This window comes from Stenotrophomonas sp. STEN013, from assembly GCF_056760355.1.
In genome coordinates this window covers 1-56,468 of the sequence record NZ_JBRREO010000009.1, presented here as the reverse complement: position 1 = coordinate 56,468, position 56,468 = coordinate 1, and the positions used below count along the sequence as shown (strand labels likewise).

Below are 56,468 nucleotides of genomic sequence, written 5' to 3'. Positions count from 1 at the left end.
TGGCGTCCTTGATCAGCGGCGACTTTAACCGCGGTCCTGTGGAAAGCCCAGCCCACCGTCGCCTGCGCCTGCAACCACCGCCGGGATCAGCCGGGCATCGAGCGGTACTGGTCCTTGACCTTGACGTAGTGGTCGGCCGAATAGCGCAGGCCTTCGATGTCCTTGTCGCTGAGCTGACGCATCAGCCGCGCCGGGTTGCCGGCCCACAGCTCGCCGCTGCGCACCACCTTGCCCGGGCCGACCACCGCACCGGCGGCGATGAAGGCGTTGGCCTCGATCACCGCGCCATCGAGGATGCACGCGCCCATGCCGATCAGGCAGTAGTCGCCAATTGTGCAGGCGTGGAGGATGCAGCCGTGGCCGACGGTGACGCCTTCGCCGATCAGCGTCGGGTAGCCGCCCTTGTTGTACGGACTGTCGTGGCTGACGTGGATGATGGTGCCGTCCTGCACATTGCTGCGCGCGCCGATGCGGATGTGGTTCACATCGCCGCGGATCACCGTGCCCGGCCAGATCGAGGCGTCATCGCCGATCTGCACATCGCCGATGATCGTGCACGCCGGGTCCACGTACACGCGTTCGCCCACAACGGGCATCTTGTCCAGGAAGGGGCGCAGCGAAGTCATGGCGGAATTCATTGGTGGGATTGCAGTCACGATGATACGCAGTGGCGCCACCGCGTCCCAGCGCGCTGCGGCGCTGGCGCGGCATGCAATGCCTGCACCGGCCCGACGCGCAGGGAGCAGCAAGCTTCCACGCCACGGCGGTTACTCGCCGCGGCGATGCCGCGTGCTACTCAGGCCACCTTGCCGCGGCGCGCGCGCTCCAGATGCACCAGCAGCAGCGAGATCGCCGCCGGGGTCATGCCCGGGATGCGCTGGGCCTGGCCGATGGTCTGCGGGCGCACGCGCTCGAACTTCTGCAGCGCCTCGGCCGAGAGGCCGTGCACGGCGGCAAAGTCGAAGCCCTCGGCAATAGCGGTGTTCTCGTGGCGCTGCTGGCGTTCGATCTCCACCCGCTGGCGATCCAGGTAGCCGGCGTACTTGACGCTGATCTCCACCTGTTCGGCCACGCGCGGATCGTCCACCGCCGGGCCCAGCGACGGCACCTGCATCAATTTGGCGTAGTTCAACTCCGGGCGCTTGATCAGGTCCAGCACACTGGTCTCGCGGGTCACCGCCACGCCGGTGGCCTCGGCCACTTCGCGGCCCAGCGCGTTGGCCGGGGTGGCCCAGAGGCCGCGCAGACGCGCGCTTTCGCTGGCCACCGCCGCCTGCTTGGTTTCGAACGCGGCCCACCGCCGGTCATCGACCAGGCCCAGCTCGCGCCCGGTCGGCGTCAGCCGCGTATCGGCGTTGTCCTCGCGCAGCTGCAGCCGGTACTCGGCGCGGCTGGTGAACATGCGGTACGGCTCGCTGGTGCCGTGGGTGATCAGGTCATCGACCAGCACACCGATATAGGCCTCGTCGCGGCGCGGGCTCCAGCCTTCACGGCCCTGCACGAACAGCGCGGCGTTGATGCCGGCCAGCAGGCCCTGCGCGCCGGCTTCCTCGTAACCGGTGGTGCCGTTGATCTGCCCGGCGAAGAACAGCCCGGACACCTGGCGGGTCTCCAGCGTGTTCTTCAGTCCGCGCGGATCGAAGAAGTCGTATTCGATGGCGTAGCCGGGACGGGTGATGTGCGCGTTTTCCATGCCGCGGATCGAACGCACCAGTTCCAGCTGCACGTCGAACGGCAGCGAGGTGGAGATGCCGTTGGGGTAGATCTCCACCACGTCCAGGCCTTCGGGCTCGACGAAGATCTGGTGGCTGGCCTTCTCGGCAAAGCGCACCACCTTGTCCTCGATCGAGGGGCAGTAACGCGGGCCGATGCCTTCGATCTGGCCGCTGTACAGCGGCGAACGGTGCAGCGCGCCGCGGATGATGTCGTGGGTGCGCTCGCTGGTGTGGGTGATCCAGCAGCTCACCTGCCGCGGGTGCTCGGCCACATTGCCCAGGTAGGACATCACCGGCAGCGGATCATCGCCGGGCTGTTCGTCCATCACGCGGTAGTCCAGCGAGCGGCCGTCGATGCGCGGCGGGGTGCCGGTCTTGAGCCGGTCGATCACGAACGGACGCTCGCGCAAACGCGCGGCCAACGTGGTCGCCGGTGGATCGCCCATGCGCCCGGCGGTGTACTGGGTTTCGCCGATATGGATCTTGCCGGCCAGGAAGGTGCCGGCGGTCAGCACCACGGCCGGCGCATGGAAGGTCAGCCCGGTCTGGGTGATGGCGCCACGTACCGCGTCGCCCTCGATCACCAGATCATCCACCGCCGCCTGGAACACGGTCAGGTTGGGCTGCGACTCGACGATGCGGCGGATCGCCATGCGGTACAGGTTGCGATCGGCCTGGCAGCGGGTGGCGCGTACCGCCGGGCCCTTGGAGGCGTTGAGCATGCGCCACTGGATGCCGGCCAGGTCGGCGGCATGCGCCATCGCCCCGCCGAGGGCGTCGATCTCCTTGACCAGATGCCCCTTGCCGATGCCGCCGATGGCCGGGTTGCAGCTCATCGCGCCGATGGTTTCGACGTTGTGGGTCAGCAGCAGCGTGCGCGCGCCACCACGGGCGGCCGCAAGGGCGGCCTCGGTGCCGGCATGGCCGCCGCCGATGACGATGACGTCGTAGTGGGAGAAGGAGTCGCTCATGGCGTGGGATCGGAGTCGGAAGTGTGAGGTCTGTCGGCAGGACTGAATGGGCGCGCCAGCCGACGGGGTGTCGATTTTACCGCCAATGGTCGCGCGGCTGCGCCGGACCTAAAGTTGGCATGCAACCTGCTGTTACCCCTTGCACCCAGCGTGGCATGCGACACAGGCGCAGCAAGGTCGGAATTGGAACAGGGGCCGACCGGAGCGCACGCTGGGGTAGCACAGGGGCCGGTAGTCGGGGGACTGCCGGCCCCGTTCTTTATCCAGGCGGTACCGCGGTAAAAGCAGGAAAAACAAAGCCCCGGGAGACCGGGGCTTTGTTCTTTATTAAGGCGCCGATGTCCGACAGGGCCGGAACAGGGGGGATCCAGAGTTCCTGACGGACATCGACATGGATAGGTCCGGATGAAGCCGGTTTGGGTCAGTTTGCGACGCAACCGGTCACCACGTGCCGCCAAGATTGCCCAAGTCTTCGCCGATTGCAACCCTTTTAGCGTTCCTGGATGCGGGCTTCCTGCCGTTCACGGTTATGTGACGGCTGTCGGGCAGGTGCCGCCGGTCGCGGCTGCATCGCCGGACGCGGCGCAACCGCCTGGGGCCTGGGCATCGCGCGCTGCACCGGCTGGACGGCGGCCGATCGCGGTTGCTGCGGGCGCTGCAGCCGGTCCAGGTCCCGCCACGGTGACTTGCCACCGCCGCCGTTGACCGGCGGGGTCGGGCGCGGCGGCCGTGGACCATGGCCGTTTCCATCGCCATTGCCCGGACGCGGGCCATGGCCCTGCTGCGGCGGGCGCGCTGGCGGACGGTGGTTGTGCTGTGGGCGATAGATCGGATAACGCCCGCCGTAACCGCCATACCCGTAGTAGCCGCTGCCGTAGCCGTAATAACCGTCATAGCGGCCATAGGGATAGCCATACGGGTAGCTGTACTGCACCGAGGGCGAGCCGTGGTAGTAGCCGCCTGCGCCGCCGCCGACATAGTCGTAGGTTGCGCAAGCGGACAGACCAAGCAGCAGCCCGGCGGCAATGATCAAGCGCTTCATGATGCGTGTCCCCCCGTGGGTGTGGTGCCAGCTTCGGCGGACCGCGTTGAATCGGTCCTTAACTCCGTCCGGCGGAACTGAATGATGGCCATCGCAACCACCGAGATGGTCCGATGCTTGGGGCCTACGTTAACCTTTCTGCATGAAAGAACTTTCCCTGCCCGGAGTGGCCGATGTGCTGGCAGCGGCGGCACGCATCGCACCCCATGCAAGCGTGACCCCGGTGCTGCGCTCGCAGGTGCTGGATACGCTGAGCGGCGCGCGCCTGCACTTCAAGGCCGAGCATCTGCAGCGCAGCGGTGCGTTCAAGTTCCGTGGTGCCTGCAACGCGGTATGGGCGCTGACGCCGGAACAGGCCGCGCGCGGGGTGGTGACCCATTCCTCCGGCAACCATGGCGCGGCGCTGGCGCTGGCGGCCCAGTCGCGCCGCATCCCGTGCCATGTGGTGGTTCCCGAGGGCGCGGTGGCGGCCAAGCTGGCCAATATCGTCCGCCATGGCGCGGTGCTGTGGCGGTGTGCGTCCACCCAGGCCGCGCGGGAGGCCGAATGCGCGCGGGTGCAGGCCGAGACCGGCGCCATGCTGGTGCATCCCTATGCCGATGCGAAGGTGATCGCCGGGCAGGGCACCGCGGCGCTGGAGCTGCTGCAGCAGTGCGATACGCCGCTGGATGTCCTGATGGTGCCGGTGGGCGGTGGTGGCTTGGCCGCGGGCACGCTGCTGGCACTGCAGCAGGCGGCCACACGGTGCGAGCTGGTGCTGGCCGAACCGGCCGGCGCCGACGACACCTCGCGGTCGTTGGCCAGCGGCCAGCGCCAGCCCGATTTCGTTCCCGCCACCGTGTGCGATGGTCTGCGCGGCGCGCTGGGCGCGCCCAATTTCGCCCTGCTGCACGGCCGGGCCAGCGTGATCACCGTGGACGATGACGCTACCGTGGCGGCGATGCGCCGGCTGTGGCAGGTGCTCAAGCAGACCGTGGAGCCGTCCTCGGCGATCGCGCTGGCCGCCATTCTGGCCGACCCGGCACGGTTTGCCGGGCGCAACGTCGGGGTGATCCTGTCCGGCGGCAATGTCGATCTGGACGCCCTGCCGTGGAGTCGCCCATGAGTGCCCGGCAACGGTCGCCGGGCCTGCTCGGATGGCTGTGGCGCCTGGGAGTGCTGCTGCTGTTGTGGCTGCTGGGGGTGGCGGCCTGGATCATCTGGGTCGGCGATCGCGACCAGGCCGCGCCGGCCGACGCGATCATCGTGCTGGGGGCGGCGGCGTATGACGCCCGCCCCTCGCCGGTATTCGAGGAACGCATCCGCCATGGGCTGGACCTGTATCAGCAGGGCTACGCCCCGAAGCTGATTTTCACCGGCGGCTTTGGCGGCGCGCGTGCCCGCTTTTCCGAATCACAGGTGGCGCGGCGTTATGCGCTCAGGCAGAACGTGCCCGACCGCGACATCCTGATCGAGACCCGCTCGCGCACCACCCGCCAGAACCTGGTCGAGGCGCGGCAGCTAATGGCCGAGCACGGCATGCACAAGGTGATCGTGGTCAGCGATCCGCTGCACATGGCGCGCGCGCTGCGGCTCTCGCGCGAGCTGGGCATCGACGCGCTGGCCTCGTCCACACCCAGCACGCGTTTTCGCAGCTTCCACACCAGCTGGCGCTTCCTGGCGCAGGAAATCTATTTCTTCCACCGCGACCTGTTCGCCAACGGCGCCTGAGCGGCCATACCGTATCGATCAGGTCCGCGCCTGCTACGCCGGCCCCTACCGGAGCCGACGACGCTGCGCACGCCCTCAACGGGACGCACGCGAAACCGGGTGCGTGGCGGTGGTCATGGCCAGTGCCGCGGGTACCCGCGCCGCCGCCGTCGCGAATCTGCGGATTCAGGCTTGCGGTTTGCGCCGGATCGGAATGGCCGAGACCGGCACCGCGGCCACGTCATGGCCATGCTCGCGGATCGGTGCGCCCGGTTCCGGCGCCCAGGCGTGGGCGTAGATGACTTCCCAGCTGCTGGGCAGCTTGCCGTCGGTGCGGCGCAGCGGCTCGTAGGCGGCGCGCGCGGCGGCAAAACGGCCACGCCCGGTCAGCGTGTGGCGGCGGCTGTGCATCGCGTTGGTCGCGCCGATCGCCTTGAGTTCGCGCATCAGCGCCGGCAGCTCGTCGTAGGTCAGGGTGAACAGGTCGCGGTCCAGCACCGGGTCGCGGAAGCCGGCCATCATCAGCGCATCGCCGAACTGGGCGATCGGCGCGAAGTGGCTGACGTGGGCCGTGTCATCGGCCTGGGCGAAGGCCTCGCGCAGTTCAACCAGCGTGTCCGGACCGAAGGTCGAGCACACCAGCAGGCCGCCGGGCTTGAGCACGCGGCGGAAACCGGCGAACACCGCCGGCAGGTCTTCCACCCACTGCAGGCACAGGTTGCTGAAGATCACATCGACGCTGTTGTCGGCCAGCGGCAGGGCGCGCGCATCGGCGCATACCCGCGCGAACGGCCGCCACCAGCCGGCCTGCTTTTTGGCTTCGGCCAGCATCGGCAGGGCCAGATCCAGCGCGATCACCTGCGCCTTGGGCCAGCGCTTCTTCATCGCCGCGGTGGCGTGGGCCGGGCCGCTGCCCACATCCAGCACCACCTGCGGCTGCCGGTCTTCCAGATAGTCCAGCGATTCGAGCAGGCGTTTACCCACTTCCTGCTGCAGCACCGCGGCGGCGTGGTAGCTGGAGGCGGCACGCGAGAAGGCGCGGCGGACGTGTTTGGGATCGAACAGGGAGGACATGGCAGACACGCAGGCAGGAACGGGGATCGACAGGGACGGTGCGCCGGTGGGGCGGGCATCAGTTCAATCGTGGGGGGAAATACAGGGGCACATGATCGGCGATGGCGGGGCAATACGGGCCGAACCGCTCACGCGCAGTCCGCAACGAAGCGTTGCAGCAGTCCGGCCACCTGGTCGGCGTGGCCGAGGAACGGCGCATGGCCGCCGCCCTCGACCGTATGGGCCTGGTGTCGGCCGGCCGGTGCCAGAGCCGCCGCGCGGTGCAGCGCCGCCGCCGGCACCAGCCGGTCGCGCTGGCCACCGATCCACAGCCCGGGTTTGTGCAGGGCCGGCAAGGCGCCACGCAGATCGGCGCGCGCCAGCAGCGCCAATCCCTCGTGCAGGGCGCGGGGGGCCGGCTCGCCGCGCTCGACCAGCGCATCGCGCAGGGTGCGCAGTTCGCTGCGGGCGTGCTGCGAGCCCATCACGTCCAGGGCGAGGAAGCGTTCCAGGGTGCCGCGGTAGTCCTGCTGCAGATCCCGGCTGAACTGTTCAAACACGCTGGGTTCCACCGCATCGGGCCAGTCGGCATCGCGCACGAAGCGCGGCGTGGCGGCGAGCATGGCCAGCCCGCGCACCTGCGGCAGCGTGGCGGCAGCATGCAGCGCGACCAGCCCGCCCAGTGACCAGCCGCACCACACCGCCGGCGGCGTGGCGCTGGCGATGGCGCTGACCAGATACGGCAGTTTCAGCGGGGTGCTGTCCTCGCGGCTGAAACCGTGCCCGGGCAGATCGACCACGTGCAGCTGGAAGTGCGCTGACAGCCGCTCCACCAGCGGCGCGAAGATGCCGCCGTGCAGCGCCCAGCCGTGGATCAGGACCAGTGCCGGACCGCTGCCGGTGACGTGGATATGCATGGAACGGACAACCTGCTCAGACGCTGACGGGAGTAAGTGACTTCTGGTACAGCACCAGATCGCGCGCGGCGCCGATGGCCTCGACCAGTGCCTTCACCTGCCCGGCGCTGTGCAACGCCGACAGCGTGACCCGCAGCCGCGCCTTGCCTTCGGGCACGGTCGGCGGGCGGATCGCGCTGACCAGGAAGCCGGACTGCTCCAGCGCCGCCGACAGTGCCATCACCGTGGCCTCGTCGCCGCACAGCAGCGGCTGGATCGGGGTTTCCGAGGGCATCAGCTCCAGTCCGAGGCGGCGTGCGCCCTCGCGGAACAGGCCGACCAGCTCGGTGAGCTTCTCGCGGCGCCAGTGGTCGCGGCGCGCCAGCTTGACCGCGGCCAGCGAGGCGGCGATCTGCGCCGGCGGCAGCGCGGTGGTGTAGATGTAGGGACGCGCGGTTTCGGCCAGATGGCGGATCAGGGACTCCTCACCGAGCACCACCGCGCCGTGTCCGCCCAGCGCCTTGCCCAGCGTGGCCAGCTGCAGCGGCACCTCGTTCACGCCCAGCCCGGCCTCGGCCACGCAGCCGCGGCCGTCCGCGCCGACCACACCGACGCCGTGGGCGTCATCGACGTAGAACAGCGCCTGCTGCATGCGCGCCACCAGCGACAGCGAGCGCAGCGGGGCGATATCGCCGTCCATGCTGAACACGCCATCGGTGACCAGCATCGCCGCGCCGTCGGGGGCGTGCTTGAGCTGGCGGATCGCGCCTTCGCTGTCCAGGTGCGGATAGCGCCGCAGGCGGCAGCCGGCCAGACGCGTGGCATCGAGCAGGCTGGCATGGTTGAGCCGGTCCTGCACGCAGACATCGTTCTCCTCGCTCAACAGCGCCTGCTGCACGGCCAGGTTGGCCATGTAGCCGCTGTCGAACAGCAGCGCCCGCGGATAGCCGAGCCAGTCGGCCATCTCCTGTTCCAGCTGCGCATGCAGCGCATGGTGGCCGCAGACCAGGTGCGAGGCGGTGCTGCCGGCGCCGTCACGCGCGGCCGCGTCCTGCAGCGCGGCGACCACTTCAAACTGTTGCGACAGGCCGAGGTAGTCGTTGCTGCAGAAGCCGGTCAGCCACCGGCCATCGATTTCCAGGCGCACCCCGTCGCGGCGCGACACGGTGCGCCGGGTGCGGATCCGCCCCTGGGCTTCGCGCAGTTTGCGTTGATCCTGCAGGCGTTCGTGGAGATCGGGACGGGCCATGGCGCGTTTTCATGGACGGATGGCCAGCTAGCGTACCCGGTTGTCGTTGCCGACGTCCGGGCCACGCCGCGCGGCCGATCCGCTGCCGGATCAGGCCGGCTGCGCGCAGGCCGGGGCGATATCCAGATGCACCGTGCCGGGGTGATCGTGGTCATCGGCATCCACCGCGACCGGCATCGGGGTCAGGCCCAGACGTTCGAACAGCGCCAGATCACGCGCGGTGTCCGGGTTGCCGGTGGTCAGCAGCTTCTCACCGTAGAAGATGGAGTTGGCGCCGGCGGAAAAACACAACGCCTGCAGCTCGTCGCTCATGCTCTCGCGCCCGGCCGACAGCCGCACCATCGAACGCGGCATGACGATGCGGGCCACGGCGATCATGCGCACGAACTCGAACGGGTCCAGCTCCGCGCTTCCATGCAACGGGGTACCGGCGACCTGTACCAGCCGGTTGATCGGCACCGAATCCGGGTGCGCGGGCAGGTTGGCCAGTGCCAGCAGCAGGCCGGCGCGGTGTTCGCGGGTCTCGCCCATGCCGACGATGCCGCCGCAGCAGGTCTTCAGCCCGGCATTGCGCACGTGTTCGAGCGTATCGAGCCGGTCCTGGTACTGGCGGGTGTGGATGATCGAGTCGTAGTAATCCGGCGCGGTGTCCAGATTGTGGTTGTAGTAATCCAGCCCGGCGTCCTTCAGCGCTTGGGCCTGGTGGCCTTCGAGCATGCCCAGCGTGGCGCAGGTCTCCAGACCCAGGGCCTTCACCTCGGCGATCATCGCCGCGACCTTGGGGATGTCGCGGTCCTTGGGCGAGCGCCAGGCCGCGCCCATGCAGAAGCGCGAGGCGCCGGCCTGCTTGGCGGCCCGGGCGCGTGCGACCACGGCCTGGGTCTCCATCAGCTTCTGCGCGTCCACCCCGGTGTCGTAGCGCTGCGCCTGCGGGCAGTAGCCGCAGTCTTCCGGACAGCCGCCGGTCTTGACCGACAGCAGCGTCGAGACCTGCACCTGGGCCGGATCGAAGTGCTCGCGGTGCACGCTGGCGGCGCGGAACAGCAGCTCCGGGAAGGGCAGCTCAAACAGCGCCAGCAGCTCTTCGCGGCGCCAGTCGTGACGGATGACAGCAGACATCGGTATTTCCTGACAGATCGGATCCCAGAAGCGGGGCAGTCTGGTGAGCATGAAACCACCTGTCAACAAATCCATGATCAATCTGGTTTACGGCGCCGGCGCGCGGCTGACCGCGCTGCTGCTGCCGCCGCGCTGCCTGGTCTGTGGCGAGCCGGGCAGCGCCGGGCGGGATCTGTGTGCGGCCTGTGCGCTGACGCTGCCGTGGGCGCTTGATGCCTGCCACCGCTGCGCCCTGCCGCTGCCGGCAGGGACGGGCCTGCAGCTGCTGTGCGGCATGTGCCAGCAGGGGCCGAGTCCGCTGCAGCAGGTCCGAGCCACGTTCCTGTATGCCGCGCCGGTCGATGGCCTGCTGCGGCGCTTCAAGTTCCATCAGGATCTGGCCGCCGGCCGGCTGCTGTCGCAGCTGATGCTGGCGCGCCGGGATCCGCCGCCAGCCACGGCGGCGCTGGTGCCCGTGCCGCTGCACCGCTCGCGGCTGCGCCAGCGCGGCTATGACCAGGGACGGGAACTGGCGCGGCCGCTGGCCAGGGCCTTGCACCTGCCGCTGTGTGCGGCCCTGCACCGGACCCGTGCCACCGCCGCCCAGTCCGAGCTGGATGCCACCACGCGCCGCCGCAATGTCCGTGGCGCTTTCACCGTGACCGCCCCGCTGCCGGCCCACGTCACCCTGGTCGACGATGTGATGACCACCGGTGCAACCCTGCAGGCGGCGGCCAGCGCTCTGCGCCGGGCCGGGGTGGAACGGGTGGATGCCTGGGTTTGTGCGCGCGTGCCCTGATCGCGGTGATACTTGATCGGCCAGGTGATCGCCCGTATCCACTGGCAACGTCTTTCACACAGGAGCGGTGGGATGAACCTTCTTTCGCAGCAGGTGAAACGCGGTGGCTGGACCCTGGTGGTGTTTGGGGTGCTGGCGCTGGCCTTCGGCATCGGCACGTTGCTGTGGCCGGCGGTGTCGGTGCTGGCGATGGTGCTGACGTTCGGCGCGCTGTCGCTGGCCGATGGCGTGGTGAGCCTGATCAGTATTTTCCGCAAGAACGTGGCGCTGCCCAACTGGGTGTTGCTGCTGTACGCGCTGGTTTCCATCGGCTTCGGTGTGCTGGCGATCAGACAGCCGGCGCAGATGGCCGAAGCGATGCTGTGGCTGCTGGCGCTGTGGCTGGTGATCGCCGGCATCGCCCGTATCGTGTTCGCGGTGCAGGTGCGCAAGCTGGTCAATGGCGAGTGGATGCTGGCCCTGAGCGGCTTGCTGGCGGTGGCGCTGGGCGTGCTGTTCTTCGCCCGGCCGGGGATCGGCCTGGCCACGATCGCGATCTGGGTGGCGGTGGGCGCGCTGTTCTACGGCGTGTTGCAGCTGTGGGTCGGGATCAAGTTGCTGCGGCAGCGCACGCTGTGATTATCGAGTAGCACTGCAAGCCGCAACAAAAACGCCGCCTTTGTCAGGCGGCGTTTTTGTTGTCACAGGTGAGGGCGCTCAGCGGCCAGCCGGCCAGGTCAGGGCCGCGACGAGACCGGCAAACAGCACCGCACCGACCCAGTTGTTGTGCAGGAACGCCTTGAAGCATGCCTCGCGCTGGCGCGTGCGGCACAGCCGGAACTCGTAGACCACCAGCAGCATGGCCACGCCGATGCCTGCCCAGTAGGCCAGTCCCAGCTGCGCGCGCTGCCCGACCAGCGCCATCGCCGCGAAGAACAGCGTGTACAGGATGCCCTGGATGACCAGGTCCAGGTCGCCGAACAGGATCGCGGTGGAGTGCGAGCCGACCTTCAGGTCGTCGTCGCGGTCGACCATCGCATACCAGGTGTCGTAGGCGGTGGACCACAGGATGTTGGCCGCGTACAGCAGCCAGCCCAGCGCCGGCACCTCGCCCTGCACCGCGGCGAAGGCCATCGGGATGCCCCAGCCGAAGGCCATGCCCAGATAGACCTGCGGCAGATGCGTGTAGCGTTTCAGGTACGGATAGCTGGCCGCCAGGAACACGCCGATGAAGCTCAGGCCGATGGTCAGCGCGTTCATCGTCAGCACCAGCGCGAAGGCGACCAGCATCAAGCCGGCGAACAGCATCAGCGCGGCCCGGCCGGAGATGGCCCCGGTGGCCAGTGGCCGGTCCCTGGTACGTTTGACATGCGGGTCCAGCCAGCGGTCGGCGTAATCGTTGATCACGCAGCCGGCCGAGCGGGTCAGCCAGACCCCGGCGCTGAACACGAACAGCGTCCACAGCGGCGGCATCCCGCCGGCGGCCAGCCACAGCGCCCACCAGGTGGGCCACAGCAGCAGCAGGGTGCCGATCGGGCGGTCGGCGCGCATCAGTTTCCAGTAGTGGTCCAACCGCGAAGGCGTCGCGGCGGGCGGTTCGTAGCGTTCGTAACTCATTGGCAAAGGTTAGCAGTTGCGCCGGATTCCGCCGTTGCCGGCACTGGCGTTCGCACAGGGGAAGACCTGCGACGGCATTTGCCGTTAGAATGCGCGTCCGCCCGGTCACCCGGACGGCAAAGGAACGGCCATCGCGGCTGTTCCTGCAAGTCAGCGGTCAAAAACGCGCCTGTAGCTCAGCCGGATAGAGTAGTGGCTTCCGAAGCCATTGGTCGGGGGTTCGAATCCCTCCAGGCGCGCCAATAAAATCAATAGTTTGCGCTGATCTCTCGCGCTTTCTACTGGCACTAATAAGTCATGTGCCCGCTTGGTGCCCAGCCTTTTTTGGTCAACCCCAAGCCGTGAGTAGAAGCCTCCGTGCCCTGTCTGGAAGACACGTAGTGGGCACCCAAGCATTTCTTGGCTGGATTCTCGGGATCTTCTGGGTTCTTGGGCATCCTTCTCATGAAGCTCCAGGTTTTCGTGTCCCCCCGATCACCGCTTGATTTTTGATGCAGGAAGGCCACGCATCGGTGTGATGCGTTGTTGTTAGCTGGCCGTCACCCTTTGCGTGGGTGGCATTCGTGCCCATCCTCCACCCCTCCTCCGTGCCTCGGGTTCCACCCCGAAATCACGAACGGTTGTAAGAGGGTTGAACACTTGCTGCCTTGCCTGGCTACCCTTGGCCGCATCCTGGGGCCATGGAGCCGCTCGACTATCCGAACAGGTCAGCGCTTGCGGCATCGGGTATCGGGTAGCTCGTATGGTGGGCCCGCTCGCGTTTGAGCAGGCCGAACAAGCCTTTACACGCCGCGTTGTCAGCCCAAGGGCCCGCTCGGCGATGTACCGCAAGCCACGCGCGTGCCCGGTGTTGTCAGTCCCTCGCATGCCAAAGTTCATGGCTATCCACCAACACGCGCAGGTGCGCTTCGGTCGCGTCGGCGCGCGCCATGATTTCGGCCAAGGAGATCTGCCGGCTATTACGTTCTGCCAGCAACCATTCCGCCAGGCTCAGCTCGCCCAGCTTCCAGCCGCGGTGTTGACGGGTGTTGGCTGCGAGGCTGGCTTCACGTGCAGCCTGCTGCGCGCGCCATTGCCGCAATGTGCTGCATGCGTCACTGACAGCCAGTTCGGCGTCGCGCGCGATCTCACGCGTCATCATGGCGATGTCGTCGTACCGTGCACTGGCCTCGGCAGTCTCGGCCGCACCTAGGGCGCGCCTGTAGCGCCCGCCGATGGGTACGGAAAACACCACGCCGATGATGCTGTCCGCACCGCCGCGTTCGTTGAGGACCCGTAGGCCCAGGCTGGGATCAGGGACGCGATCGGCACGTGCACGCGCAGCCACGGCTTCCTGCTGCTCCGCAATACTGGCAAGTGCACCGATTTCGTGGCTCCTGTCGATGATGCGCTTGATCCAGAGTGCATCGTCTTCCGCCAAGGCCACCGGCTCCGGTAGTGCCGGTGGCCGCCCGGGTAACGGCAACTGTGGAAAATCGATCGCGATCGACCGGCGCGCATTGTCCCGCGCCGAATCGGCCGCAAGCCGCTGTGCCTCGGCCTGCGCGCGTTCCACCTCGATCAGGTCCAGGTCCTTGTGTGCGGCGTCGCCCAGTTCGACCCGCCGCTGCAGCGCATCGCGCTCGCGCCGGAGTAAGGTGTACTGGCGCTCGGCCTCTTCGGCCACGGCAGCGGCGCGTAGCCATCCAACCCAGCGCTGCAGCAGACGCCGCGCCGCTTGGTGCCGAGCGTCCTCCAGCTGTGCTTGTGCCGCTTCCAGGCCATGGCGACCGATTGCGCTGTCCAGCTTGGCCTTGCCGGGCAAGCGCAGGCGACGCGATACCTGCAACTCCCATTCCGCGTATCGGTCGATGCCGGACATCTCCTCGACCTTATGCCGTTGCCGGGCACCGCTCACTTCGAACTCATGGCTGCCCACGGTGTGCATACGCGCTTGTGCCTGTGCGGCGCGCACGCGTGCTTCTGCGGCGCGCACGTCTGGTTGCTGGGCGATGCTCTGGGCCACCAGGTCGGGATCGGGCAGGTAGTTCCCTGCCAATGCACAGGGGGAGACCAGCAGGAGCAACAGAATGCGCAAACTCATGCCAACTGCCCCCCGTCCAGAACAGGTTCCAGCCACCAGTGCACGAGGTTTGAAACAACTGTGGCGCGCAGCAATGCCAGCACCTGCTGATGTTTTTCCTGGTCCACGAGCATCCACAGCACGCGCTGGTCCATCCGGCCACGAACGCGCTCGGCGGTAGTTGCGTTGACGAAATCACCGCCATGGCCTTCGGCACTGATGAGGGTGAATCCCGGCAGCCCGGGGGCTGCGATCAGGGCATCGCTGATCGTCGCTTCCAGCGAGCGGGGAAACGTCAGGCAGAGGCGAACCCGGGGCATCATGCGGCACCTGCAATGTCGGAAAGGGGGGGGAGGCCGAAACGGCGGTACAGCGGCGGCATCAGCAGCAGGGTCAGCGCGGTCGAGGTCAGCAGTCCGCCGATCACCACAATGGCCAGTGGCTGCTGTATCTCCGACCCCGGACCACTGGCTAGCAGCAGCGGCACCAGTCCCAGTGCGGTAATGCTGGCGGTCATCAGTACTGGCCGCACGCGGCGTTGCGCGCCCTCGCGCACCACCTGTTCGATGGGCATGCCCTGCTCGTGCAACTGGTTGAAGCAGCTCACCAGCACCAGCCCGTTGAGCACGGCAATGCCCAGCAGTGCGATGAACCCCACCGAGGCCGGCACCGACAGATACTGTCCGGAAAGCCACAGCGCGATGATGCCGCCCACCAGCGCGAACGGGATGTTGCAAAGAATGAGAACCGACTGCCGAGCCGAGCCGAATGTCGTGAAGAGCACCACGAAAATCAGGCCCAGAGCCACCGGTACCACCAGCCCCAGCCGTGCCGCCGCGCGTTGCTGATTCTCGAACTGACCGCCCCAGGCCAGGTGATAGCCGGCCGGCAGCGGCACCTGTGTGGTCACCGCCGCCCGCGCTTCTTCCACGAAGCCGACCAGGTCACGCCCGCTCACATTGGCCTGCACCAAGGAGAAGCGCGAGCCATTCTCGCGCTGCACCGCCACCGGGCCGGTCACCACTTCCATGCGCGCCAGTGAACGAAGCGGTACTTCCCCCCCATCACGGCGTGCAATCCGCATTTCGCTGAAGTGTGCTGCCGATGTCCTGACGTCGGCACCACCGCGGACCAGGATCGGAGTGCGCCGGCCGGGCTCGATGACCTGTCCGGCCGGCATACCTTCAAGCTGTGTGCGCAGTTCGTCCTGCACCTCCACGGTCGCCAGTCCGGCGCGTCCGATTGCCTGTGTATCCATGGCCACGCGCAGGTAGGCCATGCCTTCGGCAGCCTGGGTCAACACGTCCTCGGCGCCCGGCACTGCTTCGATCGTGGCTGCCACCTGCTGTGCAAGCGCGTTGAGGGTGTGCAAGTCAGGACCGAACAGCTTCACTGCCAGATCGCCGCGGCTGCCGGTCAGCATTTCCGAAACCCGCATCTCGATGGGCTGCGTGAAGCCGAACTCGATGCCGGGGAAATTCTCCAGGACCTTGCGCAGCTCCCCGGTGAGCCATTCCTTGTCGGACTTGCGCCATTCGCGCTTCGGCTTGAGCTTGAGGAACATGTCGCTTTCGTTCAGGCCCATCGGGTCCAGGCCGAGCTCGTCCGACCCGACCCGCGAAATGATGTTCTCCACTTCTGGTACCGCTGCCAGCAGTGCCTGCTGCACCGCCAGATCCAACTCCAGCGAACGCTCCAGGGAGATCGAGGGGGACTTCTGCAACTGCACCAGGATGTCGCCTTCGTCCATGGTCGGCATGAAGCTCTTGCCGGTCCCGAAATACGCGCCGATGCCAACCAGCAGCACGAGTCCGGCGGCCCCGAACGCGCGAGCCGGGTGGGTCAGGACGCTTTCTAGCAACGGCCGGTAAACAGCACCGGCCTTGCGCATCAGCCAAGGCTCATGGTGCTCGCGTTCCTTCAACAGCAGCGAGGACAGTACCGGCACGAAGGTAAGTGACAGCAGCAGCGAGGCGCCCAATGCAAACACCATGGTCATTGCGACGGGTGCGAACATCTTGCCTTCCAGCCCCTCTAGGGTAAGCAGGGGCAGGAAAGTCAGGCAGATGATCAGCATGCCGGCGGTGACCGGCTTGGCGACTTCATAGGTGGCGGCAAACACCCGGTGCAGGCGGGGAAGATGCGCGCCCGGTGCGCTCGGTGCCAATCGGCTGACCGTGTTCTCGGCGACCACCACGGCCGCGTCGACCAGCATGCCGATGGCGATTGCCAGCCCGCCCAGGCTCATCAGGTTGGCGCTCTGTCCTGTCCAGCGCATCAGCAGGAACGTGCACAGCGCTGCCAGCGGCAGGATCAACGCCACCACGATGGCGGCGCGCAATTCACCCAGAAACAGCAACAGCAACAGCACCACCAGCACCGTGGCTTCCAGAAGTGCGTTCTGCACGGTGCCCACTGCCCGCTTGATCAGGTGGCTGCGGTCGTAGAACGGTACGATCTCCACTCCCGCCGGCAGGCTGGGGGCCAGCGACGCCAGACGCTCTTCGATCGCTTCGACCAGGGCGGATGCATCAGCACCACGCAGCGCGACGACGATGCCCTGGACAGCTTCACCCTTGCCATCGTGGGACACCGCGCCGTAGCGGGTCAGCGACTGTGCGCGCACCTGGGCGATGTCGCTGATGCGTATCGGCACCGCACCGCTGCGTACCACGATGTTGCCCAGGTCCTCCAGCGTCTGGATGGCTCCCTCGGTACGTACGATCAGGTTTTCTTCACCGGTCTGCAGTCGGCCGGCGCCGTCGTTGCGGTTGTTGCGCTCCACCGCATCGACCAGGTCGCTCTGCTGCAGGCCGTTGGCGATCAGCAGGCTGCGGTCGGGAGTGACCACGAAGCTCTTTGCGTCCCCGCCCAGTACGTTGACATCGGCCACCCCGGGCAAGGTGCGCAACGCCGGGCGCAGGGTCCAGTCGAGCAGGCTGCGGCGCTCCTCCAGGCTCAGTCCGCCGCCTTCGATGGTGAACATGTAGACATCGGACAGCGGCGTGGATATCGGTGCCAGCCCGCCGCTTACGCCAGCGGGAAGCTCGCCGGAAACTCCGGCGAAGCGCTCGGCCACCTGTTGCCGCGCCCAGAAGATTTCGGTTCCTTCGGCGAAATCCAGGGTTATGTCGGCGATGGCGTACTTGGCCACTGAACGCAGCAGTACGCCCTTGGGGACGCCCAGCAGTTCCATCTCCAGCGGCGCGATGACCCGTGTTTCCACTTCTTCCGGGGTCATGCCCGGTGCTTTCAGGATCAACTTGACCTGCGTGGGAGAGATATCCGGGTAGGCATCGATCGGCAGGTTCAGGAAGGCGAACATTCCTGCCCCTGCCAAGGCCAGTGCTCCCAGCATGACCAGCATGCGTTGCCGCAGTGAGAATTCAATGAGCCGGGTGAGCATCGCGTTACTCCAACGGTGCCAATGACTTGAGGACACTGATGCCCCGACTCACCACCGGCATGCCCGGCCGCAACGACGGTGACACCACCACGGCGTGGGTATCGTCATGACCCAGCGATTCGGCGATCACGCCACGGTAGAGATCACCGTGCTGGACATAGAGAAGGTACTGGTCGCGATACGGCAACAGGGCGCTGCGCGGGACCCGCAATGCGCCTGCCGGCGCCGGCAGCTTGAGCACTACCGCGAACTGCTGTCCGGCCATCAGGGCACTGCCTTCATCGGTCTGTGCGCGCACCCGCAGGCGTTGGCTGTTGCGGTCGGTATCGCCGCTGACCGATACCACGCGCGCGCTCTCACCGCCGGGAAGCGTCACTTCCAGTCCGGGTCGCAATTGCTCCCGCAAGCCCGTAGGTGCGCTGAACATGATGTCCATGCGGGTGGCATCGGCAATCACATAGGCCGGTGCCATGGCTTCCATGGCCTGGCCCGGAGATGCGTTGCGCCGCAGTACCAGCCCGTCCTGGGGGGCAAGCACGTCGTACTCGCCAGGCGATCCGCCACTGACGACCCGCAGCTGTGAAAGCATTCCTTCGGCCTGCAGGCGGCTGGCCCGGGCGATGGCGGCGCTGGCCAAGCTTTGTTCCCTGCGGGCAACCGGGATGATGCCTTCATCGGCAAGCAGTACATCGCGTCTTGCCTGCTGGTCGGCTACCGCCGCCTGGCTCCGTGCGCGCTGTACATCGGCTTGCGCCACCAGCAGGTCACGGCTTTGCAGCCGCAACAGCGGTTGCCCACGGCGAACACGCTGGCCCTCATCGGCCAGTATCCGTATCACGATGCCGGCGTAAGGCACCGTCACCTGGGTGCTGGCCGCCAGGGGCGGCATGGCCTCTGCGGGCAACTGAGTCAGTGCCACGGTGTCGGTACTGGCGGCCGACTCGGTCTTGATACCCAAGCTGGCGGCCTGCATTGCCTCCAGCCGCACTCCACTTGTGGGTGGTGCGAGTGCCGGGGCAGCCGATGCGGTTGCCGGTCGGGAATACGATCTCCAACCCCACAGCACCGCCACCAACGCAAGGATCACGATGGCCGCGGCCAATAGAGTGATCCGTGAAATCCGGCGCGGCTGCGGCATCACAGCGGCACCCAGGCACTGACAAGGAAGGAGGAGGACATCGGAACCGCTCGCACCGGAAAAAGTGCCGCGATAGTGCCGGCCCAAGCTTTGGGAAAGCTTAGGGCGCCGCGAGGGTGGGTTCGGTCACCTCATCAGTCCTTACCTGCGTTCACGGCGGTGGCCGAAACGGTGCGCAGTTCAGAGTATCGGGAAAGGACCGAGCCGTCCGGTCAGATTTCCGTTCTCCAAGTTGAAGTCCAGTCTGACCTCCAGTGCACCTGCGATGGCCCTGGCCAGTGCCAGGCCTAGACCGGTGTGCTGTGCGGTGGCTCCCTGGGCGGTCTTGCGCCAGTAGCGCGCCCCAAGGTATTCCAGGTCCTCCACTTGCAGGCCAGGGGCTTCATTGCGCACCCAGACCCAATACTGCCCGTCAGCCGTCTCGATCCCGGCTTCGGCAATGCTGGCTTCGGGTGAGTACTCGGCTGCATTCTGCAAAACGTTGGCGAAGATGCGTTCCAGCATGCCGGTGTCGCTATGCACCCAGGCCTGTCCTGGCAGATTGGCGGCCAAATGTAAGCGCTCGCCCGCCCCGGGAATGCGCCGCAGGGCCTGGACCTGCTGGCGTAGAAGCGGCACCAGGTCCAGAGGATCAAGCGCAGGACGCATTTGGCCTGACTCATAGCGTGCCATCGCCAGCAGGGTGGCAATGCCGCGATCCATCCGGCCGGTGGCCGACAGGGCGACCTCCAGTGCTTCGGTGGTCGCCGATGCATCATCACTGTGAAATGCGTTTTCCGCACTGGCCCTGATCTCTGCCAGTGGCGTGCGCAGCTCGTGGGCCATGTCACGTGAGAAGCGACGTTCGCGTTCGGCGGCAGTGTAAAGCCGCTGCAGGGCCTGGTGCAGCGTGCGGATGAAAGGCGCCAGTTCGTGCGGAAGGGCACTGGCGGGCGGTGGTGGTGGCTGGCCCGGCTGCAGCGTCCGCAGCCGTTCACTCTGCTCCATCAGCGGCAGGAACGCGCGACGTACCAACAAGAGACACAGTACTACTGCCACCGCCACAGCAGCTGCGATGATCAGCATCAGGGCCAGGTGGATGCGCCGTTCGGCCAGATCCCAATCCCCCCGCTCGGTGGCGACCACCAGCCAGTCCGATGTGGCGGCTTCGGCACGTGGGACGCGCAACACGATGGCACGGCCAGGATGCCCGTCAGGCAGGAACAGATCGTAATGGCGCAATCGCTCAAGCGGACCCTCCGGCAACCGCAGTGCCTGACCGCGGCTATTGACCGAGCGCAGGATCGGCCGTTTGTGGGTGTCATACATGGTGAAAAAGTCGGTGTGGCCGCTAAGGTCGTATTCGGGCAGCAGCTTTGCCGCCTGCTCCGGCGTGCGCACCTGCAGCTGCAAGGCGAGGGCGCTGGCGCGGACGTCAAGGAAGTGATCCAGACGCGCGTACATTTCGCGGTCGATGGCGTAATCCAGCACAAGGAACACAAGGGTCAGAATGAAGCCCATCGCAAGCGTCAGCTGCCACACGAGGCGCCGCCGTATCGACCAGTCGCCACGGACTTCACTCAAAGACATAGCCAAAGCCTCGCCGCGTCTTGATCCGCTGGTCCGCACCGGCCTTGAGTAACTTGGTGCGCAGCGTGCTTATGATGACCTCCACGGCTTTGTCGGACACGTCGCTGGTGCTGTCATAGAGCTGGGAAAAAATATGGCCACGTGAAAATACCTGTTGCGGCTGGCGCATCAGCAGTTCCAGCAGGGCGTATTCCTTTGGGGTCAACTCCAGATCGCGCTGCCGCCAAAACACCCTACGTGAGCGGGGGTCCAGCCTCAGCTCACCGGCCTGCAACATCGGCATGGGGGGCGCTTCAAGCGGCCGCCGGGCCAGTGCCCGCAGGCGCGCCAGCAGCTCGTCGGTGGAGAACGGCTTGACCAGGTAGTCATCGACACCGGCATCCAGCGCCGCTACCCGATCAACCACCTGGTCGCGTGCCGACAGCATCAACACCCCGGCACGCAAACCGCGCAGGTGCATTTCGCTCAGCACGGAGATGCCATCGCGCTTGGGAAGCATCCAGTCCAGTACCACCAGGTCGTAGTCGAAAGCCTCCAGGAAGGCCAGCGCCTGCTCCCCGTCCTGCGCGTGGTCGCAGATATAGCCTTCACGGGTAAGCGAGTTTCCGAGTGCCTGCGCCAGTGCTTGCGAGTCTTCTACGATCAACAGCCGCATGCACGGAGTTCTCGTCGCTTCGCCGCATGCGGGGCGTCCGGGGATAGCGGATTCATCAGTAACCAAAGTGGCAACATAAATCTCTGACTAATAATTTGATTGACTAGCTTGACGTTTTTTTTGTGGCGCCAGAGTTTGACGCATCTTTTCAGTTCCTTCCTGGAAGGGACGATTGTGAAATGCACATGCCACCCTGCCGAACCGGGGGGCGTGTGTGCAGTAAGGCCGTGGCGGCTTGTGGGAGAGTCGCGGGCTGTCGGATTGGTATGCGAAGCGGGAGAGTGTGCCGCCTTCAACGTCGGTCTGCTCGACAGAAATGGTGTATGGCCGCGCCGAGAGGTCAAGGTCTACATACATCGGCTTGTAAAGCCCCCGGGGTTCGAGTGTCTCGGCTGCGGGCCAGCCCGATTGCTTCATATCAGCCTTGCCTGACGTGCTGGTAGCGGCCGACAGGGACGGTGAAGATGGGAGGTAGATCGTTCATGGGGCACGGGAGGGGGAAGGCGGGGAATTGTAGGTGTTGGTCGGGCGGAGGTAGGTTGGGGCGTGGCGTCGCCTATTGTCTGCGGACGGCCATGGGGTGCATGGTGGTGACGTCGGGGTACCGGCGGTGCCCGGTGGCGGTGAAGCCGCTGTGCAGGGGAGGCCCGGTACCGGGCCGCCGACCGTTTGGTGGTATCCGAACATGAATCGACCGGAGCGTCTTGCCCATGGATTTCATTGCCCCGCCGTATCCCAATCTTCCGATGGTGCTGGTGTCGCTGCTGTTCTTCATCGTGCTGGTCATCGCGCGCGAGATCGGAGCGTGGTTGCGTCGCAAGGTTGAGCAGCGCAATCCGGACGTGGAGGAAAGCGATACCTTCGCGCTTTCGGCGGTACTCGGCTTGCTGGCGCTGCTGATCGGGTTCACCTTCTCGCTGGCGTTGCAGCGCTACGACGCCCGCCGTGAGCTGGTGATCGCCGAGGCCAATGCGATCGGCACCACCTGGTTGCGCGCCGATCTGCTCGAGGCCGGGCCGCGGCAGCAACTGCGCCAGGTGCTGCGCCGTTACGTGGATAACCGGGTCGCCTTCGGTGCGGCCAAAGACGCCGACGAGGAGCTGCGGATCTACCAGCAGACCACGGCGCTGCAAGGCGAACTGTGGCGCACGGTGGTCGCGGCCACCGGCGCGTTCCGCACCACGCCACTGGCTTCGCTGCTGGTCTCCACCACCAATGATTCCATCGACCTGGCCGCCAGCCGCATCGCCACGCGGCAGGCGCACATCCCGGTGCGGATCATGCGCATCCTGGTCCTGTACGCGGTCATGGCTGCCGGCATGGTCGGCTACCAGCAGCGCCGGCAGCGGCAATCAAGCATGTTGATGTTTGTGCTGATCACACTGGCGGTGGCGCTGGTGATCGATCTGGACAATCCCGCCGCCGGCTGGATCAGCGTGCCGCAGACGCCGATGCTGGATCTGCAGCAAAGCCTGGACTGAACGCCGCGCGGCGATGCCCGGCGGCGCCGCTCACTGCCATGCCGCCAGCGAGATTTTCAGTTCGGCGGCAAAGCCCTTGTCCGAGCGCACCGGGATGGCGAACACCTCGGCGCCGTGCTGGCGGATACCGATGATGCGGGTACCGTCCGCCACCGGGGTGGCTGCCGTCTTGCTCCCGCCGGCCCAGTGCTCATCGCTCCACACGTAGCGCAGCTGCCAGTGGCCATCGCTGCCGGGTTTGGCGAACAGCACCAGGGTGTTGCGGAACAGGTATTCGGCGGGGATGTGGTGCTTGAGCAACAGGGCCCCGTCGATCTGGTAGCCGGCGTTGCACACGGCCAGGTCCACCGAAAAGGCGATCTCGCTGCCGGCCAGGATCTTGCCGCTGTCCAGGAACACCGAGAACAGCACCGGCGCGCGGGCATCGTCGCGCAGGCTGCCATCGGCATTGAACAGCTCGTCATAGCCGCGCCGGATCGCGCACTGGTTGGCCTGGGTGCGCGCGGTCAGCTCGTAGGTGTAGGCGCCGCGCGGGGCGACCGTGGCCTCGATGTAGTACGCCGACTCCACGTTCTTGCCGCGTTTGCGCGCGGCCTCCACTTCCGGCGGAAACGCCAGCGCGGTGATTTCCAGTTGCGCGGTGGCGCAGGTGTCACCGAACAGGAAGCGCACCATGTTCTGGTAGCCCTCCTCGGAGTTGACGATGCCGAAGTAGCCACTGTGGCTGCGGTTGACGAAGGCCCGCGGCGCGCCTTCCACATAGGCGTTGGCGATACGTACCAGGCCGTCGCTCAGCGAGCCGACCGCAAAGGACGACAAGCCGTGCGCGGCGGCGTAGTCGCGGCTGTTGGTGCCGATCAGGCAGAACAGCCGCTCCGGCGGGAAGCCTGAGTCGCCCAGCGTGTTGACCCTGTCCTTGGGCACCTTCAGGTACTTGCCCATGGTGCGGCGGTTGAAGTTGTCCATGTCGTTGATCGACAGCAGCTGCGGCACGTTGATGCCGGCCACGTCGATGCCGTTGTGCGGGGTGGCGTAGGTGAACACCTTGTCCACCAGACCGCGGACTTCGGCGCTGGCCACTTCCGGGTTCTGCAGCAGGCAGCGGCAGATCAGCCCGCCCATCGAATGGGCCACCAGGTGCACGCGGAAGTCCTGGCGCGCTTGGGCATTGCTGCCGCAGACGCTGTCGCGCAGCTCGAGGATGCGTCTGCCCAGGCTGCGCGCGGCATCGGCGATGGACGGCGCCTTGCCATCACCGAAGGCCGGGTCGGCCGGGTCGTAGTAGCGGTGGATGACGATGCAGCGCGGCGAGAGGCGGTCGCGGCGCTCGGCACCGGACTCGTAGACGTCGCGGTAGTCGTAGTCCTTCATCAGCCGCACCAGCGGCGACTCGAACACGAACTTCACGATGGAGCCGTCCTGGGCTTGGCGCATCTTGGTCGAGCCGGCCTCGAAGCCCATGAACGGCGTGGAGGTGGTCTCGACGATCTCGCCGCGGGTCATCGCATAGCCGCGCACGTAGATGATCGGAAAGAACGGGCGGTGCAGGCGTTCCATGGCGCGGCTCCCCGGGGCGGTTGCGGCGATCTTCGCGGGGCAGGCCATGGCTTGCCTGAACAGGCAGGCTGCGCGGGGCTCAGGCGGTCGCCGGAACCCGGTCGAGCTGGCGGTAACCGATCGCCTCGGACAGGTGCGGACGCTGGATGTCGTGCGCTCCGGCCAGGTCGGCGATGCTGCGCGCCACGCGCAGGATACGGTGCATCGAGCGCGCCGACAGCTGCAGACGATCCATGGCCTGTTCCAGCAGCGACTGGTCGGCCGATGCGAGTGCGCAGTCGCGCAGGGTTTCGGCCTGATCCAGATGGGCGTTGAGTTTGCCGGCGCGTTGCAGCTGCCGCGCACGGGCCTGTTCCACGCGTGCGCGCACCCGGGCGCTGGACTCACCGGCGGCGGCATCGCCGCGCAGTTCGCTGGCCGGCAGCCGTGCCATCTGCAGGTGCAGGTCGATCCGGTCCAGCAGCGGACCGGAAATGCGCGCGCGGTAGCGGCGGATGCTCTCCCCCGAACAACGGCAGCGGCCGCTGCTGTCGCCGGCCCAGCCGCACGGGCAGGGATTCATCGCCGCGATCAGCTGGAAGCGGGCCGGGAATTCGACGCTGCGGGCGGCGCGGGCAACGGTGACGCTGCCGGACTCCAGCGGTTCGCGCAGCACTTCTAGCGCATGCCGGTTCCATTCCGGCAATTCGTCCAGGAACAGCACGCCATTGTGGGCCAGGGAAATCTCGCCGGGACGCGGATGCGAACCGCCGCCGACCAGCGAGACCGCGCTGGCGGTGTGATGGGGGGATCTGTACGGGCGCTGGCGCCAGCGGGTGGGGTCCACGCCACGGCCACTGACCGAGGTGATGGTCGCCGTTTCCAGCGCTTCGGCTTCACTGGCCGCCGGAAGAATACCTGGCAGGCGCGAGGCCAGCAGGGTCTTGCCACAGCCGGGGGAACCCAGCAACAGCAGGTGATGCGACCCGGCGGCGGCGATCTCCAGCGCCCGCCGTGCATGCAGTTGACCACGCACATCGGCCAGATCCGGCAACGATGGTGCCGATGCGGTGGGCGCAATGGCATCGGGCAGCTCCTTGGTCCCCGACAGCGCCGCGCAGACTTCCAGCAGGGTGCGCGCGACTTTGACCGGTGCGGCCTGCGCCAGCGCGGCCTCGGCGGCATTGCCGGGCGGAACGATCAAGGTGCGGTGTTCTCGGGCGCAGGCGATGGCGGCCGGTAGCGCGCCGTCGACCGCGCGCAGCTCCCCGGTCAGCGCCAGTTCGCCGATGAACTCGTACTGCGCCAAGGCGTCGCGGTCGATCTGGCCACTGGCGGCCAGGATGCCCAGGGCGATCGGCAGATCGAAGCGGCCGCCCTCCTTGGGCAGGTCGGCCGGGGCCAGGTTGATGGTGATACGGCGTGCGGGAAATTCGAACTGCGCGCACAGCAGGGCCGCGCGGACGCGGTCACGCGATTCGCGCACCGCCGCCTCGGGCAGGCCGACGATCTGGGTGGACGGCAGTCCCCCGGACAGGTGGACTTCCACCCGGACCGGGGGCGCAAGCACCCCCGCGCGGGCACGGCTGTGCACCAGCGCCAGGCTCATGGCCCGGATCAGGCGTTGGGGGCGGAGCGGTTTTCCAGTGCCGCGACCGCCTGTTCCAGCGCGTCGAGCTTTTCACGGGTACGCAGCAGCACCGCGCGCTGCACCTCGAATTCCTCGCGGGTGACCAGGTCCAGCTTGGACAGGCCGGCCTGCAGGGCGCTCTTGAAGGTGGCCTGCAGTTCCTCGCGCGATTCGCGCAGGCCCGGCGGGACCAGGTCGCTCAGCCGGCGGGCGAGCTCGTCAATGTGGTTCAGGTCGATCATGGCAGGTCTCCGCAGGAAGGGCTCGAGCCTAGGACGGTTCCAGCCGGTGCGGCCATCAGAGTCGGTTGCGACGGGTTGTAAGGATAATCCGGAACGTCGAGGCCGGCACGCCGGCCGCTCATGCGCGGGCGCGGCAGGCTATCCTTCGCAGGCACACCAAGAGAGGGGATCGAGTCGATGAAAATGATCATGGCCATCGTCAAGCCGTTCAAGCTTGATGACGTGCGCGAGGCGCTGTCCGAACGCGGCGTGGCCGGTATCACCGTGACCGAGGTCAAGGGCTTCGGCCGGCAGAAGGGCCACACCGAGCTGTACCGCGGCGCCGAGTATGTGGTCGATTTCCTGCCCAAGGTGAAGATCGAAGTGGCCGTCACCGATGCCCAGGCCGATGAGGTGGTGGAAGCCATCGTCAAGGCCGCCGGCACCGGCAAGATCGGCGACGGCAAGGTGTTCGTGTACGACCTGGGCAGCGTGGTGCGCATCCGCACCGGCGAGCTCGACGGCGACGCGCTGTAAGCGCCGCCGGTCAGGCCTCAGGCCTGGCCTTTGAGGTGCCGGTACAGGCGCTTCCAGGTGCCGCGCAGGGCCTGCACCCAGCCGGGTTCGGCCAGCAGCGCGGCCTGTTCGGCGCTGGGGCGCTGGCCGGTCAGGCGCTGGCGCATCTTCACCAGGTTCTTCATGTCGCTGCGCCGCAGCTGGCGCGAGATCGGGCCGTTGCGCAGCCAGCGCGGCGAACGCCAGGCCGAGGTGAAGTCCAGCAGCACCGGCACCCCGGCACTGACCACCACATTGGTGCCATGCAGATCGTTGTGGGTGATGCCGGCCGCATGCAGGCGGCTGAGCGCCTGCTGCAGCTGGTCGAACACCTCGTGGCTTGCGCCCTGCACGCGGCTGAGCGTTTCACCGGGCACGAACTCCATGCCCAGTGCCAGCCCGCCGACGGTGCCCAGCAGCGCCGGTGCGTGTTTCCAGCCTTTCAGGCGGCGCAGCACGCGGGCTTCGCGGCGCACCAGCAGGCGTGCGACCGGCGACAGCGGCGTACCGCGGTAGCGGCGGTAGTCCTTGACCACGGCCGGACGGCCGCCCAGCTCGGTGCGGTAGACATCCGGCTCGAGCAGGCGTTCGCCGCGTTTGAGCAATTGGGCGGTGGAAACGACAGGCCGGTGGCCGTCGTAAGCAGGCAGTGTGTTCATGGAAACCTTCCTGACGCGGCGGGGGCGCAGAAAGCGTCTTGCAATGCCGGTCTTGCGTGCCCGGAACGGGCGGGGCGCAATTATAGAACTGGGCAGTCCACGAACTCTGAATGTAAAAAAAATGTAGGAACTTTGTTACGGAAAGGAGTGTTGCGCCGGGCGGGTTGCCTGCCGTGGGCGGGTATGCATCGGCGTCACAGCATGAAAAACCCCGCGCTGGCAGGCAGCGCGGGGTCGGGTCCACGAATCGGGGCGGTGCGGCTTACTCGCCCAGCGCCTTGGCCACGAACGGCGGGCTGACCAGCACGCCGGTGTGCAGCGGGGCGGTGTAGTACAGCGTGTCGAACGGCTTGGCGGCCGCATCGGCCTGGCGGAAGCCGAAACCGAAGCCGGCCTGCTTGCTGGCCACGGTCACCGACCACCAGCCGGTCGGGTAGCACGGCTGCGGGAACGGCAGGGTCTTGAACGACTGGAAGCCGGCCTTGCCCATTTCCGAACGCATGTCACGGATCAGGTCCAGCAGCGCCAGCGGCGACTCGCTCTGCTGCACCAGCAGGCCATCGTCCTTCAGGGCGCGGAAGCAGCTTTCGAAGAAGGCCTTGTTGAACAGGCCCTCGGCCGGGCCGACCGGGTCGGTGGAATCCACGATCACCACGTCCACGCTGCCCGGCGCGCAGTTGGCCATATAGGCCACGCCGTCGTCGAACAGCAGCTCGGCACGGGCGTCACCGTTGGATTCGCACAGTTCCGGGAAATACTTCTCGGCCATGCGCGTGACCTGCTCGTCGATATCGCACTGGGTGGCGCTCTCCACGCCCGGGTGCTTGAGCACCTCGCGCAGGGTGCCGCAGTCGCCACCGCCGATGATCACCACGCGCTTGGGGTTCGGGTGGGTGAACAGCACCGGGTGGCTGATCATCTCGTGGTAGAAGAAGTTGTCCTTGCTGGTCAGCATCATGGCGCCGTCGATGACCATCAGCTTGCCCCAGTCGGTGCTGTTGTAGATCTCGATCTTCTGGAACGGCGACTGCACCTCTTCGAGTTTCTCGGTGATGCGGAAACCGATGGCCGAGCCGGTCGGCTGGAAGTGTTCGATGAACCAGTTGTCGTTGCTGCTCATGGGCGTGGAGGATCCTCTGCTCAGATGGGAAGCCGGGCTGGCGGCCGGGGCCGCGTGGCGAGTGCCACATCCGGAAAAGGCGCCCCCGGGGGACGCGGGCGCGGATTGTAACGGACCGGTGGCCGGCTAGCGTTAGAATGCGCGTCCGCGCCGCAACGGGGTTCCCGCCACGGCAATGAAGAACGCGTCGCCACGCGCCAGAAATAGCGAACAGCCATGACTTCCAGCAGTACTTGGTCCCTGGACCAGGCCCGCAAGACCTATTCGATTCCGCACTGGTCCGATGGGTATTTCGACGTCGATGCCGCCGGTCACGTCGTGGTCCGCCCCGCCGGCAGCGAAGGCGTGACCGTTTCCCTGCCGCAGATTGTCGATTCGGCCCGTGCCGCCGGCGCCAAACTGCCGCTGCTGGTGCGTTTCCCGGACATCCTGGGGCAGCGCCTGGGCAAGCTGCAGGCGGCCTTCGCCCAGGCCCAGGCCGACTGGGACTACCCGGGCGGCTACACCGCGGTCTACCCGATCAAGGTCAACCAGCACCGTGGCGTGGCCGGCACCCTGGCCAGCCACCACGGCGAGGGCTTCGGCCTGGAAGCCGGCTCCAAGCCGGAGCTGATGGCGGTGCTGGCGCTGAGCCGGCCGGGCGGGCTGATCGTCTGCAACGGCTACAAGGACCGCGAGTACATCCGCCTGGCGCTGATCGGCCGCAAGCTCGGCCTGCAGACCTATATCGTCATCGAGAAGCCGTCCGAGCTGAAGCTGGTGCTGGAGGAATCCAGGGCGCTGGACGTGAAGCCGGGCCTGGGCGTGCGCATGCGTCTGGCCTCGCTGGGCGCCGGCAAGTGGCAAAACAGCGGTGGCGACAAGGCCAAGTTCGGCCTGTCCCCGCGCCAGTTGCTGGATCTGTGGAAGGCGCTGCGTGACACCGAGTACGCCGATTGCCTGAACCTGCTGCATTTCCACATGGGCAGCCAGATCTCCAACGTGCGCGACATCGCCAACGGCATGCGCGAGGCGACCCGCTACTTCGTCGAGCTCTCGCGGCTGGGTGCGAAGATCAGCCACGTCGACGTCGGCGGTGGCCTGGGCATCGATTACGAAGGCACCCGCTCGCGCAGCTTCTGCTCGATCAACTACGGGCTGGAGTCCTACGCAAGCAATATCGTGCAGCCGCTGGCCGAGGCCTGCGAGGCGCACGGGCTGACCCCGCCGCGCATCGTCACCGAGTGCGGCCGCGCGATGACCGCCCACCACGCGGTGCTGATCGCCAACGTGTCCGAAGTGGAGCAGGCCGCCGAAGGGCGTATCCCCGAGGCGCATGACGACGAGCCGGCCGCGATCCGCCACCTGCGCGAGATCCATGACGAGCTGGACCAGCGTCCGGCAGTGGAGCTGTTCCAGGAGGCGCAGCACTTCCACGCCGAAGGGCTGGCGGCCTACGCGCTGGGCCAGATCGACCTCACCGCAAGGGCGCGCATCGACGACCTGTTCTACGCCATCGCCCACGGCGTGCGTGCGCGCCTGAGCTATGACGAGAAGAGCCACCGCCCGGCGCTGGACGAATTGAACGAGCGCCTGGTCGACAAGTATTTCGTCAACTTCAGCGTGTTCGAATCGATTCCCGATGCGTGGGCGATCGACCAGGTGTTCCCGATCATGCCGATCGAGCGGCTGGACGAGCGCCCGGCGCGGCGCGGCATCATCGCCGACATGACCTGCGACTCGGATGGCATGGTCAAGACCTATGTCGAGAACGAAAGCCTGGACAGCTCGCTGCCGCTGCACGCAGTGCGCAATGGCGAGAGCTACCGGATCGGCTTCTTCCTGGTCGGCGCGTATCAGGAAATCCTCGGTGACATCCACAACCTGTTCGGCGACACCGACGCGGTGGAAGTGGCGGCCGACGCCGACGGTTATGTGATCACCCAGCAGCGTCGCGGCGACACCACCGACGTGATGCTGGACTACGTCGGCTACAGGCTCGACGACCTGCGCGCCGCCTACAAGGCGCGCGTGGCCGCAGCCAACCTGCCGGCCGAACGCGCCGCCGAACTGGACGCGGCGCTGGAAGCGGGCCTGACCGGTTACACCTACCTGTCGGACGAACCGTTGACGCACCTGTGAGTGGCTTGCGCTGATCTCTGACCGGGGTTGGCGCAGCGCGGTGGGGTCCAGCTGCTACGCAGGTAGCGGGCCCGCTGTTCACCGTGTAGCCGCGCTGGTCCAGCAGCCCGGCCCGCTGGGGAGGGTCCGGTCGCGATCTTCGGCCCGTTGGGGGTGCGCGGCGAGGCTGATGGCCCCGCCGCACCGGCCGCCATCGCGGCTGGGGCTGGCGGCATGCGGCAGGTGCCAAGGTCGGCCCCGGCCGACCCCCGGCTGTTCGTGGCAGGCAGCATTCGACAGGCATTGATGACTTCTTCCCTGCGCACCGCCGATGGCAGCCACGGCGGCATTCGCGCAAGCCCGCCGAGCGCGCGTGCAATCCATCCACAGGCAAAGTCTGTGGTGGGTGGTTTCCCCTCGCTGCCGAAGGGCCGCCGGTAGCGGCCTGCGGAACGCCTTCAGGAAGGGTCGCGGGCGACCTGGAAGCCGGCAAACGACTGGCTGGTGGGCATGATCTCCAGCCGGTTGATGTTCAGGTGGGCCGGCAGCGTGGCCACGTAGAAGATCGATTCGGCGATATCCTCGGCGGTCATCGGGTGGGCGCCGCTGTAGAGCTTGTCCGAGGCGTTCTGGTCGCCGTGGGTGCGCACCAGGGTGAACTCGGTTTCGGCCATGCCCGGTTCGATCGTGGTCACGCGCACGCCGGTGCCGTGCAGGTCCGAGCGCAGGCCCAGCGAGAACTGGCTGACGAAGGCCTTGGTGCCGCCGTAGGTGTTGCCGCCCGGATACGGATACACACCGGCCACCGAGCTGATGTTGATGATCGCGCCGCGGCGGGCGATCAGCTGCGGCAGCAGGCGGTGGGTAAGCGTGACCAGCGCGGTGATGTTGGTGTCGATCATCGTGCGCCAGTCTTCCAGCGCCGCCCCTTGCGCCGGCGCGGTGCCCTGGGCCAGGCCGGCGTTGTTGACCAGCAGGTCGATGTCACGGAAGCCTGCCGGCAGCGCGGCCAGCGCCGCGTCCATCGCGGCGTGGTCGCGGATGTCGAAGGTGGCGGCGTGCACCACGTCCGCACCGAATTCAGCCACCAGTGGCTGCAGGCGCTCGCCGCGACGGCCGGTGGCGATCACCTTCCAGCCGGCGGCGGCGAAACGGCGGACGGCGGCGGCACCAAAGCCGGAAGTGGCGCCGGTGATCAGGGCGGTTTTGGACATTGCGGAATCCTTGGGGCAGGGAGCGGGGATTTTCGCACTATGGGTGCAGTGGCGGGAGGGATGAGCGGGTGCAGGGTTAAAAGCCAAAGCCAAAGCCAAAGCCAAAGCCAAAGCCAAAGCCAAAGCCAAAGCCAAAGCCAAAGCCTCCCCTGAGCGACGCCAAAGGGAGGGGGCTCTTTGCGGGGAAATCAACGTTGCAAGAAAACGCGTTCGAGCAGGTTGGGCAAGCAAAGCCCCCGGCTGCGCTTACCCAGGCTACAAAGGCACAGACAAAAAGCCCCGACATCAACCGATATCGGGGCGTGAATGCTCCAGATGCTTCACCAGCGAACCAATAGTCGCAACAGCCCCCTTTAGTTAAGGGGGCGCGCCGACAGGCGCGGGGATATGGAGAAAACGGGCACGGGGCTCATAGTTTGCCAAGCAAACTATGGGGTAACACCGCCGGCAGCGGTGTTACTGCGCCTTGATCGCCATCGCCTGCAGACCGCTGCCGTTGAGCTTGGCCTTGGCTTCGGCCAGTTCGCTGGCGGTGCCGTATGGGCCCATGCGTACGCGGTAGACGGTGTTGCCGTTGATCTGCGCCGATTCCACGCGCGCCGCCAGGCCCATCATTGCCAGCTTGGCCTTGGTGGCTTCCGCATCGCCGGATGCCCCGAAAGCGCCGGCCTGCAGGATGTAGCGCACGTTCTCCGCCGGGGCCGTTGTGGCCGCCGTCGGTGCGGGCGCAGCCGCGGCCGGTTTGGGCGCCGGTTGAGCGCTGGCGACCTGTGCCGGGGAGCTCGCTGCAGGACGGGCCGGGGTGCTTTCGGCCACCGGTCCGGGCTGACGCGGGGTTTCGGCGACCGGCGCCGGCAACGGTGCCGGCAACGGTGCCGGAACCGGACGGCCTTCCAGCGCCGCCTGCGCGCGCTGGGCTTCGGTCGCCGGTGCAGCGGCCGCCGCGGCGCGGGCGGCGGCTTCGCGGCGCTGTTCCTCGGCCTTGGCACTGGCCGCCAGTTCAGCATCGGGCATCTGCACTTCCGTGCCTGGCAGCAACGTGTAGAAGTCGTACTGGGTGGCCGGCTTGTCCTCGGCCTTGGCCGCTGGCGTCGGCCGGGCCGGCGTCACGCCGGCGTCCAGATCCGCATCGGCCACGGGGGCCGGCTGCGCATCGGGGTTGGGTTGCGGGCCGACCCGCAGGAAGCCGTCGCCGTCCTTCTTGAACAGGTCCGGCGCCGCCAGGAACACCACGGCGGCGATCGCCGCACCGGCAACCAGCCACACCCAGCCGGGCGTGCCGTTGTTGCTGTTGCGTCGCGCCTGACTCTTGCCGCGTCGTGCTGCCATGTCTACTGCGTCTCCTTGACTTACATCTTTTCCGGGGCGCTGACGCCCAGGATGCCCAGGCCGTTGGCCAGCGTCTGCCGCACCGCGCAGGCCAGTGTCAGCTTGGCGTTGCGCTCGGCAGCCTCATCCACCAGCACCGGCGTGCCGTGATACCACGTGTGGAAAGCGTGCGCCAATTCACGCAGGTACTGTGCGACCTGGTGCGGTTCCAGCGCGATGCCGGCGCTTTCCACCACTTCCGGATAACGCGAGATCTCGTTCATCAGCTCCAGCGACAGCGCGTCGCCCAGCACCGCCAGCGCGGCCAGATTGTCGGCCTGGGTGTAGTCCAGGCCCTTCTCCTGCGCCTGGCGCAGCAGCGAGCAGACCCGGGCATGGGCGTACTGCACGTAGAACACCGGGTTGTCGCTGCTCTGCTGGCGGGCCAGGTCGATGTCGAAGGTCAGCTGCGAATCGGGCTTGCGCGCGATCAGGAACCAGCGCACCGCATCGGCGCCGACTTCCTCGATCAGGTCGCGCAGGGTCAGGTAGCTGCCGGCGCGCTTGGACAGCTTCACTTCCTCGCCACCGCGCATCACCGTGACCATCTGGTGCAGCACGTATTCGGGCCAGCCCTGGGGAATGCCTACATCCAGCGCCTGCAGGCCGGCGCGCACGCGTGCCAGCGAACCGTGGTGGTCGGCGCCCAGCTCGGTGATCGCGCGCTCGTAGCCGCGCTGCCACTTGCTCAGGTGGTAGGCCACGTCCGGCAGAAAGTAGGTGTAGGTGCCGTCGGACTTGCGCATCACGCGGTCCTTGTCGTCACCGAAATCGGTGGAGCGCAGCCACAGCGCGCCGCCTTCCTCGTAGGTGTGGCCGGAGGCGTTGAGCTGGGCCACGGTCTCTTCGACCTTGCCGTCCTTGTACAGCGAGCTTTCCAGGAAGTAGATGTCGAAATCAACGCCGAATGCAGCCAGATCCTGGTTCTGCTCGTTGCGCAGGTAGGCCACGGCAAAGCGGCGGATGGCCTCGATGTCCTCGGCATCCTTGGCACCGACCACCTGGCTGCCTTCCAGTTCCACGGTCTGGCCGGTCAGGTAGGCGGTGGCCACATCGCCGATGTACTCGCCGTTGTAGGCCTCGCTGGGCCACTGCGCGTCGCCCGGCTTGAAACCGCGCGCACGGGCCTGCACCGACTTGGCCAGATTCTCGATCTGCACGCCGGCGTCGTTGTAGTAGAACTCGCGCTTGGCGTTCCAGCCGTTGGCTTCCAGCACGCGGGCGATGCAGTCGCCGATCGCGCCGGCGCGGCCGTGGCCGACGTGCAGCGGGCCGGTCGGGTTGGCCGAGACGTATTCAACGCCCACGGTGCGGCCGTTGCCGGTCAGGTTGCGACCGTAGTCCTGGCCCTCTTTGAGTACGCTGACCACTTCGCGCTGGTAGGCCACCGGCGCGAACTTGAAGTTGATGAAGCCCGGGCCGGCGATCTCGACACTGGCGATGTCGTCGCTGGCTGGCAGTGCCGCCACCAGTGCCTGGGCGATGGCGCGCGGATTGCTGCGCGCGGCCTTGGCCAGCAGCATCGCGGCATTGGTGGCGAAGTCGCCGTGTTCGCGGGTCTTGGGTCGTTCGACCACGAAATCCGGCGGCAGGGTGTCGGCAGGCAGGGTGCCGTTGGCGCGCAAGGCTTCGATGCCTTGGCCGATGAGGGCGCGGAGTTGGGCTTTCACGTGACTATCTGCTTGAAGCGCGGAACTGCCCATTTTACCTGAGCGATGGCCCGGCCGCCTTGCCGGGGCGCGTGCCTGGCGGTCAGGAATGTCAAAGAATCCGCGGTTTTGGTTCAGATCCAGCCGCGTGCGGCCAGCGAGACTGGGGCGCCATCACCGATCACGAAGTGGTCCAGCAGGCGGATATCGACCAGCGCCAGCGCCTGTTGCAGGCGGGTGGTGATGGCCCGGTCGGCGGCGGAGGGCTCCGGATTTCCCGACGGGTGGTTGTGCCCGATCATCACCGCCGCCGCATTGTGGGCCAAGGCGCGACGCACCACTTCGCGAGGATGCACCTCGGCGCCGTCGATGGTGCCGGCGAACAGCTCCTCGAAGGCCAGCGCCCGGTGCCGGGTATCCAGAAACAGCGCGGCGAACACCTCATGCGGCCGCGCGCGCAGGCGCTGGGCGAAATAGCGGCCGGCAGAGGTGGGATCGCTCAGGGCGATACCGCGTTCCAGCTCGGCGGCCAGATGGCGCTGGCCCAGTTCCAGCGCGGCGCTGAGCTTGCAGGCGCGGGCCGGCCCCAGGCCCGGCAGCTGCGCCAGTTCATCGGCGTTGCGATCCAGCAGTTGCCGCAGCGGACCATGGGCCAGCAGCAGGTCGCGTGCGGTCTGCACCGCGTCGCGGCCGCGTAGGCCCGAACCGAGGAAAATCGCCAGCAGCTCGGCATCGGAGAGGATGCCCGCGCCCCGGGCCAGCAGCTTCTCGCGGGGACGCTCGGCAGTGGGCCAGTCGCGGATATGCATGCCCACAGACTGGGCGCCAGTGGCCAGAAATGGGATCAGGCGATGCCGACCCTTCGGGTAAGCTAAACGTTCTTGTGCAGGTAGGAATTTTCCTCGTGACCGGCTTTCCCCAGAGTCCACAGACGCCATCGCGATCGTTGGAAGGACAGAAACTGTTGTTGTGCGTGGGCGGCGGCATTGCCGCCTACAAGGCGCTGGAGCTTGTGCGCCGGCTGCGCGATGCCGGCGCGCAGGTGCAGGTGGCGATGACCGCAGGGGCGCAGCAGTTCGTCACGCCGCTGAGCTTCCAGGCCTTGTCGGGCCAGCCGACCCGCACCACGCTGTGGGACAGCGCCGCCGAACAGGCGATGGGACATATCGAGCTGGCGCGCTGGGCCGACCGCATTGTCGTGGCCCCGGCCACGGCCGATCTGCTGGCGCGGCTGGCCCATGGCAACGCCGACGATCTGGTAACCACCCTGTGCCTGGCCACCACCGCGCCGCTGACCGTGTGCCCGGCGATGAACCATCGCATGTGGTTGCACCCGGCCACGCAGGCCAATATCGCGCTGCTGCGCGAGCGCGGCGCACAGGTGATCGGGCCTGAAGACGGTCCGCTGGCCGAGGGCGAATCCGGCCCCGGCCGCCTGAGCGAGCCGTTGGCGATTGTCGCGGCGTTGGCAGGTCATGCGGGTCCGGCCGCGGCCACTGTGCCGGGCCGGCTGCACGGCCTGCGGGTGCTGATCAGTGCCGGCCCGACCTACGAGGATCTGGATCCGGTGCGTTATGTCGGCAACCGCTCCAGCGGCAAGATGGGCTATGCGCTGGCCGCCGCCGCCGCCGCCCGGGGCGCGCAGGTGACACTGGTCAGCGGGCCGGTGCAGTTGCCGACGCCGGCCGGGGTCACCCGGATCGACGTGCGCTCGGCCGCGCAGATGCGCGAGGCGGTGCTGGGCGCGCTGCCGGCGGACATCTATATCGGCGCGGCCGCAGTGGCCGATTACACCCCGCGCCAGGTCTCGTCGCAGAAGCTGAAGAAGACCGCCGACAGCCAGACCCTGACGCTGGAGCTGGTGCGCACCCCGGATATCCTGGCCGAAGTGGCCGCGCAGACCCAGGCGCTGAAGCTGGTGGTCGGCTTTGCCGCCGAGACCCACGAGGTGGAGAAATATGCGCGCGGCAAACTGGTGGCCAAGCATCTGGACCTGATCATCGCCAACCAGGTCGGCATCGCCGGCAACGGCTTTGAGAGCGACCAGAACGCGGCGGTGGCCTACTGGGATGGCGGCCAGCGCGAGTTCCCGGGCACCGCCAAGACCCGGCTGGCCGAACAGCTGCTGGACCTGATCGCCGAGAGGTTGGATGCATGAATGAGGCAAGTGCGCTGCAGCCGTTGCAGGTGAAATTGCTGGATCCCCGCTTCGGCGATGCCTGGCCGCTGCCGGGCTACGCCACCGAAGCCAGCGCCGGCATGGACCTGCGCGCGGCGATCGAAGCGCCGATGACGCTGCCGCCGGGCGATGCGGCGCTGCTGCCCAGCGGTATCGCCATCCATATCGCCGACCCCAACCTGTGTGCGGTGGTGCTGCCACGCTCCGGGCTGGGCCATCGCCATGGCATCGTGCTGGGCAACGGCACCGGCCTGATCGATGCCGACTACCAGGGGCCGCTGCTGATCAGCGTCTGGAACCGGGGCCGTGACGCCTTCACCATCGAACCCGGCGACCGCATCGCGCAGCTGGTGGTGATGCCCATCGCCCGCGTCACGTTGCAGGTAGTGGATACTTTCATCGACAGTGCACGTGGAACGGGTGGGTTTGGCCACACCGGGGTGCGCTGACAGGGGGGAAACGCACGATGAGCCAAGGTAAGGAAAGCCAACGCCCGCGCGTGGCGCTGGGCCGTTCAACGCCGCTGCTGGCGGTGCTGCTGTTGCTGCTGGCGGGCTGGTTCGGCTGGAGCGCGTTCAACCAGTGGCTGCAGGCCGATACCGGCACTGCGCTGGAACAGGCGCGCGATCGCGCCGTGAGCGACGTGCAGCAGGCGGTCAGCGCGCAGCTGGTGCAGTTCGGCAAGCAGCTGGAGCGGGCGCCGGTACAGGCCGCGCTGGCGACCGGTGATGCCACCGCCACCGCGCTGGCGGTGCGGGAGCAGTGGACCGGTGTGGAGGACGCGCAGGTGCTCGACGCCACGCTGTCCAGCGCCTATGCCGATCCGGCCACCTTCGGCTATTCGCGCCTGGCGCTGCTGGAGCTGGCGCTGGCCGAGGGCAAGCCGGTCGCGCGGGTGGTACGCGATGCCAATGGCCCGCGTCTGGGCCTGGCCGCGCCGGTGCAGCTGCACGGGCAGCCGGCGGTGGTCTACATCCGCCAGCCGCTGACCCGCCTGACCTCGGTATTCGATCCGATCCAGTCGCCGGACCGGGCGTTTCTGGGCCTGCGCCAGGGCGGCTTCACCATCCTGCAGAAGGGCAATACCGGCCTGGGCGGCAGTGCCGATGCGCTGGCCCGTCCGGTCGGCGACACCGGCCTGCGCGTGGTGGCCGAATTGCCGGATGTCGACGCAGGCCCGCTGGGTCTGGGGGCGATTCCCTGCGCGGTGGTGGCGTTGCTGCTGCTGGTGACGGCGCTGCTGTTGCTGTTCGGGCGCAAGCGCCTGGCCAGCCTGCCGACGCTGCGCAGGAAGGGCGAGGTCGAAGAAGACAGCGGCATCACCCTGCATGAAGTCCTGCAGCAGGACCCGCTGCCGCCCGCGCCCGGCGCCGCGCGGGCCGGTGGCGAGGCGACGGTACAGGCCGAACCCGGTGCCGAGGCGGTGCCGCCGGGCATTTTCCGCGCCTACGATATCCGCGGCGTGCTGGGCAGCGAACTCAATGCCACGGTCGCCACGCTGATCGGCCAGGCCATCGGCAGTGCGATGCAGGCGCAGGGCCTGCGTGATGTGGTGGTCGGCCGCGATGGCCGGCTGTCCGGGCCGGAACTGGCCGACAGCCTGATCCAGGGCCTGCGCCTTGCCGGCTGCGATGTCATCGACATCGGACTGGCGCCGACGCCGGTGGTGTATTTCGCCAGCTACCACCTGCGCGCCGGCAGCTGCGTGGCGGTGACCGGCAGCCACAATCCGCCGGATTACAACGGTTTCAAGATCGTGATCGGTGGTGAAACGCTGTCCGGTGCCGCCATTACCGACCTGTACACGCGTATCCAGGAAGGCCGTCTGCAGCGTGCCGAGACGCTTGGCGGGCTGCAGCAGCGCGAGGTGATCGACGAGTACATCCTGCGCATCGCCGACGACGTGCAGCTGGACCGTCCGCTCAAGGTGGTGGCCGATGCCGGCAACGGGGTGGCCGGGGCGGTGGCGCCGCAGCTGCTGGAAGCCATCGGTGCCGATGTCATTCCGCTGTACTGCGATGTCGATGGCAGCTTCCCCAACCACCACCCGGATCCGAGCGAACCGGACAATCTGGAAGACCTGATCCAGACGGTGAAGCGCTTCGACGCCGATATCGGCGTGGCCTTCGATGGCGATGGCGACCGCCTGGGCGTGGTGACCAGGGATGGCAAGGTGATCTACGCCGACCGTCTGCTGATGCTGTTCGCCGCCGATGTGCTGATGCGCAATCCCGGCGCGATGGTGATCTACGACGTGAAGTGCACCGGCAAGCTGTCGGACTACATCCTGCGCCATGGCGGCAGCCCGATGATGTGGAAGACCGGGCACTCGCTGGTCAAGGCCAAGATGCGTGAGACCGATGCCGAGCTGGCCGGCGAGATGAGCGGCCACTTCTTCTTCAAGGAGCGCTGGTACGGCTTTGACGACGGCCTGTACGCGATGGCGCGATTGCTGGAAATCCTCGCCCAGCGTGAAGAGGACCCGGCCGAGGTGTTGAATGCGCTGCCCGATGCGGTCTCCACGCCGGAGCTGAAAGTGGCGGTGGAGGCGGGCACCCAGCACGCGCAGGTGGCATTGATCGCCGCCGCGGTGCAGGCCCAGGCGCAGGTCGAAGGCTCGCCCTTCGCCGGTGCGCGCCTGGCCACCATCGACGGCCTGCGGGTGGATTTCAACGACGGCTGGGGCCTGGTGCGCGCCTCCAACACCACGCCGGTGCTGGTGCTGCGCTTTGAGGCCAACGACGAGGCTGGACTGAAACGCATCCAGGAGCTGTTCCGCGAGCAGTTGCTGCAGGTGTTGCCGGCGGGCACCGACCTGCCGTTCTGAGCGCCGTCCCCGGCTGAAAACCGAGGCCGTCCGCGGACAACGCGGGCGGCCTTGTCAGTTGCCGGCAAAGCGCAGGCCGACACCGGGCTCGGTGAACACATAGCGCGACTGCAGGGCCGAGTCGCCCAGTTTGTGCCGCAGCCGTCCCACCAGGATGCGCAGGTAATGGGTGTCATGCCGATGCGTCGGCCCCCAGATCTCCTGCAGGATCTGCGGTTGCGTCACCACCCGTCCGCCGTTGCGCAGCAGCAGGGCGAGCAGGGCGTACTCCTTGCGGGTCAGGGCGATCCCCTCACCGTCCACACGCACCTCGCGCCGGGCCAGGTCGATATGCAGGTGGCCATCGTCGAACACCGGCACCTGGCCTTCGCTGTCGGTGCTGCGGCTGCGCAGCAGCGCCCGCACCCGTGCCATCAGCTCCCGGGTGCCGAACGGTTTGGTCACGTAGTCATTGGCGCCGTTGTCCAGGGCGCGCACTTTCTCGGCTTCGCCGGCGCGCACGCTGAGCATGATCACCGGCACCTGGCTCCATTGCCGCAGCTCGGCCAGCACCTCGTGGCCTTCCATGTCGGGCAGGCCGATATCCAGCACCACCAGGTCGGCGCCGTCCTCGGCCAGCTGCCGCAGGCCATCGGCAGCGGTGGCGGCCTGGGCCACCGCATAGCCCTGCGTACGCAGGGAAATGTCGAGGAAGCGGCGGATCTGCACTTCATCGTCGATCACCAGCACCCGCGCTGGTGGAATGGCCGGGGCGCTATTCATCTTCGTGCGGGCCGGACGGTGCCGGCTGGAGCTGGGGTAGAGTCATGCGGATCAGCGTACCGCGTCCACCCGGACCGGCCAGTGCCTCCACGCGGCCGCCGTGGGCGCCGATCATGCCCTGGCAGATGGTCAGGCCCAGGCCGGTGCCCTGGCGGCCACGGTCACCCCGCTCCACGCTGTAGAACATGTCGAAGATGCGCGCGCGCTCGGCATCAGGAATACCGGGGCCTTCGTCGATCACCTCGATGCACAGTTCGCCATCGCGCTGGCGGGCACGCACTTCCACCGGAACGCCCGGCGGCGAGAACCTGGCCGCGTTCTCCATCACGTTGAACACCGCCTGTTCGACCAGCGCCGGGTGCACCCAGATCGGCGCCAGCGCGGCCGGAATGTCCAGCTGCAGGCGCACCTCGGGTTGATAGCGCTGCAGGCGCCGCGCGGCCGAGCCGATCAGTTCGTCCACGCCGATCCAGTCGCGGTTGAGCTTGAGCCCGTCGTGGCCGAGCCGGGTCATGTCGAGCAGGTTCTGGATGTAGCGGTCCAGCCGTTCGCCCTCGACCACGATGGTGTCGAGCAGGGTGCGGCGGTCGCCGGCATCCATCGCATCGGCGTAGTTGGACAGGCTGTCGGCCGAGCCGATCATCGCCGCCAATGGCGAGCGCAGGTCATGCGACACCGAGGACAGCAGGGCCGAGCGCAGGCGTTCGGTTTCGTTGTGCAGATGCGCTGTTTCCAGGTCGGCGACCAGCCGCGTGCGCAGGGCGGCCTGGGCGATGTCGTCGGCCATCGCCTGCACCAGCTGGCGTTGCTCGGGGGCAAGCCGTGAGTGCAGATGATCAAAGCGTAGGCCGGCCACGCCTATCGCCCGCGCCTCGCCGTCGAGCAAGGGCAGGAACCACCAGCCGGCGCCGGCCAACGTGTCGGTGAAGCGGCCGGCGGGCTGGCCATGACGCAGTGCCCAGTCGGCCGCTGCCAGATCGGTGTCGCCGGGCGCGGCACTGCCGCTGGTACTGGTGTCGGCACCTAGCCGTACCCAGGCCGGTGCATCCAATGCCTGTTCCAGTGCTACCCGGCCGGCGTGCGCGACCTGGGCATTGTCGGTGGCACCGACCAGTTGCCGCCCCAGCGTCTGCCGCACATTGGCATGGCGATTGGCCGCACGCAGCGCCACCACCTGCATGCGCAGGCGCGATGCCAAGCGGCCGGCAACCAGTGCGGCGGCGAGGAACAGGAAGACGGTGATCACGCCTTGCCGCGCGCTGATCGCAAAGGTGAAGCGTGGTGCGATGAAGAAGAAGTTGTAGGCGAGGAAGCACAGCGTCGCCGCCAGCACCGCCGCGCTCATGCGGGTGCGCGCGGCCACCAGCACCACCGCGACGATGAACACCATCGCCAGATCACTCAGGCCTATCCAGTGTTCGCCCAGCCATGCGGCGAAGCAGGCGCCGGCGGTGGCCAGCACCGCCGTCATCGCATCCTTGCCCCAGCTGTCCGGGGTAAGCGACAGCCCGAAGCGACGCGCATTGGCGCGTGCCTGCGGTGTGCTGATGATGGTGATCTCGTAGTGCGCGCCGCGCTGGATCAGCTGCTGGGTCAGGGTCTGGTTGAGCATCCGTGCGAAAGGGCGTTCGCGGGTACGACCCAGCACCAGTGAGGACACCGCGTTGTGCGCGGCGTAATCCAGCAGCGCATCGGCGATGCCCGGCCCATGCAGCAGCTCGGCGTCGCCACCGAGCCGGCGGGCGAGCGCAAAGGCGGCGTCGATCTCGCGGCGGGTGGCCTCATCGGGGCGCCGGTGCTGCACGGTCACCACCGTCCACGGTGCGTCGCGGCGTTCGGCGATGCGCCGCGCCACCCGCACCAGGTACTCGCTCTGGCCGCTGCCATCGATGGCGACCACAACCCGCCGCCGCAGCGGCAGATTGCCTTCGCCGCGTGCGGCGCGGGTCTCGCGCAGGCTGCTGTCGACGCGGTCGGCCGCTTCCTGCATCGCCAGTTCGCGCAGCGCGGTGAGGTTGGCCGGCGAGAAGAAGGCCTGCAGCGCCTGCGCCGCCTGTTCGGGAACGTAGACTTTGCCCTGCTGCAGGCGTTCGATCAGCTCGCGTGGTGGCAGGTCGACCAGCACGATGTCATGCAGACGATCGAACACCACGTCGGGCACGGTCTCGCCCACGCGCACGCCGGTGATGCGCATCACCACATCGTTGAGGCTTTCCAGATGCTGGATGTTGATCGTGGTCCACACGTCGATGCCGGCATCGAGCAGCTCCATCACATCCTGCCAGCGACGTTCGTGACGACTACCGGGAGCGTTGCGATGGGCCAGCTCGTCGACCAGCACCAGTGCCGGCTTGCGCGCCAGCACCGCGTCCAGATCCAGCTCCTGCAGCTGATGGCCGTGGTAGTCCAGTGTACGCAGGGCGATGCGCGGCAGACCGTCGAGCAGGGCGGCGGTATCGCTGCGGCCATGGGTTTCCACCACGGCCGCCACCACGTCCACCCCGCGCCGCAGCTGTTCCTGGGCGCGGGTGAGCATGCGGAAGGTCTTGCCCACGCCCGGCGCGGCGCCGAGGAAGACGGTGAGCTTGCCACCGGCGTCACGTTGCAGGGCCTCGGCCAGGGCATCGGCCTGGCGGCTGCGGGAGTCGTTCATGGCCGCGATTGTGCGCTGTTGCAGGCGCGGCCCGCATCAGGGCGCATAGGCGGCCTGATCCAGCGCCCGGTTGAGGGCGACGATGTTGATACGCGGCTGGCCGAACACGCCCCATTGGCGGTTCTGTGTGTGTACAGCCACCAGCGTCTGCACGCGCGCTTCAGGCCAGCCGCGCGCGCGGGCCACGCGCGCGACCTGCACCTGCACCGCAGCGGGCGACAGTTCCGGATCCAGCCCGCTGGCCGACTGCGTGACCAGGTCAGCCGGCACCGTGGCCGGGTCGATCTTCTCGCGCATGGCAACGGCGGCGGTGGCCGTGTCCACGCGCTTGTTCAAGTCCGGGTTGCTGCGCGCCATATTGCTGCCGGCCGCCGCCATCGGGTCGTAGTTGGCCGCCGAAGGACGGGTCTGGAAATAGCCATCGCCGACGAATGGCTGCGCCAGATACAGCGAGCCACGCACCTGGCCGTCGGCATCGCGGATCAGGCTGCCATCGGCCTGCGCAGGAAACAGTGAGCCGGAGATGCCGGTCGCCAGCGCCGCATAGACCAGGCCGGTGCCGAGCAGGCCGAACAGGGACAGGCCAATGGCCGGGCGCCACAGCGGATTGCCGGAACGACGGGAGGAGTTCATTGAGGTGTTCATGCGCCAAATACCAGTGCAAGCAGGAGATCGATGGCCTTGATGGCCGCAAACGGCAGCAGCACGCCGCCCAGTCCGTACACCAGCATGTTCCGCCGCAGCAGCGCGGTGGCGGTGGCCGGGCGGAAGCGCACACCGCGCAGGGCCAGCGGGATCAGTGCCGGGATCACCAAGGCGTTGAAGATCAGCGCCGCCAGTACCGCATTGCGCGGGCTCGACAGCTGCATCACGTTCAAGGCCGCCATCGACGGGATGCTGGCGGCAAACAATGCCGGCAGGATGGCGAAGTACTTGGAAACGTCATTGGCCAGCGAGAAGGTGGTCAGCGCGCCGCGTGTGATCAGCTGCTGCTTGCCCACTTCCACCACCGCCAGCAGCTTGGCCGGGTCCGAATCCAGATCGACCATGTTGCCGGCCTCCTTGGCCGCCTGCGTGCCGGAGTTCATCGCCAGGCCGATGTCGGCCTGGGCCAGCGCCGGCGCGTCGTTGGTGCCGTCGCCGACCATCGCCACCAGCCGGCCGCCGGCCTGCTCGGCACGGATGCGCGCCAGCTTGTCCTCGGGCCTGGCCTGGGCGATGTAGTCATCGACGCCGGCTTCGGCGGCGATGGCGGCGGCCGTGAGCGGGTTGTCGCCGGTGATCATCACCGTGCGGATGCCCATTGCCCGCAGCTGGGCGAACTTCTCGCGCATGCCGTGCTTGACCACGTCAGCCAGCTCCACCACGCCGAGCACATGCCGGCCTTCGCTGACCACCAGCGGCGTGGCGCCGCCACGGGCAACCTGGTCCACCCGCGCCTGCAGCTCGTTCGGCACCGTGCCACCCAGTGCCAGCACATGCGCGGTGATGGCATCGGCGGCACCCTTGCGGATGCTGCGGCCGTTGTCGAGGTCGACACCGGACATGCGGGTTTGCGCTGTGAAGGACAAATACTCCGCTTTTTCCGGCTCGGCGGTGGTGCAGGCCTGCTCGCGCGCCAGACGCACGATGGATTTGCCTTCCGGCGTCGGGTCGGCCAGCGAGGACAGCAGCGCGGCGTCACGCAGCTGTGCAGCGTCGATACCGGCCAGTGGATGGAAGTGCGTGGCCTGGCGGTCGCCGTAGGTGATGGTGCCGGTCTTGTCCAACAGCAGCACATCGACGTCGCCGGCTACTTCCACCGCCTTGCCGGATTTGGCCAGCACATTGGCCTGCAGCGCACGGTTCATGCCGGCGATGCCGATGGCCGGCAGCAGGCCGCCGATGGTGGTCGGGATCAGGCACACCAGCAGGGCGATCAGCAGCAGCGGATCGACCGTGACGCCGACAAAGCCCGCAATCGCCGGCAGCGTGGCGACCACCACCAGGAAGGTCAGCGACATTGCCGCCAGCAGCAGGGTCAGGGCGATCTCGTTCGGCGTCTTCTGCCGGTTGGCCCCTTCCACCAGCGCGATCATGCGGTCGAGGAAGCTGTACCCCGGCTCGGCGCTCACCCGCACCACGATCTCGTCGGACAGCACCTTGGTGCCGCCGATCACGCCGGAGCGGTCGGTGTCGGCTTCGCGCAGCACCGGTGCCGATTCGCCGGTGACCGCGGCCTCGTTGATGGTGGCCAGGCCGCGCACGATCTCGCCGTCGGCCGGCACGAACTCGCCGGCACTGACGATCACGTGGTCGCCCGGACGCAGCTCGGCGGCGGGCACACGGTTCTCGGCAGCACCCTGCAGCGGCGTGGTGATGCGCCGTGCGATCAGGTCCTGGCGGGCACGCCGCAGCGACGCGGCCTGGCCGCGGCCACGCGCTTCGGCCACGGCTTCGGCGAAATTGCCGAACAGCACCGTCACCAGCAGGATCGCGGTGACCGTCAGGCCGAAGCCCAGCGGCGCCGTGCCACTGAGGGTGACGACCAGTGCCAGCACGGTGCCGGCCATCACCACCGCCATCACCGGGTTGTGCAGCAGGTACAGCGGAGACAGCTTGCGGACCGAGTCGAACAGCGCACGGCGCAGGTCGGCTGCATCGAGCACGGCGGCGCGGCGCGATGCCGCAGGAGAAGATGCCGCAGGAGAGGCGGAGCGGTTCATGGGGGCGTTCACGGTGAGGGGGCTCCCTGCAGGGCCAGCAGGCTCAGGTGTTCGGCCACCGGGCCAAGCACCAGCGCTGGCAGGAACTGCAGCACGGTAAGGACGATGACCACGCAGATAAGCGTCAATGCGAAGGTCGGGGTTTCAATCTGCAGGCTGCCGGCGCTTTGCGGCACCTGCCGTTTGGCGGCCAGCTGGGTGGCGATGACCAGCGGGATGATCAGGATCGGGAAGCGGCCCAGTGCCAACACCAGCGCACAACTGAGGTTCCACCACACGCTGTTGTCGGCCAGCCCTTCAAAGCCCGAGCCGTTGTTGGCATAGGCCGAGGTGAACTCGTAGAACACCTGGCTGATGCCATGGAATCCGGGGTTGGAGGTGCCGGCCAGGCCGGGGATGGCCAGGGTCAGTGCGGTCAGGCCAAGCAGGGTGATCGGTTGCAGCAGCACCAGCACCGCCAGCATGCGTACCTGCGGCGTTTCCAGTTTGCGACCGAGCAGTTCGGGGGTGCGACCGGTCATCAAGCCAGCCAGGAAAACCGCCATCATCAGGTAGACCAGGAACTGCTGGATGCCGCAGCCGATGCCGCCCCAGATCGCGCTGACCAGCATGTTGACGATGGGCATCATGCCGCCGAGCGGGCTCAGCGAGTCATGCATGCCATTGACCGAGCCGTTCTGCACCTGGGTGGTGATGGACGACCACAGCGCCGTGCCATCGGCGCCGAAACGGGTCTCCTTGCCTTCCATCAGCAGCGCACTGGCGGCGCTGGCACTGTGCCCTTCCAGCCACAGGCTGGCGCTGGTGGACAGCACCGACATGGTCAGCATGCAGCCGAACACCAGCGCGCCAAAGCGCCGCCGGCCGGTGAAACTGCCGAGCATGCAGATGATAGCCATCGGGATCAGCAGGATGCCGATCAGCTCCAGCGCATTGGACAACGGGGTCGGGTTTTCCAGCGGGAAGCTGCTGTTCGGGCCGTACCAGCCACCACCGTTGGCGCCGAGCTGTTTGGCCGCGACCATCGCCGCCACCGGGCCGAGCGGGATCTTCTGCGTTGCCATGCCGGCGGCGGCATCGATCGGCGTGGCCTGCGGGCCGGCGGCCAGCGTGGAAGGCACGCCCTGCCAGTTCAGCAGCAGCGTCCACACCAGGCACAGCGGCAGCAGGAAGCGCAGGCACAGGCGCACCATGTCGGCGTAGTAGTTGCCGACGGTGATGCACGGTGCGGCATGGCCGCTGTCGTTGCCGGCCGGTTTCATGAACAGGGCGCGCAGCGTTGCCACTGCCAGTGCCAACCCCATCATTGGGGTGATCACCTGCAGGCCGGTTATGCCGGTCATCTGCGCGAAGTAGGACAGCTGCGCCTGGCCGCTGTAATGCTGCTGGTTGGTGTTGGTCAGGAACGACACCATGGTGTGCAGCGCGGTGTCCCAGCGCAGGTTGGGGATGTTGTCCGGGTTCAACGGCAACCAGGCCTGGGTCATGAACACGGTCATGGTCAGCACCGCCAGCACCAGGTTGCTGATCAGGAACGCGGCCACATAGCCGCGCCAGGACATGGAATGTTTCGGGTCCACGCCGAGCACGCGGTACAGCGGCTTTTCGATCCAGTGGAAGAGGACGTCGATACGCATCGGCGTACCACGCATCAGCCGGGCCAGGTACAGGCCCAGCGGCCAGGCCAGCGCCAGGCTGGCCAGAAGGATGAGGAGGGGCTCGATCACGGCAGCGCTCCTCACAACGACTCGGGTCGAAGGACCGCGTACAACAGGTAGGCAGCGGCGATCAGCACCACTACGCCGCACAACAGGGCAAGCCAGCCGGGCATGGAAACCTCGAATTCAGGACGCGCTCTCGCCGGTCGTAAGGGCGCGTGGATGGAAGGCGGGGAGCAGCCTGCAATGAGCCTGATCCCCGGTCAGCTAAGACATCGTCCTTCGGCAGGCCATAAACGCGCGACGGCGCGGACCGGATGCTGGCGTAAAAACGGCATAAAAATGCGTGTGCCAGGTGGCGCCATGAACGTCGCCCGTCGCCAAGCGCGGCGGCGGGTGTGTTGCCAGACCCATGAAAAAAGCGACCCGGAGGTCGCTTCGTTCTCGTGCCTGCGGCGCTGCCCGCTCAGCCCTGGATTGGCGCGGGTGCGGGCGCTGCGTCGGGCGCGGTCCCCGCATCGGCGGGGGCCGCAATTCCCTTCAGCTCGCGGTAGCGGGCCAGGCTTTCGGCGATCTCCACTTCCATGGCCTGGCGCTGCTGCTCGAACGCGGTCTGCAGCCGCAGCTGGGCCAACAGCTCGTGGTGGCGCTGGCGGATCTCGCCGGCCTGCTTGTCGCTCACCTTCTGCCCGGCCAGCTCGCGGTTGCCGGCCGACAGCAGCTGCGCGGCCAGCGCTTCGCGCAGGCTGGCGACGTTGTAGAGGGCGGTGTTGATGTTGTTGTCCACGATCGCGGTGCGCTCGGCGAACACCCGACGCAGCGCGTCCTCGCTGCCATAGGTGGCCAGCATCGCCTGCTCGGTCCGCCTGCGGGTGTCGGCCGCGGCCGCATCGATCTTCTGCTGGGCCTCGGCCAGGGCGGCGTCGGCGCGCTCCTCGGCGGTGAGCGCGCGCTGGATTTCGGCACTGCGGGTACCGCTGCGGGCGTTGAACTCCTGGCGCGCGCTGTTCACCGCTTCCGGTGGCAGCGTGTCCGAACAGATACGGCGGCTGCCCTCATCCCAGCAATACAGTTTCTTGCCGGAATCGCCCTTGTTCTGCGCCAGCGCCGGTGCCGCCAGCGTGGCCAGCAGCATCAGCAACGTCGCCCCTGTGTTGTACCGGTCCAGCGCCATGGCAGCCCCCTGCTGTCAGCCTGTTGGATTGCTGCCGTAGCGGCCACGGTAGGCCAGCAGCGGTTCGCGATAGCCGACAAGTTCCGGGTTCCCGGAGGCGAATGCAAGCAGGTCGGCCAGGTTGGCCACGGCGATCACCGGGATGCCGGTCTCGGCGGCCACGGCCTGCGCGGCCGAACGCGCGTCTGTTTCCGAGGCGATCTCCTGGCGGTCCAGCGCAACGACAATACCGGCCGGAATGCCGTTGGCTTCGCGGATGATCGCCAGCGCCTCGCGGATCGCGGTGCCGGCGGTGATCACGTCATCGACGATCAGCACGCGCTTGCCGGCCATGTCCGCGCCGATCAGGGTGCCGCCCTCGCCGTGGTCCTTGGCTTCCTTGCGGTTGAAGGTCAGCGGCAGGTTGCGGCCGCGGTGCGAGAACTCGCAGGCGATCGCGGTGGCCAGCGGAATGCCCTTGTAGGCCGGGCCGAACAGCTGGTCATAAGCAATCCCGGCCGCGTCGATGGCGTCGGCATAGCAGTTGCCCAGCTGGGCCAGTGCCAGGCCGGTGTCGAAACGGCCGGCGTTGAAGAAATACGGGCTCACGCGGCCGGACTTGAGGGTGAACTGGCCAAAACGCAGCGCGTCGGCGTTCAGCGCCAGCTGCAGGAAACGGGAACGGTGGTCACTCATGTAAATGCGTTTTCTTGTCGTCTATTGAAGGCGCCTAGGGTAAAGCATGGCTTCGGCGATTGCTGGGGCGGACGGTATGCTGTGCCTGTCCCAGGTCCAGCCAGCGGTATTCCATGCGCATCATCAGTTTCAACGCCAACGGCATCCGTTCGGCCACCACCAAGGGTTTTGGCGACTGGTTCGCCCAGCAGCAGGCCGACGTGCTGTGTATTCAGGAAACCAAGGCGCAGGAGGCGCAGCTGACCGACGCGCTGTTCCGCCCGGACGGCCACCACTGCTTCTACCGCGACGCGATCACCAAGAAGGGTTACAGCGGGGTGGCGATCTGGAGCCGGCGCGAGCCCGACGAGGTGCGCACGTCGCTGGGCTGGGCGCCGTTCGATGATGAAGGCCGTTACATCGAGGCGCGCTTCGGCAACCTGAGCGTGGTCTCGTTCTATATCCCCTCCGGCTCCTCCGGCGAGCTGCGCCAGGGCTTCAAGTTCGAGGTCATGCAGTGGCTGCGGCCGATCCTGGACGAGTGGCTGGCCAGCGGGCGCGACTACGTGCTGTGCGGTGACTGGAACATCGTGCGCAGCGCGCTGGACATCAAGAACTGGAAGTCCAACCAGAAAAACTCCGGCTGCCTGCCCGAGGAGCGCGACTGGATGAACGGCTTCTGCGCCGACCGGGCCGAACTGGCCGATCCGGCCACGGGCCGTGGCTGGGTGGACGCCTACCGCGCGCTGCACCCGGACGGGCAGGACTACACGTGGTGGAGCAACCGCGGCGCGGCGCGTGCCAACAACGTCGGCTGGCGCATCGACTACCAGTTGCTCACCCCTGGCCTGCGTGAGCGTCTGCGCGGCTGCTCGATCTACACCGGTGAGCGCTTCTCTGACCACGCCCCGTTCACCGTGGACTACGACCTGTGACCGAAGCGGTGGTGGAGGCCCCGCCGGCCGGGCTGCAGCGCCTGCGCCGGCTGTTCGTGATCCTGCTGCTGGGCTTCGCCTCCGGGCTGCCGCTGGCGCTGACCGGCGGGGCGATGCAGGCGTGGCTGACGGTGGACGGGCTGGACCTGGTGACGCTGGGCTTCCTGTCGCTGATCGGCATCCCCTACACCTTCAAGTTCCTGTGGGCGCCGTTGATCGACCGCTTCGACCTGCCGCTGCTGGGGCGCCGGCGCGGCTGGATCGTGCTGCTGCTTCTGCTACTTGCCGCGGCGCTGCTGGCGATGAGCACGCTGTCGCCGTCGCGCAATCTGGCGCTGTTCGCTTCGGCGGCCGTGCTGGTGGCGTGCCTGTCGGCGACGCTGGATGTGGTGATCGATGCCTACCGGACCGACCTGCTGGCACCGGCCGAACGCGGCCTGGGCGGTTCGCTGACGGTGCTCGGCTACCGGCTGGCGATGGTGCTGTCCGGCGGCATCACCCTGATCTGGGCCGAACAGTGGCAGAGCTGGCCGCAGGTGTACCGGGTGATGGCCGCCCTGGCCGCGACGGTGGGCGTGCTGGCGCTGGCGCTGATGCCGCCGCTGCCGGAACGCTTCAAGGCGCCGGTATCCCGGGCCGGTAGCGAGTTGCGCGGCTTCCTGGCGCTGGTGGCCGGCGTCGCACTGGGCGCGTGGCTGGCGCACCAGGCATTGGTGCTGCTGGGACTGGATCCGGCCAGCAAGGACCGCTGGATACGGCTGGTGTTCGTCGTCACCCAGATCGCCGCGGCGATGCTGATGGGCTTGGGCGCCACCCGCCGGGTACCGTTCGAGACCCTCAACGCCTCGTTGCGCAGCTACTTCGGCATGCGCGGGGCCGGCGCGTTCCTGGCGCTGGTGGTGCTGTACAAGGTCGGCGATGCCTTCGCGCTGAGCCTGTCCACGCCGTTCCTGCTCAAGGGCATGGGTTTCAGCCAGGCCGAGGTGGGGCTGGCGAACAAGACCATCGGCCTGCTGATGACGATCGTGGGCGCCATCGTCGGTGGCTTCTTCCTGCTGCGGGTACGCCTGTCCAGCGCGGTGATCGCCTTCGGCGTGCTGCAGCTGGTGTCCAATCTGGGCTTCTATCTGCTGGCCCGGGAAGGGGCCGGCGCCTGGGGTACGGTGCAGGTGCCGGCGTTCAACCTGCTGATCGTGCACCTGGACCAGCCCACGCCGATGGACGGCCTGCTGCTGTTCGCGCTGAGCCTGGACAACTTCGCCGGGGGCATGGGCACGGCGGCGTTCGTGGCGTTGCTCAGTGGCCTGTGTGGCACGCGTTTTTCGGCCACCCACTACGCGTTGCTGTCGGCGTTCGCCACGCTGGGACGGGTGTTCGTCGGCCCATTCGCCGGCGTGCTGGCCGATGCCTATGGCTGGCAGGTGTTCTTCCTGGTGTCGGTGGTGGTCGGTGTGCCGGGGCTGCTGATGGCCTGGTGGCTGCGCCGCGAAGTGGATGCGACCACGCAGCTGGCGCGCGCTGCCTGACGCGGGAAGCTGCGGCAAGCGTTGAATCGCGCGGTGGTCTGTCTGATCATGCCACGGGGGGATCCACCGGTAGCCAACAGGTGGTGGGTATGGCCGATGTGACGTTGCGGGATGTCGATCCGCACCTGCTTGAGCGGATCCGCCGGCTGGCGGTGGCCCGCGGCTGGACGCATGAACAGACCTGTCTGGCGCTGCTGGAGCAGGGCCTGTTCGCCGGCGAGCAGGAAGTGCGCGGCGGGTTCGAGAATCCGGAGGTCGATGCGCTGTCCGAAGCGATTCTGGCGTTGAAGGCGTTGCCGGCCGGCGGCGGGTTCTAGCGGTGTTTCAGGCCGGGTGGATCGCGCCGAGGATGCGCGGTCCGCGCGCGCCACTGACACTGGGCAGGTTGCCCGGGCGTCCTGCCAGCGTCTGCTGCGCCAGCCATGCAAAGCCCATCGCTTCCATGTAATCCGGGTCCAGGCCGTGCCCGGCGCTGGAGCCGACCCGCACGTCCGGCAGCCGGGCCTGCAGGCGCTGCAGCAAGCGCGGATTGCGTACGCCACCGCCGCAGACCAGGACCTGACGCACGTCGGGCAGATGCGCGAGCAGCGCATCGGCCACCGTGGCGGCGGTCAGCTCCAGCAAGGTCGCCTGCACATCCGCCGGCGCCGCCGGGGTGTCGGCGAAATGCGCTTCCACCCATTGAAGGTGGAACTGTTCGCGGCCGGTGCTCTTGGGCGGCGGCAGCGCGAACCACGGCTCGGCGCGCAGCTTCGCCAGCAGGACCTCGTCGACCCGGCCGCGGGCGGCAAACGCGCCGTCGGCGTCGTAAGGACAATCCAGGTGGCGCTGGCACCAGCCATCGAGCAGGGCGTTGGCCGGGCCGGTATCGAAGCCGCGGATGCTGCCGTCACGCGCGATCAGGCTCAGGTTGGCGATGCCGCCGAGGTTGAGCACCGCACGGTCCTCACCGGTGCTGCCGAGCATGGCCAGATGGAACGCCGGCATCAGCGGCGCGCCGTGACCTCCGGCGGCGACATCCCGTCGGCGGAAGTCGGCCACCGTGGTGATGCCGGTCAGTTCGGCGATGCGGCTGGCATCGCCGATCTGCCAGGTGAAAGCCGGGTCGGCCAGCGGCCGGTGGCGGATGGTCTGGCCGTGCGAGCCGATCGCGCACACGCGGGTGCGGTCCACACCGGCCTCCGCCAGCAGCTGGTTGGCCGCCGCGGCGAAGGCAAGGCCCACGGCCGCGTCCAGTTGCCCCAGCGCGTCCAGCGAGGCCGGCTCGCCGCCCTGGCCCAGCGCGATCAGCAGCTCGCGGGTCGGGCGCTCCCACGGATGGGTATGGCCATGGATGAAGCGGCAGCCGCCGTCCTCGGGAAACTGCACCAGCGCCGCATCGATGCCATCGGCGCTGGTGCCGGACATCAGGCCAACAAACAGCGGCAGGTGCGGATCGACAGGCGTCATTGCGGGAACCGGAAAGCAGACGGGCAGGAAGCTTCCAGCTCCCTGCCCGTGGCGTCAACGTGGAACGCGGAGGTCAGCCGCGCTTGCCGGCCGGTGCGGGTGTGGCCGCGGCACTGGCGGTGCGGGTGGCGGCCGGCTTGCGGTTACCGGCGTCGGCATAGATCAGCTCCTCCATGCCCTGGATCCGCGCCATCGCCGGCGCGGTCTGGGCGCGGAAGGCGACCAGCTCGGCGCCCTTGAGCGGTTCCGGCGGCGGCATCGTCACCGACAGCGGATTGCGGTGCACGCCGTTGACGCGGAATTCGTAGTGCAGGTGCGGCCCGGTCGACATGCCGGTGGAGCCCACATAGCCGATCACCTGGCCCTGGGCGACACGCTGGCCGGTGCGGTAGGGGCCCAGCCGCGACATGTGTCCATACAGCGTGGTGTGGCCGCGGCCATGATCCAGGATCACCACATTGCCGTAGCCGCGCTGGGTGCCGGCGAACTGCACACGGGCATCGCCGGCGGCCATGATCGGGGTGCCGGTACGTGCGGCGTAATCCACGCCCTTGTGCATGCGCATGGTGCCCAGGATCGGATGCCGGCGAGAGCCGAAGTTCGAGCTCAGGCGGGCGAACTGGATCGGCGAGCGGATGAAGCTCTTCTTCAGCGGGCGGCCGCTGATATCGAAGTACTCGGACTTGCCGTTGCGCTCGAAACGGAAGCCGGTGTGGGTCTTGCCGCCGGTCTGGAAGGTGGCCGCCAGGATCTTGCCGGTGTCGATGCGCTCGCCTTCGCGCCAGGTTTCATCCAGCACCACGCTGAAGCGGTCACCCGGCTGCAGGTCCTTGGAGAAGTCGATGTCGTACTTGAAGATCTCGTCGGTCATCGTGGCGATGGCCGAGGGCGACAGGCCGGCCCGGCGGGCGGCGGTGTACAGGGAGCTGGTGATCTCGCCACTGGCGACCACGGTGCGGGTGGTGCTGGCGCGTTGCATCACCTTCTCGCGGATCTGGTCGCCCTGCAGCGACAGCTCGACGCGGTGGTTGGCATCGCGGTCGAAGCGGATGCTGCGCAGGGTGCCGTTGACCGGCAGGTCGAAGGCGATCTCGGTGCCGGGCTTGAGCCGGGTCAGCACCTCGCGGGTGCCGGGGTGGTCCAGCACGCGCTGCATGGTCGATGCCGGCACGCCAGCGGCGGCGAACAGATCGCTCAGGGTCTGCCCGCGTTCCACCCGCTGGATCTGCCAGCTGTCGCCCGGGGTCTCGCCGCGGCGGGCCAGTGACAGCGGCGGCAAGGGCAGGGCGAGCGTGGAGTGGGACGTGGGGACCGGCAGATCGATGGCATTGGAGAAGCCGGGCACGATCGTCGCCGCCAACGCGCCGATGGTGGCGAACAGGCTGGCGTGGATCCAATGCCGTCGGGTCCAGCGTTCGTTGAACGCGGCCGGCAGGTGGTGTTTCAGCTTTCGATGCAGGGCGGTGTCGTGCAGGACGCTGAGGCGTTCTTTGAAGCGTTGTTTGCGCGCGGGGCCATGATCGGGTTGGGACATCACTCAGTTCTCTGGCCGGCCCGGATCGCGGGCCTAAACGCGGGTAACATAGACAGGTATCAATACCGCGTCAAACCATTGAGCCACATGGCTTTTCGATCTTGCGGCGCGGTTAACTTGCACTTAACACCATTCATGTTTTTAACGGCGAAGCCGGGAGTTTTGCGTGTCCTCGATTGATGAAGCCCTTGCCCTGATCGGCCGTGGTGCCGATGAAATCCTCAAAGTGGAGGAGTTGCGCCAGCGGCTGGAAAGCGGCCGTCCGCTGCGTGTGAAGGCCGGTTTCGACCCCACCGCTCCCGATCTGCACCTGGGCCACACGGTGCTGCTGAACAAGCTGCGCCAGTTCCAGGATCTCGGTCACCAGGTCATCTTCCTGATCGGCGACTTCACCGGCATGATCGGCGATCCGTCCGGCAAGAGCCTGACCCGCAAGCCGCTCAGCCGCGAGGATGTGCTGGCCAACGCACGCACCTACGAGGAGCAGGTGTTCAAGGTGCTGGACCGGGACAGGACCGAGGTGCGCTTCAACTCGGAGTGGTTCGGCAAGATGAGCGCGGCCGACATGATCCGTCTGGCCGGCCAGCACACCGTGGCGCGCATGCTCGAGCGCGACGATTTCGCCAAGCGCTACGCCGCCCAGCAATCCATCGCCATCCATGAATTCCTGTATCCGCTGGTGCAGGGCTACGACTCGGTGGCGCTGGAATGCGACGTCGAACTGGGCGGTACCGACCAGAAGTTCAACCTGCTGATGGGGCGTGGCCTGCAGGAACACCACGGGCAGAAGCCGCAGATCGTGCTGACCATGCCGCTGCTGGAAGGCCTGGACGGCGTCAACAAGATGTCCAAGTCGCTGGGCAACTACATCGGCATCAGCGAGCCGGCCATCGACATCGTCACCAAGACCATGAAGGTGGACGACACCTTGATGTGGCGCTGGATCGATCTGCTCAGCTTCGATATCTCCATTGACGAGGCCAGGCAGCTGCGTGCCGACGTCGAGGCCGGCACCCTCAATCCGCGCGAGATCAAGCTGCGCCTGGCGCGTGAGTTGACCACCCGCTTCCACGATGCCGCCGCCGCCGAGCAGGCCATCGCCGGCTGGAATGCCGCGGTGACCGGGCAGGGCGATATCACCCAGCTGCCGCTGCAGGAAGTGACGGTACCGGCTGAAGGACTGCGTATCGGGGCGTTGCTGACGGCGGCAGGGCTCACTCCGAGCAACTCCGAGGCCTCCCGCAAGCTCAAGGAGCGCGCGGTAAAGGTGGATGGCGAAGTCGTCGAAGACGCCCAGACCGTATTGCAGCCTGGTTTCGAGGGTCTGCTGCAGGTTGGCAAACGCACCTTCGCCCGCGTCCTGCTGGTAGTGGCGGGCTGACGGCGCAGGTGAGCAAGGCCGCTTCCTCCGGGGAGCGGCCGAAGCCCTCTCCTGCCGGGAGAGGGTAGGGCGACGCCCCTTTGCCTCATCACCCCGCAAGCTTTGATCAGCATCATCTGGATGCGTACTGCTGTGTACACCTATAAGTGCAAGCAAAGCAGTACGGGCCGTTCCAGGGCGCAATGAACGATTGCTCGAAAAAACTTTCCACAACCCCTTCACAAAGCCCGTAAAGAGGCACATACTTCACCTCCCCCGACGCAGGGACCTCGCAAGAGGCGCAAGCGAAAGGAAAGCTTGAAGTCACTGCCTCGAAAAAAGATGTTGACGAGGCAGAAAAGCCGGCTATAATGGGCGGCTCGCTACGACGGAAACGTCGCAGCCTACGAAGATGGCGCTGAGGCCTGATTCGAAGTTCTTTGAAAGTATGCGCAGGTATCTTGTGAGGACGCCTGCAGGAGTGGATGACTGTCCATCTTGCAGACGTTTAATCAAGCAATGATTCAATTGTTTTAATGCAAGCGAAACGTTGCCAGTGGTTGAATTTCTGCAGCTAAAGT

At 67.4% G+C, this 56,468-nt stretch carries 47 protein-coding genes, 1 tRNA gene and 1 pseudogene; 15 read left to right on the top strand and 34 right to left on the bottom strand.

The genetic code is table 11. The features are described 5' to 3' along the window. Positions 1-86: 86 nt before the first annotated feature. From ACVOMH_RS14350 to ACVOMH_RS14340, 3 genes are all read right to left on the bottom strand, one after another. Positions 87-626 (bottom strand): gamma carbonic anhydrase family protein, encoded by a 540-nt coding sequence (locus ACVOMH_RS14350; RefSeq protein ID WP_481552400.1) that lies wholly within the window; start codon positions 624-626, stop codon positions 87-89. A gap of 170 nt (positions 627-796) precedes the next feature. Continuing rightward, positions 797-2,686: a tRNA uridine-5-carboxymethylaminomethyl(34) synthesis enzyme MnmG gene (mnmG, locus tag ACVOMH_RS14345; protein WP_481552399.1), complete on the bottom strand. Its 1,890-nt coding sequence runs from the start codon at positions 2,684-2,686 to the stop codon at positions 797-799. A 490-nt stretch (positions 2,687-3,176) separates the two neighbouring features. After that, positions 3,177-3,728, bottom strand: coding sequence for a hypothetical protein (locus ACVOMH_RS14340; RefSeq protein ID WP_481552398.1), 552 nt, complete (start codon positions 3,726-3,728; stop codon positions 3,177-3,179). Between the two features lie 142 nt (positions 3,729-3,870). Between ACVOMH_RS14340 and ACVOMH_RS14335 the strand changes: the two genes are divergently transcribed. Both ACVOMH_RS14335 and ACVOMH_RS14330 read left to right on the top strand, forming a co-directional pair. Then, positions 3,871-4,833 carry a pyridoxal-phosphate dependent enzyme gene (locus ACVOMH_RS14335; RefSeq protein WP_481552397.1) on the top strand — a complete coding sequence of 321 codons (963 nt, stop codon included), beginning with the start codon at positions 3,871-3,873 and terminating at the stop codon, positions 4,831-4,833. Beyond that, positions 4,830-5,438 (top strand): YdcF family protein, encoded by a 609-nt coding sequence (locus ACVOMH_RS14330; RefSeq protein ID WP_054660954.1) that lies wholly within the window; start codon positions 4,830-4,832, stop codon positions 5,436-5,438. Before ACVOMH_RS14335 ends, ACVOMH_RS14330 begins: the two co-directional genes overlap by 4 nt. A 165-nt stretch (positions 5,439-5,603) precedes the next feature. On the opposite strand, the gene bioC is transcribed toward ACVOMH_RS14330, so the two are convergent. The 4 genes from bioC to bioB all read right to left on the bottom strand — a co-directional run bounded on the left by bioC (position 5,604) and on the right by bioB (position 9,734). Beyond that, positions 5,604-6,491: a malonyl-ACP O-methyltransferase BioC gene (bioC, locus tag ACVOMH_RS14325; protein ID WP_481524111.1), complete on the bottom strand. Its 888-nt coding sequence runs from the start codon at positions 6,489-6,491 to the stop codon at positions 5,604-5,606. A gap of 128 nt (positions 6,492-6,619) precedes the next feature. Continuing rightward, the gene (gene bioH, locus ACVOMH_RS14320; RefSeq protein ID WP_481552396.1) at positions 6,620-7,387 is read right to left on the bottom strand and encodes a pimeloyl-ACP methyl ester esterase BioH; all 768 of its coding nucleotides are present in this window, start codon (positions 7,385-7,387) and stop codon (positions 6,620-6,622) included. Between the two features lie 16 nt (positions 7,388-7,403). Further along, the gene (bioF, locus tag ACVOMH_RS14315; protein WP_481552395.1) at positions 7,404-8,615 is read right to left on the bottom strand and encodes an 8-amino-7-oxononanoate synthase; all 1,212 of its coding nucleotides are present in this window, start codon (positions 8,613-8,615) and stop codon (positions 7,404-7,406) included. A gap of 90 nt (positions 8,616-8,705) precedes the next feature. Beyond that, the gene (gene bioB / locus ACVOMH_RS14310) at positions 8,706-9,734 is read right to left on the bottom strand and encodes a biotin synthase BioB (protein WP_481524109.1); all 1,029 of its coding nucleotides are present in this window, start codon (positions 9,732-9,734) and stop codon (positions 8,706-8,708) included. Positions 9,735-9,783: 49 nt separating this feature from the next. Here bioB and ACVOMH_RS14305 point away from each other — a divergent pair, with 49 nt between their 5' ends. Then, positions 9,784-10,512: a double zinc ribbon domain-containing protein gene (locus ACVOMH_RS14305; RefSeq protein WP_481524108.1), complete on the top strand. Its 729-nt coding sequence runs from the start codon at positions 9,784-9,786 to the stop codon at positions 10,510-10,512. A gap of 72 nt (positions 10,513-10,584) precedes the next feature. Further along, complete coding sequence (locus tag ACVOMH_RS14300; protein WP_481524107.1) at positions 10,585-11,130, top strand: HdeD family acid-resistance protein; 546 nt, start codon at positions 10,585-10,587, stop codon at positions 11,128-11,130. 78 nt (positions 11,131-11,208) lie between these two features. Here the strand turns inward: ACVOMH_RS14300 and ubiA are convergent, their stop codons facing one another. Beyond that, positions 11,209-12,108 carry a 4-hydroxybenzoate octaprenyltransferase gene (gene ubiA / locus ACVOMH_RS14295; RefSeq protein WP_481552394.1) on the bottom strand — a complete coding sequence of 300 codons (900 nt, stop codon included), beginning with the start codon at positions 12,106-12,108 and terminating at the stop codon, positions 11,209-11,211. Positions 12,109-12,273: 165 nt separating this feature from the next. Here ubiA and ACVOMH_RS14290 point away from each other — a divergent pair. Further along, positions 12,274-12,350 (top strand) — tRNA-Arg (locus ACVOMH_RS14290). 360 nt (positions 12,351-12,710) lie between these two features. Here the strand turns inward: ACVOMH_RS14290 and ACVOMH_RS14285 are convergent. The 7 genes and pseudogenes from ACVOMH_RS14285 to ACVOMH_RS14255 all read right to left on the bottom strand — a co-directional run. Further along, positions 12,711-12,919, bottom strand: a pseudogene (locus tag ACVOMH_RS14285) (IS3 family transposase); the annotation flags it as partial. Between the two features lie 42 nt (positions 12,920-12,961). Further along, on the bottom strand, positions 12,962-14,191 hold the full coding sequence (locus ACVOMH_RS14280; protein ID WP_481552393.1) for a TolC family protein: 1,230 nt from the start codon (positions 14,189-14,191) through the stop codon (positions 12,962-12,964). Further along, a complete protein-coding gene (locus ACVOMH_RS14275) occupies positions 14,188-14,490 on the bottom strand; it encodes a DUF3240 family protein (protein WP_481552392.1) in 303 nt (100 codons plus the stop codon). Before ACVOMH_RS14275 ends, ACVOMH_RS14280 begins: the two co-directional genes overlap by 4 nt. Then, positions 14,490-17,576 (bottom strand): efflux RND transporter permease subunit, encoded by a 3,087-nt coding sequence (locus ACVOMH_RS14270; RefSeq protein WP_481552391.1) that lies wholly within the window; start codon positions 17,574-17,576, stop codon positions 14,490-14,492. Before ACVOMH_RS14270 ends, ACVOMH_RS14275 begins: the two co-directional genes overlap by 1 nt. Before the next feature lie 4 nt (positions 17,577-17,580). Beyond that, positions 17,581-18,534: an efflux RND transporter periplasmic adaptor subunit gene (locus ACVOMH_RS14265; protein ID WP_481552390.1), complete on the bottom strand. Its 954-nt coding sequence runs from the start codon at positions 18,532-18,534 to the stop codon at positions 17,581-17,583. 360 nt (positions 18,535-18,894) lie between these two features. Beyond that, on the bottom strand, positions 18,895-20,283 hold the full coding sequence (locus ACVOMH_RS14260; protein WP_481552389.1) for a sensor histidine kinase: 1,389 nt from the start codon (positions 20,281-20,283) through the stop codon (positions 18,895-18,897). Then, the gene (locus ACVOMH_RS14255; RefSeq protein ID WP_481552388.1) at positions 20,270-20,938 is read right to left on the bottom strand and encodes a response regulator transcription factor; all 669 of its coding nucleotides are present in this window, start codon (positions 20,936-20,938) and stop codon (positions 20,270-20,272) included. Before ACVOMH_RS14255 ends, ACVOMH_RS14260 begins: the two co-directional genes overlap by 14 nt. A 710-nt stretch (positions 20,939-21,648) precedes the next feature. Here ACVOMH_RS14255 and ACVOMH_RS14250 point away from each other — a divergent pair. Next, complete coding sequence (locus ACVOMH_RS14250; RefSeq protein ID WP_481552387.1) at positions 21,649-22,419, top strand: bestrophin-like domain; 771 nt, start codon at positions 21,649-21,651, stop codon at positions 22,417-22,419. A 30-nt stretch (positions 22,420-22,449) separates the two neighbouring features. Here ACVOMH_RS14250 and ACVOMH_RS14245 read toward each other — a convergent pair whose 3' ends face one another. The 3 genes from ACVOMH_RS14245 to ubiK form a co-directional block, all read right to left on the bottom strand. Continuing rightward, on the bottom strand, positions 22,450-23,976 hold the full coding sequence (locus ACVOMH_RS14245; protein WP_481552386.1) for an esterase/lipase family protein: 1,527 nt from the start codon (positions 23,974-23,976) through the stop codon (positions 22,450-22,452). A 79-nt stretch (positions 23,977-24,055) separates the two neighbouring features. Further along, on the bottom strand, positions 24,056-25,564 hold the full coding sequence (locus ACVOMH_RS14240; RefSeq protein WP_481552385.1) for a YifB family Mg chelatase-like AAA ATPase: 1,509 nt from the start codon (positions 25,562-25,564) through the stop codon (positions 24,056-24,058). An 8-nt stretch (positions 25,565-25,572) separates the two neighbouring features. Further along, on the bottom strand, positions 25,573-25,827 hold the full coding sequence (gene ubiK, locus ACVOMH_RS14235; RefSeq protein ID WP_481552384.1) for a ubiquinone biosynthesis accessory factor UbiK: 255 nt from the start codon (positions 25,825-25,827) through the stop codon (positions 25,573-25,575). 177 nt (positions 25,828-26,004) lie between these two features. On the opposite strand from ubiK, the gene ACVOMH_RS14230 reads away from it, so the two are divergent. Next, positions 26,005-26,343, top strand: a complete 339-nt coding sequence (locus ACVOMH_RS14230; protein WP_054659346.1) for a P-II family nitrogen regulator — start codon at positions 26,005-26,007, stop codon at positions 26,341-26,343. 17 nt (positions 26,344-26,360) lie between these two features. Here the strand turns inward: ACVOMH_RS14230 and ACVOMH_RS14225 are convergent, their stop codons facing one another. Together ACVOMH_RS14225 and speE are read right to left on the bottom strand one after the other, a co-directional pair. Then, positions 26,361-27,020 (bottom strand): RIO1 family regulatory kinase/ATPase domain-containing protein, encoded by a 660-nt coding sequence (locus ACVOMH_RS14225; RefSeq protein WP_481552383.1) that lies wholly within the window; start codon positions 27,018-27,020, stop codon positions 26,361-26,363. Between the two features lie 262 nt (positions 27,021-27,282). After that, positions 27,283-28,140 (bottom strand): polyamine aminopropyltransferase, encoded by an 858-nt coding sequence (speE, locus tag ACVOMH_RS14220; RefSeq protein ID WP_054659350.1) that lies wholly within the window; start codon positions 28,138-28,140, stop codon positions 27,283-27,285. A 216-nt stretch (positions 28,141-28,356) separates the two neighbouring features. Here speE and speA point away from each other — a divergent pair, with 216 nt between their 5' ends. Further along, positions 28,357-30,261 (top strand): arginine decarboxylase, encoded by a 1,905-nt coding sequence (speA, locus tag ACVOMH_RS14215; protein WP_481552382.1) that lies wholly within the window; start codon positions 28,357-28,359, stop codon positions 30,259-30,261. A 437-nt stretch (positions 30,262-30,698) separates the two neighbouring features. Here the strand turns inward: speA and ACVOMH_RS14210 are convergent, their stop codons facing one another. From ACVOMH_RS14210 to radC, 4 genes are all read right to left on the bottom strand, one after another. Then, positions 30,699-31,454: an SDR family NAD(P)-dependent oxidoreductase gene (locus ACVOMH_RS14210; RefSeq protein WP_481552381.1), complete on the bottom strand. Its 756-nt coding sequence runs from the start codon at positions 31,452-31,454 to the stop codon at positions 30,699-30,701. Positions 31,455-31,910: 456 nt separating this feature from the next. Next, complete coding sequence (locus ACVOMH_RS14205; protein WP_481552380.1) at positions 31,911-32,783, bottom strand: SPOR domain-containing protein; 873 nt, start codon at positions 32,781-32,783, stop codon at positions 31,911-31,913. A gap of 20 nt (positions 32,784-32,803) precedes the next feature. Then, positions 32,804-34,492, bottom strand: a complete 1,689-nt coding sequence (gene argS, locus ACVOMH_RS14200) for an arginine--tRNA ligase (protein WP_481524097.1) — start codon at positions 34,490-34,492, stop codon at positions 32,804-32,806. A 113-nt stretch (positions 34,493-34,605) separates the two neighbouring features. After that, the gene (gene radC, locus ACVOMH_RS14195; RefSeq protein WP_054660085.1) at positions 34,606-35,280 is read right to left on the bottom strand and encodes a RadC family protein; all 675 of its coding nucleotides are present in this window, start codon (positions 35,278-35,280) and stop codon (positions 34,606-34,608) included. 95 nt (positions 35,281-35,375) lie between these two features. Between radC and coaBC the strand changes: the two genes are divergently transcribed. The 3 genes from coaBC to ACVOMH_RS14180 are packed head-to-tail and all read left to right on the top strand — an operon-like array spanning position 35,376 to position 39,477. Continuing rightward, complete coding sequence (gene coaBC / locus ACVOMH_RS14190) at positions 35,376-36,629, top strand: bifunctional phosphopantothenoylcysteine decarboxylase/phosphopantothenate--cysteine ligase CoaBC (protein WP_096144940.1); 1,254 nt, start codon at positions 35,376-35,378, stop codon at positions 36,627-36,629. Then, positions 36,626-37,099 carry a dUTP diphosphatase gene (gene dut, locus ACVOMH_RS14185; RefSeq protein WP_054660926.1) on the top strand — a complete coding sequence of 158 codons (474 nt, stop codon included), beginning with the start codon at positions 36,626-36,628 and terminating at the stop codon, positions 37,097-37,099. Before coaBC ends, dut begins: the two co-directional genes overlap by 4 nt. A 17-nt stretch (positions 37,100-37,116) precedes the next feature. Next, positions 37,117-39,477: a phosphomannomutase/phosphoglucomutase gene (locus ACVOMH_RS14180; protein WP_481552379.1), complete on the top strand. Its 2,361-nt coding sequence runs from the start codon at positions 37,117-37,119 to the stop codon at positions 39,475-39,477. Between the two features lie 54 nt (positions 39,478-39,531). Here the strand turns inward: ACVOMH_RS14180 and ACVOMH_RS14175 are convergent, their stop codons facing one another. The 8 genes from ACVOMH_RS14175 to pyrE all read right to left on the bottom strand — a co-directional run bounded on the left by ACVOMH_RS14175 (position 39,532) and on the right by pyrE (position 49,104). Continuing rightward, on the bottom strand, positions 39,532-40,239 hold the full coding sequence (locus ACVOMH_RS14175; protein WP_481524095.1) for a response regulator transcription factor: 708 nt from the start codon (positions 40,237-40,239) through the stop codon (positions 39,532-39,534). Then, positions 40,232-42,892, bottom strand: a complete 2,661-nt coding sequence (locus tag ACVOMH_RS14170) for an ATP-binding protein (protein WP_481524094.1) — start codon at positions 42,890-42,892, stop codon at positions 40,232-40,234. Before ACVOMH_RS14170 ends, ACVOMH_RS14175 begins: the two co-directional genes overlap by 8 nt. 36 nt (positions 42,893-42,928) lie before the next feature. Then, positions 42,929-43,525, bottom strand: a complete 597-nt coding sequence (gene kdpC / locus ACVOMH_RS14165) for a potassium-transporting ATPase subunit KdpC (RefSeq protein WP_481552378.1) — start codon at positions 43,523-43,525, stop codon at positions 42,929-42,931. An 8-nt stretch (positions 43,526-43,533) separates the two neighbouring features. Next, on the bottom strand, positions 43,534-45,597 hold the full coding sequence (gene kdpB, locus ACVOMH_RS14160) for a potassium-transporting ATPase subunit KdpB (RefSeq protein ID WP_481552377.1): 2,064 nt from the start codon (positions 45,595-45,597) through the stop codon (positions 43,534-43,536). A gap of 8 nt (positions 45,598-45,605) precedes the next feature. After that, positions 45,606-47,324, bottom strand: coding sequence for a potassium-transporting ATPase subunit KdpA (gene kdpA, locus ACVOMH_RS14155; RefSeq protein WP_481552376.1), 1,719 nt, complete (start codon positions 47,322-47,324; stop codon positions 45,606-45,608). An 11-nt stretch (positions 47,325-47,335) separates the two neighbouring features. After that, positions 47,336-47,428, bottom strand: coding sequence for a potassium-transporting ATPase subunit F (locus ACVOMH_RS14150; RefSeq protein ID WP_481524090.1), 93 nt, complete (start codon positions 47,426-47,428; stop codon positions 47,336-47,338). 293 nt (positions 47,429-47,721) lie between these two features. Further along, positions 47,722-48,429: a hypothetical protein gene (locus tag ACVOMH_RS14145; protein WP_481524089.1), complete on the bottom strand. Its 708-nt coding sequence runs from the start codon at positions 48,427-48,429 to the stop codon at positions 47,722-47,724. A gap of 15 nt (positions 48,430-48,444) precedes the next feature. After that, the gene (gene pyrE, locus ACVOMH_RS14140) at positions 48,445-49,104 is read right to left on the bottom strand and encodes an orotate phosphoribosyltransferase (RefSeq protein ID WP_054660344.1); all 660 of its coding nucleotides are present in this window, start codon (positions 49,102-49,104) and stop codon (positions 48,445-48,447) included. A 113-nt stretch (positions 49,105-49,217) separates the two neighbouring features. Here pyrE and ACVOMH_RS14135 point away from each other — a divergent pair, with 113 nt between their 5' ends. The 3 genes from ACVOMH_RS14135 (at position 49,218) to ACVOMH_RS14125 (ending at position 51,861) form a co-directional block, all read left to right on the top strand. Further along, positions 49,218-50,018, top strand: a complete 801-nt coding sequence (locus ACVOMH_RS14135; RefSeq protein ID WP_481552375.1) for an exodeoxyribonuclease III — start codon at positions 49,218-49,220, stop codon at positions 50,016-50,018. Continuing rightward, positions 50,015-51,544 (top strand): AmpG family muropeptide MFS transporter, encoded by a 1,530-nt coding sequence (locus tag ACVOMH_RS14130; RefSeq protein ID WP_481552374.1) that lies wholly within the window; start codon positions 50,015-50,017, stop codon positions 51,542-51,544. Before ACVOMH_RS14135 ends, ACVOMH_RS14130 begins: the two co-directional genes overlap by 4 nt. 89 nt (positions 51,545-51,633) lie before the next feature. Further along, complete coding sequence (locus tag ACVOMH_RS14125; RefSeq protein ID WP_054660813.1) at positions 51,634-51,861, top strand: hypothetical protein; 228 nt, start codon at positions 51,634-51,636, stop codon at positions 51,859-51,861. 7 nt (positions 51,862-51,868) lie between these two features. On the opposite strand, the gene ACVOMH_RS14120 is transcribed toward ACVOMH_RS14125, so the two are convergent. Further along, positions 51,869-52,993 carry an anhydro-N-acetylmuramic acid kinase gene (locus ACVOMH_RS14120; protein ID WP_481552373.1) on the bottom strand — a complete coding sequence of 375 codons (1,125 nt, stop codon included), beginning with the start codon at positions 52,991-52,993 and terminating at the stop codon, positions 51,869-51,871. Between the two features lie 73 nt (positions 52,994-53,066). Next, the gene (locus tag ACVOMH_RS14115) at positions 53,067-54,527 is read right to left on the bottom strand and encodes a M23 family metallopeptidase (RefSeq protein WP_057506148.1); all 1,461 of its coding nucleotides are present in this window, start codon (positions 54,525-54,527) and stop codon (positions 53,067-53,069) included. A 166-nt stretch (positions 54,528-54,693) separates the two neighbouring features. On the opposite strand from ACVOMH_RS14115, the gene tyrS reads away from it, so the two are divergent. After that, positions 54,694-55,908: a tyrosine--tRNA ligase gene (tyrS, locus tag ACVOMH_RS14110; protein WP_481524085.1), complete on the top strand. Its 1,215-nt coding sequence runs from the start codon at positions 54,694-54,696 to the stop codon at positions 55,906-55,908. Positions 55,909-56,468 lie beyond the last annotated feature (560 nt).

Excerpts from the sequence above, each read along its gene's own strand:
- ACVOMH_RS14350 (WP_481552400.1), bottom strand. The coding sequence starts at position 626 with ATGACTTCGCTGCGCCCCTTCCTGGACAAGATGCCCGTTGTGGGCGAA.
- mnmG (WP_481552399.1), bottom strand. The coding sequence starts at position 2,686 with ATGAGCGACTCCTTCTCCCACTACGACGTCATCGTCATCGGCGGCGGC.
- ACVOMH_RS14340 (WP_481552398.1), bottom strand. The coding sequence starts at position 3,728 with ATGAAGCGCTTGATCATTGCCGCCGGGCTGCTGCTTGGTCTGTCCGCT.
- ACVOMH_RS14335 (WP_481552397.1), top strand. The coding sequence starts at position 3,871 with ATGAAAGAACTTTCCCTGCCCGGAGTGGCCGATGTGCTGGCAGCGGCG.
- ACVOMH_RS14330 (WP_054660954.1), top strand. The coding sequence starts at position 4,830 with ATGAGTGCCCGGCAACGGTCGCCGGGCCTGCTCGGATGGCTGTGGCGC.
- bioC (WP_481524111.1), bottom strand. The coding sequence starts at position 6,491 with ATGTCCTCCCTGTTCGATCCCAAACACGTCCGCCGCGCCTTCTCGCGT.
- bioH (WP_481552396.1), bottom strand. The coding sequence starts at position 7,387 with ATGCATATCCACGTCACCGGCAGCGGTCCGGCACTGGTCCTGATCCAC.
- bioF (WP_481552395.1), bottom strand. The coding sequence starts at position 8,615 with ATGGCCCGTCCCGATCTCCACGAACGCCTGCAGGATCAACGCAAACTG.
- bioB (WP_481524109.1), bottom strand. The coding sequence starts at position 9,734 with ATGTCTGCTGTCATCCGTCACGACTGGCGCCGCGAAGAGCTGCTGGCG.
- ACVOMH_RS14305 (WP_481524108.1), top strand. The coding sequence starts at position 9,784 with ATGAAACCACCTGTCAACAAATCCATGATCAATCTGGTTTACGGCGCC.
- ACVOMH_RS14300 (WP_481524107.1), top strand. The coding sequence starts at position 10,585 with ATGAACCTTCTTTCGCAGCAGGTGAAACGCGGTGGCTGGACCCTGGTG.
- ubiA (WP_481552394.1), bottom strand. The coding sequence starts at position 12,108 with ATGAGTTACGAACGCTACGAACCGCCCGCCGCGACGCCTTCGCGGTTG.
- ACVOMH_RS14280 (WP_481552393.1), bottom strand. The coding sequence starts at position 14,191 with ATGAGTTTGCGCATTCTGTTGCTCCTGCTGGTCTCCCCCTGTGCATTG.
- ACVOMH_RS14275 (WP_481552392.1), bottom strand. The coding sequence starts at position 14,490 with ATGCCCCGGGTTCGCCTCTGCCTGACGTTTCCCCGCTCGCTGGAAGCG.
- ACVOMH_RS14270 (WP_481552391.1), bottom strand. The coding sequence starts at position 17,576 with ATGCTCACCCGGCTCATTGAATTCTCACTGCGGCAACGCATGCTGGTC.
- ACVOMH_RS14260 (WP_481552389.1), bottom strand. The coding sequence starts at position 20,283 with ATGTCTTTGAGTGAAGTCCGTGGCGACTGGTCGATACGGCGGCGCCTC.
- ACVOMH_RS14255 (WP_481552388.1), bottom strand. The coding sequence starts at position 20,938 with ATGCGGCTGTTGATCGTAGAAGACTCGCAAGCACTGGCGCAGGCACTC.
- ACVOMH_RS14250 (WP_481552387.1), top strand. The coding sequence starts at position 21,649 with ATGGATTTCATTGCCCCGCCGTATCCCAATCTTCCGATGGTGCTGGTG.
- ACVOMH_RS14245 (WP_481552386.1), bottom strand. The coding sequence starts at position 23,976 with ATGGAACGCCTGCACCGCCCGTTCTTTCCGATCATCTACGTGCGCGGC.
- ACVOMH_RS14240 (WP_481552385.1), bottom strand. The coding sequence starts at position 25,564 with ATGAGCCTGGCGCTGGTGCACAGCCGTGCCCGCGCGGGGGTGCTTGCG.
- ubiK (WP_481552384.1), bottom strand. The coding sequence starts at position 25,827 with ATGATCGACCTGAACCACATTGACGAGCTCGCCCGCCGGCTGAGCGAC.
- ACVOMH_RS14230 (WP_054659346.1), top strand. The coding sequence starts at position 26,005 with ATGAAAATGATCATGGCCATCGTCAAGCCGTTCAAGCTTGATGACGTG.
- ACVOMH_RS14225 (WP_481552383.1), bottom strand. The coding sequence starts at position 27,020 with ATGAACACACTGCCTGCTTACGACGGCCACCGGCCTGTCGTTTCCACC.
- speE (WP_054659350.1), bottom strand. The coding sequence starts at position 28,140 with ATGAGCAGCAACGACAACTGGTTCATCGAACACTTCCAGCCGACCGGC.
- speA (WP_481552382.1), top strand. The coding sequence starts at position 28,357 with ATGACTTCCAGCAGTACTTGGTCCCTGGACCAGGCCCGCAAGACCTAT.
- ACVOMH_RS14210 (WP_481552381.1), bottom strand. The coding sequence starts at position 31,454 with ATGTCCAAAACCGCCCTGATCACCGGCGCCACTTCCGGCTTTGGTGCC.
- ACVOMH_RS14205 (WP_481552380.1), bottom strand. The coding sequence starts at position 32,783 with ATGGCAGCACGACGCGGCAAGAGTCAGGCGCGACGCAACAGCAACAAC.
- radC (WP_054660085.1), bottom strand. The coding sequence starts at position 35,280 with ATGCATATCCGCGACTGGCCCACTGCCGAGCGTCCCCGCGAGAAGCTG.
- dut (WP_054660926.1), top strand. The coding sequence starts at position 36,626 with ATGAATGAGGCAAGTGCGCTGCAGCCGTTGCAGGTGAAATTGCTGGAT.
- ACVOMH_RS14180 (WP_481552379.1), top strand. The coding sequence starts at position 37,117 with ATGAGCCAAGGTAAGGAAAGCCAACGCCCGCGCGTGGCGCTGGGCCGT.
- ACVOMH_RS14175 (WP_481524095.1), bottom strand. The coding sequence starts at position 40,239 with ATGAATAGCGCCCCGGCCATTCCACCAGCGCGGGTGCTGGTGATCGAC.
- ACVOMH_RS14170 (WP_481524094.1), bottom strand. The coding sequence starts at position 42,892 with ATGAACGACTCCCGCAGCCGCCAGGCCGATGCCCTGGCCGAGGCCCTG.
- kdpC (WP_481552378.1), bottom strand. The coding sequence starts at position 43,525 with ATGAACTCCTCCCGTCGTTCCGGCAATCCGCTGTGGCGCCCGGCCATT.
- kdpB (WP_481552377.1), bottom strand. The coding sequence starts at position 45,597 with ATGAACCGCTCCGCCTCTCCTGCGGCATCTTCTCCTGCGGCATCGCGC.
- ACVOMH_RS14150 (WP_481524090.1), bottom strand. The coding sequence starts at position 47,428 with ATGCCCGGCTGGCTTGCCCTGTTGTGCGGCGTAGTGGTGCTGATCGCC.
- ACVOMH_RS14145 (WP_481524089.1), bottom strand. The coding sequence starts at position 48,429 with ATGGCGCTGGACCGGTACAACACAGGGGCGACGTTGCTGATGCTGCTG.
- pyrE (WP_054660344.1), bottom strand. The coding sequence starts at position 49,104 with ATGAGTGACCACCGTTCCCGTTTCCTGCAGCTGGCGCTGAACGCCGAC.
- ACVOMH_RS14135 (WP_481552375.1), top strand. The coding sequence starts at position 49,218 with ATGCGCATCATCAGTTTCAACGCCAACGGCATCCGTTCGGCCACCACC.
- ACVOMH_RS14125 (WP_054660813.1), top strand. The coding sequence starts at position 51,634 with ATGGCCGATGTGACGTTGCGGGATGTCGATCCGCACCTGCTTGAGCGG.
- ACVOMH_RS14120 (WP_481552373.1), bottom strand. The coding sequence starts at position 52,993 with ATGACGCCTGTCGATCCGCACCTGCCGCTGTTTGTTGGCCTGATGTCC.
- ACVOMH_RS14115 (WP_057506148.1), bottom strand. The coding sequence starts at position 54,527 with ATGTCCCAACCCGATCATGGCCCCGCGCGCAAACAACGCTTCAAAGAA.